The sequence below is a fragment of the Agromyces sp. NPDC127015 genome, from assembly GCF_042725165.1.
GTDB classification, from domain to species: Bacteria; Actinomycetota; Actinomycetes; order Actinomycetales; family Microbacteriaceae; genus Agromyces; species Agromyces chromiiresistens.
The window spans coordinates 1,289,159-1,329,845 of record NZ_JBHXDI010000001.1 but is presented as its reverse complement, the minus strand read 5'-3'; the positions used below and the strand labels follow the sequence as shown (position 1 = coordinate 1,329,845).

Sequence of the window (40,687 nt, the reverse complement as noted above, 5' to 3'; positions counted from 1 at the left end):
GACCGTCACCGCCGTCGCCCCGCCGAGATCGGTGCCCGTGATCGTCACCGGCGTACCGCCCGCCACCGGCCCCGCATCCGGGTCGAGCCCCGTGAGCAGCGGACCGGGCAGGTAGGTGAAGGCGAGCGGGTCGCTCGCGCCGCCCGGCGTCGTCACGACCACGTCGACGGGGCCGGCGGCATGCGCCGGGGTCACGAAGGTGATCTGCGTGTCGCTCACCTGGGTGAACGGCACCGACACCCCGTCGACCGTCACCTCCGTCGCGCCGCCGAGTGCCGTGCCGTCGATCGTCACCGGCGTGCCGCCCGCCGCTGGGCCCTCGTCGGGCGTGAGGGTCGTGAGCACGGGCTCGTCGAAGTACGTGAACGGCAGCGCATTGCTGTCGCCGCCCGGCGTCGTCACGACGACGTCCACGGGGCCCGCGGCGTGCGCGGGCGTCGAGAACGTGATCTGCGTGCCGCTCACCTGCGTGAACGGCACCGACACCCCGTCGACCGTCACCGCCGTCGCCCCGCCGAGATCGGTGCCCGTGATCGTCACCGGAGTGCCACCCGCAACCGGGCCCGCTTCGGGATCGAGGTCGGTGAGCACCGGCGCAGGAATGTACGTGAACGTCAGCGGGCCGCTCTCGCCGCCGGCGGTCGTGACCGTCACGTCGACGGGGCCGGCAGCGTGCGCGGGCGTCGAGAACGTGATCTGCGTGTCGCTCACCTGCGTGAACGGCACCGAGACACCGTCGACCGAGACCTCGGTCGCCCCGGCCAGGTCGGTGCCGTCGATCGTCACGGGGGTGCCGCCTGCGGCCGGCCCTTCGTCGGGCGTCAGCGTCGTGAGGACCGGAGCGGGCACGTAGGTGAACGTGAGCGGAGCGCTCACGCCCGCCGCGGTCGTGACCGTCACCCCGACCGGGCCTTCGGCGTGCGGCGGAGTCGAGAAGGTGATCTGGGTCTCGCTCACCTGCGTGAAGGGCACCGAGACACCGTCGACGGTGACCGCGGTCGCACCGCCGAGCGCCGTGCCGTCGATCGTCACGAGCGTGCCGCCTGCGGTCGGTCCCTCGTCGGGCGTGAGCGTCGTCAGCACCGGCGCCACGAGATTCGGTCCGACGAGGGCGCGAGCGAGGTTCAGCTCGAGGAGTTCGGGCACGATCGTCGTCGGCAGGAGGCTCAGGCGCAGGGCGGTCTCCTCGAAGACCTGGCCGGCGACGCCGGGCGACGGCTCCTGCACGTTCGCGAGCAGCGACACGACCGTGTTGAGGAGGAGCAGCGCAGGGTTCAACTCGTTGATGACGGGGTTCAGGACGTCGTCGGTCAGCGTGGTGAGGAAGGTTCCGAGCGCGCCGGTATCAGGGTCGATCACCGCGTCCACGATCGGGCCGAGGGTATCGAGGATGATCTCGTCGGTGAGTCCTCCGATCGGCAGGCCGCCGAGCGCGGTGATGCCGACCGTCGCCGTGCCGTCGGAGATCTGCAGGAGCGTTCCCGTCACCGTGACGTTGACGAGCGGGAGCGACAGCGGTGCCGGTCCGTTGATGTCGACGTCGATGGAGACGGCGGCGTTGTTCAGCGCGTTCGTGACCGCGAGATCGAGATCGGCGACGAGTCCGTCGACGAGTTCGGCGACCTGGCTCGTGACCTCGGTGAGCACCGCGCTCGAGAGCAGCTCGGTGCTCGGGTCGAGGTCATTGAGCCCTCCGACGAGTTGGTCGAGGTCGAGCGTGATCGTGCCGTTCTGCAGGTCGATGACGACGCCGCCGCCGGAGTCGAGCGGCACGTCGAGCACGGCGTCGACCGCGGCCTGCAGGTCGACGGTCACGGTCGCGGAGGCGTCTCCCAGGCCTCCGACCGCGAGGACGCTGCTGACGGCCGAGAGGACGCCCTCAACGAGCAGTCCATCGGGACCGGCGAGTGCGTCGACCTCTGCGTCGAGGTCGGCCACGGCTGCGTCGACCGTGCCGGTGATGCCCTCGACGACCGGGCTGTCCACGACGACCGTCGCGCTTGCGATCTCGTAGTCGCCGACGGGCGCACCGCCGGTGTTCGCCGCGGCGTTCGCGCTGATCGCGCCGAGCGTGACGTCGAGGTCGGAGATCGTCGTGGCGAACTCGGGGCCGAGCAGCTGGGCCAGGTCGAGGCTCATCGGGCCCGGCGCGACGCCGGGCGCGGGGGTGACCCCGGTGCCGATCGCACCCGAGTCCGAGATGAGCCCCGAGGCGCCGATCGACGATCCGTCGATCGCTGCGCTCGCGTACTGGCCGACGACGCCCGCCTCGGTGAAGTTCAGCGGCACCTGCACGCCGCCGCCGATGTCGATGCTCAGCACCGAGAGCGCCGAGAGGTCGAGGTTCGTCGAATTGGTCTCGGGGGTGACGCCGTCGCTGGAGGCCGTCTCGCCGTCGATGCCGGCGACAGCGCTCAGATCGACGAAATCGAGCAGCGTGCCCGAGAGGAACTGTCCTTCGGCGTACGACGTGTCCCCCGGTGCGGCTTGCGCGGAGATCGCACCGCCGCCCGCGGTGAGCGCGACGACCCCGACGGCGGCGAGCCAACGCAGGGCCCGGTGCCCTCGCGGGTCTTCGGCTCGGTGCGCTCCTCGGCGCCTCCGTTCGACGGTCGTACGGGCGCGCGCGACGAACATGTGACGTCCCCCCAGAGTCAGCGTGCGACGCCCCCCGCGCCGCATGGGCTCAACATATTGCGGCACGGCGCCACCCGATAGGGGAAGCGAGGAAAATCACCCCCGAACGGGGGTCAGGTCGAGCTCCGCAGCCCCCTGAACGACGTCAGGTACAGCGGCGACGATGCGAGCACGACGTAGAGGGCCGCACAGCCCGCGAGCGTCGGAACGAGGCCGAGCTGCTCGGCCGCGAGGCCGCCGAGGAACGCGCCGAGCGGCATCGTCGCGGCGACACCGGCCGTGGTCACCCCGAAGACGCGGGCGCGCATGCCGTCGGGGATGAGGCCGTACATCGCGGTCGAGATCATGGGGTTGATCGCGCCTGCGGCGAATCCGGAGAGCGCGAGCACCGGCAGCAGCACCGGCACCGGCGCGCCGAGCGCCATCGTGAGGTACGGCAGCGTGCCGGCCACCATGAAGCATGCGGCGAACATGAGCCGTCCAGAGAAGCGATGCCCGACCGCCCCGAAGACGATCGACCCGGTGAGGGCGCCTGCCGCGAAGCAGCCGACCATGAAGCCCAGCTGGGCCGGGTCGCCGAGCACCTGCGTCGCGTAGAGCGGCTTCAGCACGGTCATGCCGGCCGCGTCGATCGCGTTCGTGAGCGTGACGAGCAGCACGATCGAGCGCAGCAGCGGCGAGGATGCCACGAAGCGAAGACCCTCGACGAAGCCGCCGCGCTCGGAGCGAGTCGCGGCGGACGGCTCCTGCGCCCGCCCGTCGGTCGATTGGGTGCGGGCGGCGCGCGGGATGAAGCACGCCACGAGCAGGGTCGAGACGGCGAACCCGCCCGCATCGACGAGGAGCGCCGGCATCGGACCGAGGAAGGCGACGAGGGCGCCCGCCGTGCCCGCGCCGAGCATCACGGCCGTCCGCTGCACGGCCGCCTGTGCGCCGGCCGCGCGCTCGATCGGCCAGCGCGCGAGCGCCGCGAGGTCGGGCGTCATCGAGGTCTTGGCGGTGTCGCCGGGAGGGTCGAGGAGGCCGCCGAGGAAGACCAGCGCGAGCATGACGCCGAAGGGCAGGCCGACGGTCGCATGCAGCAACGGGATCGCGAGCACGGTCACGGCGCTCGCGAGGTCGGCGACGATGCTCGACACCCGGTAGCCGAAGCGGTCGACGAGGACGCCGCCGAGGGCGCCGCCGATCACGAGCGGCACCGTGGAGAACACGCCGACGACCCCCGCGGCGAGCGGCGAGCCCGTCTCGGTGAGGGCGATGATCGGCAGCGCGACCAGGGCGATGGCGTTGCCCCCGAGCGAGAACAGCGCGGCGGCGAGATTCGCGAAGAGCGGGAGCCGCCGGGGCGCCGGTGGGTTTCGAGGCGCGTCCTCCTGCGTCGGGAGATCCGCGACCCGCTCGAGGTCGATCTCGGCGCTCATTGCTCGGTCCTCGGGAACGTGTGGGTGATCCACCGCACCGCTCGGGTGCCGGGGCGCGGCTCGCGCCCGACCGCCCACCACTTCTCGCGCACGGCGGCCAGGTCTGCGGTGAGCTCCCGGAACTCGTCGAGCGTGAGCTGCGCGCCCCCGTCGCTCGAGTCCGATGCGGCGATCCACTCGGGCTCGAGCGCGAATTCGGCGTCGAGCGCGTCGAGCAGCTCGCGATGGTACGCGTCGATGACCGTCCTGCGCATCGCCTCGGCGGCCTCTCGGCGGTCGGGATCGTCGAGGTACGACTCGGCGTTCAGGCTCGTCATCTCGTGCGCCGACCGCCACCAGCGCTCGCGGCCGTCGCGCTCGTGCTCGGGCGCGGGCTCGACGAAGCCGTACTTCGCGAGAGTCGACAGGTGGTAGCTGATCGACCCCGATGCCGCGCCCGTCGCCTCGGCGAGCATGCCGACCGAGTGCGGCCCGTGCATGCGCAGCAGGCCGAGGAGGCGCAACCGCAGCGGGTGCGCCATGGCGCGCATGGCCCCTGCGTCGCGCAGGTCGATGGAGTTCTCGTGTTCGCTCACACCGCCATGGTAACTCTGCAAGAGTTATTGCACAACAGTTGTTGCAGAGTTGCTCAGATCGCCTCGAGCGCCTGGCGGGCGATCTCGAGCTCCTCGTTCGTCGGCACGACGAGCACGGTGACGGGCGAGCCGTCGGTCGAGATCACGCGGGTCTGCCCCGAGCGCACCGAGTTCCGCTCGGCGTCGAGCTCGATGCCGAGCCGCTCGAGCCCGGCGAGCGCGGCGGCCCGAACGCGCACCGAGTTCTCGCCGACCCCGGCGGTGAACGAGATCACGTCGACACCGCCGAGCTGCGCGAGATAGGCGCCGATGTACGCCTTCAACCGGTGCGCGTACACGTCGAGCGCGAGCGCCGCGCGCTCGTCGCCCGCCCCGGCCGCTTCGACGAGGTCGCGCATGTCGGCGTGCCCGCCGAGCCCGAGGATGCCGCTGCGGCGGTTCAGCAGTTCATCGACGCCGTCGACGTCGAGCCCCGCGCGCCGCTGCAGGTGCAGGAGCACCGCAGGGTCGAGGTCACCCGACCGGGTGCCCATGACGAGCCCCTCGAGCGGCGTCATGCCCATGCTCGTGTCGACCGATCGACCGCCCTCGACCGCGCACGCCGACGCCCCGTTGCCGAGGTGCAGCACGATCTGGCGCAGCTCCTCGAGCGGCCGGCCGAGGAACTCCGCCGCAGCCCGTGAGACGTACCGGTGCGATGTGCCGTGGAACCCGTACCGCCGGATGCGGTGCTTGGCCGCCACGTCGCGGTCGATCGCGTACGTGTAGGCGGCCGGCGGCATCGTCTGGTGGAACGCCGTGTCGAACACCGCCACGTGCGGCACGTCGGGGAACGCCCGCTGCGCCGCCTCGATGCCCTCGAGGTTGGCCGGATTGTGCAGCGGCGCGAGGGTCGACAGCTCGTCGATGTTGATCTTCACGAGGTCGGTGATGACGGTCGGCTCGAAGAAGCGCGCACCGCCCTGCACCACCCGGTGCCCGACCGCGACCGGCGGGTTCGCCGCGAGCGGCGGCCCCGCCTCGGCGAACGCCTCGAGCATCACGTCGAAGGCCGCGAAGTGGTCGGGCACCTCGACGTCGCGTTCACGGGTGACGGATGCCTCGTCGCCGCCCCTGTCGGCGCCGTCGGCGCCGTCGGGCCCGTCCGTCGAGACGACGTGCTTCGCCCGCCCGCCGGGGCGCCCGATCCGCTCGACCAGCCCAGACGCGAGCGAGCGCCCGGAGCCGGACTCGATCAACTGGTACTTCAGTGACGAGGAGCCCGAGTTGATGACGAGGACGACGCTCACGAGGCATCCGCCGCCTGGATCGCCGTGATGGCCACGGTGTTGACGATGTCCTGCACGAGTGCGCCGCGCGAGAGGTCGTTGATGGGCTTGCGCAGGCCCTGCAGCACGGGCCCGATCGCGACGGCGCCCGCCGACCGCTGCACCGCCTTGTAGGTGTTGTTGCCCGTGTTGAGGTCGGGGAAGACGAACACGGTGGCCCGGCCCGCGACGTCCGACTGGGGCAGTTTCGTGCGCGCGACCGCCGCGTCGGCGGCCGCGTCGTACTGGATCGGCCCCTCGACCGCGAGCTCGGGGGCGCGCTCGCGAACGAGCTCGGTCGCGCGGCGCACCTTGTCGACGTCGGCGCCCTCGCCCGATTCCCCCGTCGAGTACGAGAGCATCGCGATGCGCGGCTCGATGCCGAACTGGGCGGCGGTCTGCGCCGACGAGATCGCGATGTCCGCGAGCTGCTCGGCCGTCGGGTCGGGCACGATCGCGCAGTCGCCGTAGACGAGCACCCGGTCGGCGAGCGCCATGAGGAACACGCTCGAGACGATGTCGACGCCCGGCTTCGTCTTGATGATCTCGAACGAGGGGCGGATCGTGTGCGCGGTCGTGTGCGCCGCGCCCGACACCATGCCGTCGGCCATGCCGAGCTCGACCATCATCGTGCCGAAGTACGACACGTCCTGCACTCGCTCGCGCGCCTGCTCGAGCGTGACGCCCTTGTGCGCGCGCCGCTTCTGGTACTCCTCGGCGAAGCGCGTCACGTAGACGAAGTCGTGATTCGACAGCACCGCCGCGCGCGAGATGTCGAGGCCGAGCCCGATCGCGCGCGAGCGGACCTCGATCTCCTCGCCGAGGATCGTGAGGTCGGCCACGTCGCGGGCGAGCAGGGTCGCCGCAGCCCGCAGGATGCGGTCGTCGTAGCCCTCGGGCAGCACGATGTGCTTGCGCTCGCGGCGCGCCCGCTCGAGCAGGCCGTACTCGAACATGAGCGGCGTGACGACCTCGGGGCTCGCGATCTCGAGCCGGTCGAGCAGCGCGTCGGCATCGACGTGGTGCTCGAACAGCGACAGGGCCGTGTCGCGCTTGCGCTGCGACTCGGCGGCGAGCCGCCCGCGGGTGTGGGTGATCGCGAGGGCGGTCTCGTAGCTCGAGAGCTCGGTGCGGATGATCGGCAGCCCCGCCTTGAGGCCCTCGACGAGTCGCACGATGTGCTCGGAGAGGGGGAAGCCGCCGTTCAGCACGATGCCCGAGACCGACGGGAACGTCTGCGACGAGTGCGCCGTGAGCACTCCGAGCAGCACTTCGCTGCGGTCGCCGGGCACGATCACGACCGAGCCCTCGATGAGCCGCGAGAGCACGTTCTCCATCGACATCGCCGCGATCACGACGCCGAGCGCCTCGCGGTCGAGCAGGTCGGGGTCGCCCGCATAGAGCTCGCCGTCGACGGCCTGCATGATCGTGCGCATCGAGGGCGCGACGAGGAACTGGTCCTCGGGGATGGCCCAGACGGCGACCTGGGATGCCTCGCCGGCGACGACGCCGCCGGGCCGGGCGCCCGCCACCGGGCCGAGCCCCGCCGCACGGACCGCGTCGACGATCTCGTCGAGCCGGTCGGGGTCGGCGCGATTGACCACGACGCCGAGGAGTGAGGCGTGCTCGCGCTCGAGCTCCTCGACGGCGAGCTCCGAGAGCTGGGCGAGCTCGTCGGGCGTGCGAGCGTCGCTGTCGCCGAGCCGCTCGCTGAGTGCACGCCCCTGGTACTCGCCGACACGTCCGCCGAGCACGAGCAGCACCGGGGTTGCGAGGTTGGCGGCGATGCGCGCGTTGTACGCGAGCTCGGTGGGGCTGCCGACATCGGTGTAGTCGGAGCCGATGATGACGACCGCGTCGCAGCGGCCCTCGACGGCCTTGAAGCGGCGCACGATCGTCGCGAGCGCCGCATCGGGATCGGCGTGCACCTCGTCGTACGAGACGCCGATCGCCTCGTCGTAGGTGAGCGGCACCACGCCGTCGTGGGCGAGCAGCAGCTCGAGCACGTAGTCGCGTTCGGCTGTCGATCGCGCGATGGGACGGAACACGCCGACCTTCGCCGCGCGTCGGGTCAGCGTGTCGAGCGTGCCGAGCGCGACGGTGGACTTGCCGGTGTTGCCCTCGGCCGAGCAGATGTAGATGCTGTGCGCCACGCATCCAGCCTATTCGGCGGGCTCCTCGCCCTGCCGGGCGTTCGGCTGGAAGTACTCCGAGTGTTCGCACTCGTCGGGCACGCTGCCGACCGACGCCGCCTCGCGATAACCGCCACCCAGCAACACCGGGTCGCCGACCTCCGTGACGAGACCGTCGAACTCCACCTCGAGCCCGCCAGCGCGGTCCGCGACCCGCGCTTCGTCGGGCAGGACGATGCCGATGACGTCACCGCCCTCGGCGCGCGCCACGAGGCATCCGCTCTCGACGTCGATGCTGCCGACGAAGGCCGCCTGCTCCTCGATGTCGGAGCCGCCGACCCTCATGAGGACGGTCGTCGGGCCGACGGCGCGCGCCTCGACCGATGGGGCGGCGCACCCGGCGAGCGCGAGAATGCCGACCAGCGCGCCCGCGACGGCGCCACCCTCGACTCGGCCGAGTCCGGCCATCGCGCCCCCCTCGCGCCCCGTGCACGAGACCGACCACAAGATCAGGTGACCACGCCTCGTGCGACCACATGACCACATGACCACAGCAGGTGCAACCACGAGTCCGTCACGTCGGCACGAGTCGACCAGGCTGCGAGGTGGCGGATTCGACCCCTACTCGATGCGCGCTCGGCGGCGCCGCCGGAGGTTTCGCTCCGCAGACGGTGTGGACAAGTGGAATTGTGGACGGGCGACGTGTGGACAAGTGGAATTGTGGACGGGCGACGTGTGGAAATGTGGAATTGTGGCCGGCTTTCTCGGAGCGATGCTCCCTCCGGGTGCGCGTTCCAGGGGGCTCGTGCGGCCCGCCGTGCAGCGGGGCCGCCCGACTCGGGTAGACTGTCCGAGGCTCCCCACGTGGCGCTATCCAGGCCAACTCCCCCAGGGCGGAAACGCAGCAAGGGTAACCGGGCTCTGGCGGGTGCGTGGGGGGTCACTGGAGGATTCGCCTAGTGGCCTATGGCGCACGCTTGGAAAGCGTGTTGGGTGAAAGCCCTCGGGGGTTCGAATCCCCCATCCTCCGCCAAGAACGATCACGCCGGGTGCGCGCACAGCACCCACACCGGGGTTCGAATCCCCCGTCCTCCGCCAAGAACGATCACGCCGGGTGCGCGCACAGCACCCACACCGGGGTTCGAATCCCCCATCCTCCGCCAAGAACGATCACGCCGGGTGCGCGCACAGCACCCACACCGGGGTTCGAATCCCCCATCCTCCGCCAAGAACGATCACGCCCGTCACGCGATCGGCACCGCCCCTCGCCGGCATCTTCCCGATGCCGGTCGAGGGGTGTTCTGCGTCGAGGCATCCGCCCGTGCCCCCATGTCCGCCATCGTCGCCGGCAGCGCCTATGCTGTCCTGAGCCGGGTCGTGAGGGCCCGAGATGTCGACGAAGACGACGGCGTTCTCGTTGACCCCACGACGCCGGCACATTCTTCCCCTTCCGTCCGATCGCCGCGTCCGCGCGCGTCGCGCCCCGCCGTGTCCTCATTAATGCCGAATAGCGTGCACCTCGCGCGAGGCGGATGATGTGAGAGATGTCAGCGGCACCGGTGGAAGCGAGGAGTGGGGATGCAGGGGGCTCCTCCATCAGCGCGGCGGCAGCAGGGGGCGACGGCCTCAGGGTGATCACCCTGAGGCCTCGTCGCACGCTCGGATGGAGCTACGGCGTCGCGGCAGCGGCGCTCGTGCTTCCACTGCTCGCCGTCGAGCTGTGGGTGCTCGATCCGACGGGGTCGTGGCCGATCGTCGCGGCAACGGCCGCGATCGTCGGCGGGCTGATGTGCCTCGCCTGGATCGCCTACCGCCGCACCCGGGTGTCGATCAGCCGCTACGGCATCGTCGAACGCGGATTCTTCGGCACCACCACGGTCGTCGCGGCCCGCGACGTCTCGAAGGTGCTGCGGCTCGACCTCTACCGGTCGAACAGCCTCGACACGACCGACGAGCTGTTCGTCGTGTGCCGCAGCGGCCGCGGCCGGTTCCGCATGCGCGGCCGGTTCTGGGACGCGTCGGCGATGGACCTCGTCGCCGGTGTGCTCGACGTCGAGGAGTCGACGCGGGACGAACCGGTGACGCTCGCCGAACTGCGCGAGAGCGATCCCGGGCTGCTCTACTGGTTCGAGCGTCGCTCGCTCATGGCCTGAGCCGCGAGGCCAGTGGTCTCGACACGCGTTTCGCGCTGCTCGGCCGACGGCATCGCGCTCCTCGACCGCCGGGTCACTGCGTCGCGACGCCGAGCTTCGGCGACACCGGCGTGCTCGACGGCAGCTCGTGGAATCCCAGCCGGTCGTAGAACGCCCGCGCACCCGTGTTCTCGGCCGCGAGGCCGAGGTGGAGCGCAGCGACTCCTCGCTCGGCGAGTGCACCGCGCACCGTGTCGATGAGCCGGCGTCCCCAGCCCTGCCCCTGCAGTTCGGGCAGCAGGTCGATGTGCAGGTGGGCGGGGTACCGGTCGAGTTCGGGGATGAGCATGCGCTCGGGGTGCACGCCCGCGTCGATGAGGGCGGCCTCGGTGAACGCGGGTGCGTGCTCGGTCGGCGGCGCGGCGACGGGATGCCTCGCCGCGAAGCCCGGCGCCCACTCGCGCCGCCACCACTCGACGAAGTCCGCCGTGTCGGCGACGGCCATCACGTAACCCGCGGCACGTTGCTCGTCGGCCACGACGAAGGTGAGTTCGGGCGCGTACTCGACGTACGGCAGTGCGAACACCTCGGGCATGAGCGTGTCGTCGGAGTACACCCCCGTCGCGTCGCCGCCCGCTGCCGCGGTGCGCAGGCAGACCAGTGCGACGTCGTCGCGGTCGGCTGGGCGGTACGGGCGGATCTGGAACATCACGCCCATCCTCCCGTACCGGGTCTCGATACGCGTCCTCGTTCGTCGGGCGCTACTTCATCAGTGCAGCCTCAGCGGCGCTTGGCCATGCCGAAGATGCCGGTGATGACCTGCTTCAGCACGGTCTGGGTGGTGCGCGAGCCGAGCACCTCCTCGAGCGCCGACTTCTCCTTCGACCGCGACCGCGACGACGACCGGGAACTCCCGGACGTCTGCTTCATCAGTCGGTCGTACTCGGCCTGCGCCTTCTTGTCGGCCTTCGCGGCGTCGGCCTGGATCTTCGCCTGCATCTTCGCGTACTCGGCGTCGGCCTTCGCCTTGGCCGCCGCGGCCTCTTCGGCATCCACCCTCGCCGCGGCATCCGCGAGCTTCTTCGTCAGGATCTCGTGCGCCGACTCGCGGTCGATGCCCGTCGAGTACTTCGCCGAAAGCGGCGACGCGGCGACGGCCGCATCGATCGCCGCGTCGGGTGAGGGCGACATCGACGCCCGCGGTGCACGAAGCCTCGTCCACGCGACGGGCGACGGCGCGCCCTTCTCGTTCATCACCGTGACGATCGCCTCGCCCGTGCCGAGCACGGTGAGCGTCTCTTCCAGGTCGTAACCCGAGTTCGGGTAGGTCGACACGGTCGCGCGCAGCGCCTTCGCATCGTCGGGCGTGAACGCTCGCAGTTGGTGCTGCACCCGCGAGCCGAGCTGGGCGAGCACGTCGCCCGGAACGTCCTTCGGCGTCTGCGTGACGAAGAACACGCCGACCCCCTTCGACCGGATGAGCCGCACCGTCTGGGTGATCTGCGCGAGGAACTCCTTCGACGCGTCCTTGAAGAGCAGGTGCGCCTCGTCGAAGAAGAAGACGAGCTTCGGCTTGTCGAGGTCGCCGACCTCGGGCAGGTCGGTGAAGAGATCGGCGAGCAGCCACATGAGGAACGTGGAGTACAGCGCCGGCTTGTCGGCGACACCCGGCACCTCGAGCAGGCTGATCACACCCCGTCCGTCGGGCGCGGTGCGCAGGAACTCGGCCGTGTCGATCTCGGGCTCGCCGAAGAACACGTCGGCGCCCTGGTCGGCGAAGGTGATGAGCTCGCGCAGGATGACCCCGACCGTCGCCTTCGAGAGGCCGCCGAGCCCCTCCAGCTCGGGCTTGCCCTCGTCGCTCACGAGGTAGGCCAGCACGGCGCGCAGGTCCTCGAGGTCGAGGAGGGCGAGGTTGTTCTTGTTCGCGTAGTGGAAGACGAGGCCGAGGCTCGACTCCTGGGTGTCGTTGAGCCCGAGCACCTTCGAGAGCAGCAGCGGCCCGAACCCCGAGATCGTGGCACGGATGGGCACGCCCTTGCCGACGCCGCCGAGCGAGAAGAACTCGGTCGGGAAGCTCGCGGGCGTCCAGTCCTGCCCGATGCCGGCCGTGCGCTTCAGGAGCTTCTCATTGCCCTCGCCGGGCGTCGCGACGCCCGAGAGGTCGCCCTTGATGTCGGCGGCGAAGACCGCGACGCCCGCCGCCGACAGCTGCTCGGCGAGCACCTGCAGGGTGCGGGTCTTGCCGGTGCCGGTCGCGCCCGCGACGAGTCCGTGCCGGTTCGTCATCGCGATCGGGATGCGCACCGGGACGCCGGGCATCGCCTCGCCGTTGACGAGCGCGCCCATCTCGAGCGCGGGGCCTTCGAACGCGTACCCGGATCGCACGACCTCGACGTGCTCCTGGTCGAGCGGGCCGGATGCCTCGGGCGCGGGCTTCTGGGGCGCCGCCGCGGCCGCGGCGGGTGCTTCGGCTGCCTGCGGCGCTTCGGCTGTGGCATCCTCGGCCTTCGCGACCTCGGCGGCCGCCTTCGCGAGCGCCGCCGCCTCCTCGGCCGCCTTGATCGCAGCCTCGGCCTGCGCCTGCAGCGCCTTCGCCGCTTCGGCCGCAGCGGCGGCCGCCTCCTGAGCTTGCTTCACCGCGTCATCGGCCATGTCGCGATCCTATCGAGGCGGCTCGGCGCGGCCGAGACCCGCCTCACCCCGGGAACGGGAGCGCACGACCCGTCTCGATCCACGACTTGAAGCTCGAGAGCACGAGCGGCCACGTCTCGGCGGTCTCGGCTTCGGCCGGGTGCCCCTCGCTCCACTCGTCGTTCGTGAAGGTGAGCTTGGTGAGATCCTCGCCCGCGGAGCTCATGCGCCAGGTCATGCGGCTGCGCAGGTCGGCGTGGTTCTCGCGGTAGGTGGGGCCGGGGTGCTCGGAGAGCTGCAGCAGCGCACCCGGCTCGGCGGCGAGCACCTCGCCGTACACGTGCACCGTCTCCTCCCCGTCCTGCCCGGGGCCCACGTACTCGTAGCGCTCGCCCGGGGCGAGCTCGCCGCGGAGCACCGAGCCCCACATGACGGCGCGGCTGCCCTCGTCGCCGGTGATCGCGTCCCACACCCGCTGCGGTCCGGCGGCGACGTAGAGGGTCATCTCGAAATCGGCCATGGTCGGTTCCTTCCGTTCGTTCTGCTTCGGTTCGGTATTGGTGAGACGCTACGGATGCCTCGGCGCCGGCGTCTTGCACAAACGCGACGGCGGCTCGGGCGCGTCGGGGCGTGGGCAGCCGTCGGCAGGCATCGCGTGTCGGCGGAGGTCGCCATACTCGGAGCATGCAGCCCTCGGACTACTGGCGGACGCGCGCCGGCGCGGCCGAGAAGGGCGTGCTCGCACCGAGGCCAGGCGAGCCCGGCCTCGCCCCCATCGCGTCCGATGCGGCGGCGCAGCACGCGGCGGAGGCGCCCGTGCGACTCGCACGTTTCCCGGCGCCGCCCGCCGTCGCGCACGTCGTACGCCACTTCTGGGTGCCCCGCTGGCGATTGCCCGACGGGGTCGTCGTCGAGCAGGGCGTGCTCGAGTACCCCTCGGCGAACCTCGTCGTCGAGCTCTCCCGAGCGGCCCTGCACGGCCCGTCGATCGGGCGAGGCCGTTCACGCCTCGAAGGCGAGGGTTGGGCCGTCGGCGCCCTCCTGCAACCCGGTGTCGCCGGGCTCATCGCGCCGGGCGAGATCCGCGCGCTCGTCGGCACCTCGGTGCCCGTCGACCGCCTGCGGCTGTCGGGCACGGCGGCGGGCGTCGACCAGGTGCGCGCCGCGGCCGTCGACGGGCGCGACGACGAGGCGGTGGCGGCCTTCGCCGACTGGCTCGGCGCCCAGGCGCTCGAGCTCGACGCCGACGCCGCCCTCGCCGCGCGAGTCGTCGAGCTCGCCGAGACCGACCGCTCGATCGTGCGGGCGAGCGAACTCGCCGAGGCGGCCGGGCTCGGGTTGCGAGCCCTCGAGCGGCTCGTGCGCTCCCGGCTGGGGCTGACCCCGAAGTGGCTCATCGTCCGGTATCGCATGCAGGAGGCGGCGCACCGGCTCGCCGCGCCCGACGCTCCGCCGCTCGCCGAGCTGGCCGCAGAGCTCGGCTTCGCCGACCAGGCCCACTTCACGCGCGAGTTCCGCGCCGTCATCGGCGAGACTCCGAGGCGCTACGCCGCGGCCGCGCGAGCCGCAGCCGTTCCTGATGGTGCGGTCGCAGCGTCGGCGGAGTGACGGCCGGGGTTCCCTCCCGGCACCGGCCCGACCTAGGGTGAGAGGGTGAGTCCGACGGCGCGCGCGGCAGAGGTCATCGAGGTCGACGGTCGCGAGGTGCGCATCTCGCATCCCGACAAGGTCGTCTTCCCCGAGCCGGGACTCACCAAGCTCGATCTCGTGAACTACTACCTCGCGGTCGCCGACGGCGCCCTGCGCGGAGCGGGCGGGCGCCCGATGGTGCTCAAGCGGTTCGTGAAGGGCATCGACCAAGAGGCCTTCTTCCAGAAGCGCGCTCCCGACAAGCGCCCCGACTGGATCGAGACCGCGACCCTGCACTACGCCTCGGGCAACTCGGCCGAAGAGGTGGTCGTGAACGACGCGGCCGCGCTCGCCTGGGTCGTGAACCTCGGATGCCTCGACCTCAACCCGCACCCGGTGCGTGCGGACGACCTCGACCACCCCGACGAGCTGCGGGTCGACCTCGACCCGATGCCGGGCGTCGACTGGTCGCAGATCGTCGACGTCGCCTTCGTCGCCCGCGAGGTGCTCGACGATGCCGGGCTCGTCGGCTGGCCGAAGACCTCGGGCTCGCGGGGCATGCACATCTCGGTGCGCATCGCCCCCGAGTGGACCTACCCCGACGTGCGCCTCGCCGCCGAGACGCTCGCCCGCGAGGTCGAGCTCCGCGCGCCGGGCCTCGCATCGGCCCGCTGGTGGAAGGAGGAGCGCGGCGAGAGCGTGTTCGTCGACTTCAACCAGAACGCGAAGGATCGCACCGTCGCCTCGGCGTACTCGGTGAGGCCCCTGCCCGACGCCCGCGTCTCGACCCCGCTCGACTGGTCGGAGGTGCGCGAGAGCCGCCCCGAGCGCTTCACGGTCGCGACCGTGCTCGAACGCTTCGCCGAGCGCGGCGATCCGGCTGCCGGCATCGACGAGGCCGTCGGTCGGCTCGACGGGCTGCTGCGGCTCGCCGAAGAGCTCGGGCCGGCCGAGAAGCCGCCGCGACGCGGCTCGGGCGACGGATCGGGACAACGGCAGTCGACGATGCCGCTCATCGAGATCGCTCGCGCGAAGACCAAGCCCGAGGCACTCGAGGGCCTCGAGCGGTGGAAGGCGAGGCATCCCGACGTCGTCGCCCGCCTCGAGCCGGCGGACGTGCTCGTCGACGGAATGCGCGGCAGCTCGTCGCTCTGGTACCGCATCCGGGTGAACCTGCAGCACGTGCCCGAGGCCGGCCGTCCGCCGCAGGAGCCGCTCGAGGTCGACTACGACCCGTGGGCGAAGTACCGCGACGACGACGGGTCGCTCGCGTTCCCCGCAGGCCGCACCCGCGGCGACGATGCAGCGGGCCGCACCTCGTGACCGACTTCGGACCCGTCGACCCCGGCCACCACGCCGACGTCGAGTGGCTGCACCGCTGGCGGCTCCGCCCCGAGGGCGACCCGCAGACGACCGCGTCGAGCACGCTCATGCCGGTGCGGACCGACGACGGGCAGCCCGCGATGCTCAAGATCGCCCACGTCGACGAGGAGGAGCGCGGGGCAGAACTGCTCGAACTCCTCGACGGGCGCGGCGTCGCCCGCGTGCTCCGCCGCGAGGGGCGGGCACTCCTGCTCGAACGCGCCACCGGCCGCCGCGACCTCGTGCGCATGGTGCTCGACGGCGACGACGACGATGCGACCCGGGTGATCTGCGATGCAGCGGCCCTCGTGCATCGCGACCCGGCCGAGCTTCCGACGCTGACCGGCGCCGGCGAACCGCTGCTCGTGCCGCTCGAAACGTGGTTCCGCGAGCTGTTCGCCCACGCGGACGACCTCGATCCGCTGCATCGGCAGGGGGCCGACTTCGCCGATCGGCTCCTCTCGTCGCAACGCGACGAGCGGGTGCTGCACGGCGACCTGCACCACGGCAACGTGCTCGACTTCGGCGACCGGGGCTGGCTCGTGATCGACCCGAAGGGGCTCGTCGGCGAGACGGCGTTCGACTACTGCAACCTGCTCTGCAATCCGTCGCACGCCCGGGCGCTCATGCCCGGCCGGCTGGCCCGGCAGTTCGCCGTCGTCGTCGGCGTCACGGCGCTTCCGCCGACGCGACTGCGCGAATGGCTCGTGGCCTGGTGCGCCCTGTCGTCGACGTGGTTCGCGATCGCCGACGATCCGGTGCACGCAGAATCGGTCACGCGGATCGGCGTGACGGCGGCCGACCTCGTGCTCTGAAGGGTCGCCGTGGGGTGCACGGGCGCGTGCGCCGACGTTCCGCACTTCGCCGCAGCATCGGGGCTTCCGCCGCTCCACGGCGCGACGCGACGCGGCACGCCCCGGCCCGACGCTGCTTCCTACCGAAGCTCGCGCTGCGCGAGCTCGACGGGCGTCCGCGACGCCCACTCCCGCACCAGCTCGGTGCGAACGGTCACGCCCGTGCCCGGGGCATCCGGCACGCGGAGCTGCCCGCGATGCTCGCCCTCGCCGAGCACGAACGGCTCGGTCAGGTCCTCGGCGTAGTACCGATCCGATGCCGAGGTGTCGCCCGGCAGCTCGAACCCGGGCAGCGCGGCGAGCGCGACGTTCGCGGCACGGCCGATGCCCGTCTCGATCATTCCGCCGCACCACACCGGTACGTCGAGCTCGCGGCACGCGTCGTGCACCCGCAGCGCCTCGAGGTAGCCGCCCATGCGGCCCGGCTTGATGTTCACGACGCTCGTGGCGCCGCGGTCGATGGCGTCGATCGCGGTCGCGGCGTCGAGGATCGACTCGTCGAGGCAGACGGGCGTCTCGCAGGCGGCGGCGAGGCGGGCGTGGGTCGCGAGGTCCTCCTCGGCGAACGGCTGCTCGATGAGCAGCAGGTCGAAGGCGTCGAGGCTCGCGAGCGTCGGGATGTCGTCGGCCGTGTACGCCGTGTTCGCGTCGACCTGCAGCAGGCCGTCGCGACCCATGAGCTCGCGCACGGCCGCAACGGGTACGAGGTCCCAGCCGGGCTTGATCTTGAGCTTGATGCGCCGGTACCCGGCCTCGAGGTAGCCGGTCACCTCGTCGAGCAGCTCTTCGAGCGTCGGCGCGATGCCGACCGAGACGCCGCAGTCGACCCATTCGCGCACCGCGCCGAACGCCGCCCCCATCGAGCGCCCCTGCGCGCGCAACTCGGCGTCGAGCACGGCCGCCTCGAGGGCGGCCTTCGCCATGCGGTGCCCGGCGACGAACGCGAGCGTGCCGGCGACCGAGCTCGCGAGCGGCATCGAGGCACCGCGCGAGCCGGGGCCCTCGACGGCGTCCGCAATGGTGCGGCCTTCGCCCGCGCGCCCGCCCGCGCCGTGCGCCACGCTCGCGTCGAGCAGGGCAGGGCCGAGGAAGCGCTCGATGACGGATGCCGCGCCGTCGACGTACTCGGACGAGTAGAACGGCTCGCGGCCGGCGACGCATTCGCCCCAGCCGTCGCCCGCGTCCGTGCGCACGTGCACGAGCAGCGCCTCGCGCACGGTCTCGCGGCCGAAGCTCGTCTCGAACGGCCGCACGAGCGGCACCTCGATGCGATGCAGCTCGATCGCCTCGACCTGCGTCGGATCCGTCGTCATCTCGCCTCCCGGTGGTCGCCCGCCGCATCGGCATCGTCGGCCGTGAACACGTAGTCGCCGGCGGCGTCGAGCTCGGGCCGCAGCCCCTGTCGCGCCATGTCGGTGAACGCACGCACCGACGCCTCGCGCATCCGTGCGGCCTCGGCCGCGTCATCCCGCCGCAGCTTCTCGTAGTCGGGCATGAGCGCGAACCCGCCCGTCGCCGCCCACCGGGGCGCCGGGCCGCCGGTGAGCGCCCTTCGTACGCGCGGCGAGGTGAGCCGCCAGCGCACCTCGAAGCGGTCGCTGCGGTCGGTGCCCGAGATCTCGTCGCCGAGCACGCCGTAGAACTCGGGCAGGTAGGCGGCGACCTCCGCACCGAGTCGCACGAGGTTCATGCGGGCGTTGCGGCGGATGAGCGGGTCGAACGTCCAGCGGATCTCGTCGATGCCGTGCTCGAGGCAGCGGGCGCGCTGGCGCAGCTTGAGCGCGAGTCCGATGCCGTGCCCGCGTGCGGCGGGCGCGACCGCGTTCATGTGGGAGTGCAGGTGGACGCCCTCGCTCCAGCCGAGGAAGCCGAGTGCCGCACCGAGCAGCTCGCCGGGCTTGGCGAACGGCGGCGTGGCCGAGGCATCCACCCCGCCCTCGTCGTCGGCCACCGCGACGAGCACCGTGCCGCCCGCGTGCGTGATCGCGCGGATCATCGAGTGGTCGGGCCCGCGCCCATCACCCCACGTCGCCTCGAAGCGCGCGAGCACCGCGTCGATCTCGTGCTCGCCGGCGTCGCGCGTGATGATGCCCGCGCCGAGGTCGGCGCGATCGGCGAGGGCCACGGCCTCGGCGACGTCACGGTCCATGTTCCGAGGCTAGCCGAGCGCGCCGGCGCGCCGGGGTGCCGCACCCCTCCCGTCTGTAGGACGTTCTGGCCTCCGCACGGCGTGTCGACGCTCGACGCACCGCCGTCAGCGGAGTTCGTCCTACAGATGGGTCCGCGATGGGGAGGCACTCGTCTCGTGCGTTGCCGCTGCTCGGGCCTTGAGCACGACCTTCGCATCGGCGACCACCCGCGCGACCGTCGCCGAGACGAATGGCCAATCGTCGAGCACGTGCATCGCACTCGGCCGAATCACCGGCACGCCGAAGGACTGCGAAACCAGCGTTCGGTCGCGATCGTTGTAGAACTCCGCCCGCCCCGAGTGGAACTCCCGACCGTCGACCTCGAACAAGACGCAGCCGTCGATCCGGCCGTCGAATCGGCCGATCCCACCCGGCGTCACCTGCGGCTCGACGCGGTATCCCTCTCGCGCGAGACGGCGGATGAACAGACTCTCGACGCCTGACTCCGGCACGCCCGTGAATTCGTCCACCAGTGGTGCGTACGTGCCGGGTACGGCGGCGAGCACCGCGTCGATCTCGCGCCGCGTCAGCACACCTTCGTGCAGCGCCGAGTCGATCGCGGCGCTCGCATGTTCACGCGGAAGGCACCGTAGCGCGGTCGCGAGGGCAGTCATCGGTGACACGATCCAGTCGCGGGCGGCTTCAGGCCGAACGTCGTTGACGTAGTGCACGCGTACCGGCCCCGGCCCAGCGAGACGAACGGCGCGGTCTCGGCGGCGACGCTCGGAGACGACCGGATGCCAAACGCCGTGGACGAGCGGGTCTTCGACCTCGGGGTTGCGAACGATTCTCGGCGTCGAGCGAGACACCGCGATGTGCAACGACTGGTCGACGCCCGACCAGATTCCGAGTCGGCGCAACGCCGAGATGCAGCCGATGCGTCCACCTGCGGCTATTGCGCGAAGTTGATCGTGGTCGGCCTCGGACGAGACCACCCAGCCACGACGCGGCCGACGAGCGATTCCCCGGGCGGTCGCGGCACGCAGCGAGGCATCCGATTCACCGAGGTCTCTGAGGGTCGAGACGCGTGCAGCCTCGCCCAACAACGTGAGTTTCGTGAGCAGGTCGGACATGCTGCGATCGTGATCGGCGCCGCGCGAGAGCTTCGCGTCCTGTGGGTGATTCGGTGAGGCGGGAGGCGCGGCCCGACCTGTGGAGGACAAGACGACGGGTGTGCACTGTAGGAACTTCTGGCGACACGCCGTCCCCACTCGCGCGACACACCGTCGAATACGCAGAAGTTCCTACACATCCGCGGCCGAGACCGAACGGGAGCGACGGACAGCGCGCGGACGAGACGCGAGCGCCCCGCCCGGCGGAGCCGGACGGGGCGCTCGGGAGCAAGCCGATCAGCAGAAGTCGCCGGTCGACGCCCACACCTCGGGCACCTCGGCGAGACCCTCGCGCGTGACAGTGGCCTCGATGAGGCCGTATGAGCGGTCGCTCGCGTAGAACACCTCGTTGGGGTTGTCGAGGCCGAACGGCTCGAGGTCGACGACGAAGTGGTGCTTGTTCGGCATCGAGAAGCGGATCTCGGCGATCTCGGGGTGCGCCTCGAGCACCGCCTGGCCCATCTCGAAGAGCGTCGTCTGCAGCGCGGCCGAGTAGTGCTCGGTGAACGTCTCGAGCAGGATCGCCTTCACGCTGTCGTAGACCGCGTTGTAGTCGACCTCGGCGCCCGGCTGGTAGCGCCAGCGCGTCGCGACGCTCGTCGCGAGGATGCGGTCGGTCGTCTCCTGCAGGGTCGTGTAGCGGTCCTTCGGGTAGCCGACGAAGCCCGACTGGGTCGTCTTCAGCACGGTCAGGTCCTTGAGGCCCGCGAGCACGTGCCGGGTGTCGCCGTCGGCGACGACGGCCGCCGTGCGCACCTCCTGGCCGTTGCGCACGAACGCGTGGTCGTGCGGCCGGCCGTGGGCGGTGATGCGCTCCCACGCGTAGCTCTCGGCGAGCCAGCGGCCGCCGGTGACCCAGTCGAACGAGCCGACGAAGTGGTCGGCGAGGCGCAGCAGGAACGCCTCGGGCGAGCCGACGCCGTCGCGGGCGAACGCGAAGATCGTGTTCTTCTGCGTGTCGGTCGCGACGACGTGCGAGTTGTCGCCGTCGAGGTGGGCACCGGCGAAGTCGCCGCGCAGCTGCGAGGTGACGTTGAGGTCCTCGATCTCGTGGCGGTCGGTGTCGCGGGTGACCTTGACGACGCGGACCTCGGCCTTGCCGTACTGGTTCGCGCCGAGCACGATGGCACCGGTCGCCGCGCCGGATGCCGCGGCAGTGCTCGAGCCGCCCGCGTCGTCGGAGCCGGTCACGGTGTTGATCAGGGTGTCGGTCATGTTCGTTCTAACTTCCTCGGTAGGTCGAATAGGCGAAGGGGCTCAGCAGGATCGGCACGTGGTAGTGACGGCCCTCCTCGGCGACGAGGAACGTGAGCAGCACCTCGGGGTAGAAGGCTTCGGTCCGGGTGGAGGCGAAGTAGGCGCCGGTGTCGAACCGGAGCCGGTACTCGCCGCCCGGGACCGTCTCGGGGCCGAGCTGCTTCGCCCGCCCGTCGTCATCGGTCACGGCGCTCGCGACGAGCGACCAGCCGTCGGCGCCGCCCGAGGCGGAGCCGCCGCCCGAGCCATCGCCCGAACGCCGGTAGAGCTCCACGGGCACCCCCGCGGCCGGCCGGCCTCGGACGGCGTCGAGCACGTGCGTCGTGATCTGCGAAACGGTCATGCGGCGATGGCCCCCTTCAATCTCAGAACGGCGATCTCGCGCAGCTCCTCGGCGACGACCGCGTCTTCGGTCGCGTCGTCGTTGCCGAGCCGGGCGGTGAGCGCGTCGAGGATCTCGCCCGCCGAGCGACCGGCCGCACGGATGAGGAACACCCGCCCGAACCGCTGCTCGTACGCGGCGTTGCCCTCGGCGAGCGCCCTGGCGATCTCGGCATCGGCGGGATCGACGCCCGCCTGCTCGGAACGCGACAGGCTGGCTTCGGTGCTGGCACCGCTCGCCCGCTCCCCGATGCGCGGATGATGGCTGAGCGCCTGCTCGACCTCGTCGGCCGTGAACGGCGACGCGGCGGTGCCGGCCTCGGCCACGAGCTCGTCGATCGAGCCGTACGGTCGGCGATCGGCGAGGTGCTCGCACCACCGCGTCACGTCGATGCATGGACGAAGCGTGGCGATCGCCTCCGAGCGACCAGCTCCGTTGAACTGTTCAAGCTTCATCGCTTGAGTCACTTTCTCATTCTGCTGGCATCCACGGTGTACGGATATACGAAACGCTGGTTTCGTATCGTGGAACTGTTATTTCAGCATGTGACAATCTTAGCGAACGGATGCCTCGTGGGCAACGATTTCGCATGAAGAAGTCGCGCCACGAGGCATCCGGTTCAGGGGGTGTCGACCCCTACAGGCCGAGCTGCTCGCGCAGCCGGCCGACGTGCCCGTTCGGGTCGACGTTGTACTCGAGCGCTGCGACGCGCCCCTCGTCGTCGACGACCGCGGTCGAGCGGATGAGCCCGTCGAACGTACGGCCCGCGACAGTCTTTTGGCCCCACGCGCCCCACGCCCTGGCGACCTGCGCCCCCTCGTCGGAGAGCAGCGGGAACGAGAGCTGCTCGGCCTCGGCGAACTCGGCGAGCCGCGACACCGGGTCGGGCGAGATGCCGAGCACCGTGTAGCCCGCCGACTGGAACGACGCGAGGCTCTCGCGGAAGTCGCACGCCTCGGTCGTGCAGCCCGGCGTGAACGCAGCCGGGTAGAAGTAGACGATGACGGGACCGCCGCGGTGGTCGCTGAGCCGCCGCACCGCACCGGTCGCGTCGGGCAGGGCGAAATCGGGTGCGGGCTGGCCGGTCTCCAGCTCTTCGGACGAGTTGATCATGAGGTGCTCCGTTTCATCGGTCGACGGGATGCCTCGGCGCCGGTGCCCCTCGCGAGGTCCGGTGGTCCGTTTCGGTCGGCGGGAGGAAGGTGTGGGGATGATGGTGTTGCCTGCTGGCGGTCGGGAACGGATTCGGCCGCGAGCCGGAACGGTATCGGACCGCCCGGCCGCGCGGCCCCCGGGATGCTACGCGTTCCCTTTTCGAAGCATCCGGCCCTGGGCCCGTTCGCGGTCGACGGGGGCGCCGGCGAGGTAGGCGCCGCGAACGGCTCCCGTGAGCTCGCGGCCGTCGTACGGCGTGACGGGGTGTCGATGCTCGAGCGCCTTCGCATCGACGGTGAATCGCTCGTCGGGCGCGAAGACCGCGAAGTCGGCGGCGAGGCCGGTCGCGATGCGCCCCTTGGTGGTGAGGCCGACGCGCTCGGCGGGCCGCTGCGCCATCCATTCGACGACGCGATCGAGCCCGATGCCGCGCTCGCGCGCCTCGGTCCAGATGAGCGGCAGGCCGAGCTGCAGCGATGCGATGCCGCCCCAGGCGAGCTCGAAGTCGCCGTCGCCGGCGTACTTCAGCTCGGGCGTCGACGGCGAGTGGTCCGAGACGACGAAGTCGATGACGCCGTCGCGCAGGCCCGCCCACAGCGCGTCGCGGTTCGCATCCTCGCGGATCGGCGGGCAGCACTTGAACGCCGTCGCGCCTGCTGGCACGTCCTCGGCGAACAGGGTGAGGTAGTGCGGGCACGTCTCGACGCTGAGATCCGTGCCCGCGGCCTTGGCCCGGGCGATCTGCCCGAGCGAGTCGGAGGAGCTGAGGTGCAGGATGTGCGCCCGGGCGCCCGTGCGGGTCGCACGGTCGATGACCTCGGCGATCGCCGTGTCCTCCGCTTCGCGGGGGCGCGAGGCGAGGAAGTCGGCGTAGCCCGGGCCGCCGGCGTGCGGTGCCGCGTCGATGACGTGCGCATCCTCGGCGTGCACCACGAGCATCGAGTCGTGCTCGGCGATGACCCGCATCGCCTGCTCCATCTCGTCGGCGGTCACCTGCGGGAACTCGTCGACGCCCGAGTGCAGCAGGAAGCACTTGAACCCGAACACGCCCTCGGCCGCGAGCGGTGCGAGCTCGTCGAGGTTGCCGGGCACGACGCCGCCCCAGAAGCCGACGTCGACGAAGGTCTGGCCCTCGGCGGCCGCGCGCTTCTCGTCGAGCGCCGCGACCGACACGGTCGGCGGGATCGAGTTGAGCGGCATGTCGATGATGGTGGTCACTCCGCCGGCCGCGGCCGCGCGGGTCGCCGAGGAGAAGCCCTCCCATTCGGTGCGACCGGGTTCGTTGACGTGCACGTGCGTGTCGACGAGGCCGGGCAGCAGCACCTCGTCGGCGGCGAGCTCGACGACCTCGTCGCCGACGAGGCCCGTGCCGAGCGGTGCGATCGACGCGATGCGGCCGTCGCGCACGCCGATCTCGACGGCGCGTTCGACCGGTCCGCCGTCGCTCGCGACGAGCGCGCGTGCTGCGCGGAACACCGCGTCGTACCCGGCGGGAGACGCCGTCTGGTCGGTGGCCCGCTGGGATGCCTGGTCGGCGATGAGGTCGGTCACGAGTTCCTCCGCGAGTCGGGTCAAGAGATCGGATGCCTCGGCCATGCTGCGAGCCGGATCGGGCTCGAGCTCGGCGAGGGCGCGAGCAGCGGCGAACCCGGCGCGGTGCACCTCGTCGTCGCTCAGCAGGCGGCGGCCGCTCACCGCGTAGACGGGCACCCCCGCACGCCGGGCGGCGCGGGCGACGCCGATCGGCGTCTTGCCCATGAGGCTCTGCACGTCGAGGCTGCCCTCGCCGGTGATCACGGCGTCGGCCCCGGCGAGCCGGGCCTCGAGCCCGGTGAACTCGAGCACGACGTCGATGCCGGGCCGGCGTTCGGCGCCGAGCACCGCGAGCGCGGCGAAGCCGGTGCCGCCGGCGGCACCGGCACCGGGTCGTTCGGCGGCGACGCGCGCGGGCGCCGCCAGGATCGGGTCGTGCTCGGCGAGCACCGCGACGAGGTTCGCGAGGGCCGCGTCGAGCGCGGCGACGTCGTCGGGGGTCGCGCCCTTCTGCGGGCCGAAGACCGCGGCGGCGCCGAACGAGCCGAGCAGCGGGTTGTCGACATCGCTCGCGAGCACGATCTCGGTCTCGGTCAACCGCGGGTCGAGTCCGTCGAGGTCGATGCGGGCGAGCCCGGCGAGCGCGGCCCCTCCGTGCGGCAGCTCGGCACCCGTGGCGTCGAGCAGCCTGGCCCCGAGTCCCTGCAGCACGCCGGCTCCTCCATCGGTCGAGGCACTGCCGCCGATGCCGAGCACGATGCGCCGGGCGCCGGCGTCGAGGGCGGCCGCGATGAGCTGCCCGGTGCCGAGGCTCGTGGCGCCCGAGGCATCCGCCCCGCCGGTCGGAACCAGGTCGAGCCCCGACGCCCGCGCCATCTCGACGACCGCCTCGTCGCCGCGCAGGGCGAAGTCGGCCTCGACCGGCGAGCCGAGCGGGCCGGCGACGAGCGCCGTGCGGCGCTCGAAGCCGGCCGCGAGCGCCGCCTCGAGCGTGCCCTCGCCGCCGTCGGCCACCGGGATCGCGTCGATCTCGATCGCGGGGTCGACGCGCCGGGCGCCCTCGGCGACCCTGGCGGCCACCTCGGGAGCCGACAGCGACCCCTTGAACTTGTCGGGCGCGATCACGATGCGCATGTGTTCAGTCTTCCGTGTCGTGAGGATGATGGACAGGCGTCAGTCGAGCAGGGCGTAGACGGCCTCGGGCGCGTCGTCGGGCGTCTCGGCGAGGTCTTCGAACTCGTTCATGGTGTCGAGGTCGGCGCCCATCGCGATGTTGGTGACGCGCTCGAGGATGACCTCGACGACCACCGGCACCTGGAACTCCGCCTTCAGGCGCTCGGCCTCGGCGAAGCCCGCCGCGAGGTCCTCTGGGCGCTCGACGCGGATCGCCTTGCAGCCGAGGCCCTCGGCGACCTTGACGTGGTCGACGCCGTAGCCGGTGGCGACGCTGGCGGGATCGAAGGGGGTGTTGACGTTGTCGAACGCGAGCGACACCTCGTAGTCCATCTCGAAGCCGCGCTGCGACTGGCGGATGAGTCCCAGGTAGCTGTTGTTGACCACGACGTGGACGTACGGCAGCTGGTGCTGCGCACCGACAGCGAGCTCTTCGATCATGAACTGGAAGTCGTAGTCGCCCGAGAGCGCGACGACCTTCGCCTCGGGCTTGCCGCGCACGACGCCGAGCGCGGCGGGCAGCGTCCAGCCCAACGGGCCGGCCTGGCCGGCGTTGATCCACTGGCGCGGTTCGTACACGTGCAGCAGCTGGGCGCCCGCGATCTGCGACAGGCCGATCGTGGTGACGTACGTGGTGTCGTGGCCGAACGCGGAGAGCATCTCCTGGTAGACGCGGTGCGGCTTCATCGGCACGTCGTCGAAGTTGGTCTTGCGCTGCAGGCGCGCCTTTCGGTCGCGGCATTCCTCGGCCCAGCCGTGGTAGTCGGGCAGCTCGGCGACACGGTCGCGGGCCGCCTCGAGCAGGGCGTCGATGAACGCGCCCGCGTCGGAGACCACGCCGTAGTCGGGTGCGAACACGCGGCCGATCTGCGTTGGCTCGATGTCGACGTGCACGAAGGTGCGGCCCGTGCGGTAGGTGTCGAGGCCGCCGGTGTGACGGTTCGCCCACCGGTTGCCGATGCCGAGCACGAAGTCGCTCTCGAGGAAGCTCGCGTTGCCGTACCGCTGCGAGGTCTGGATGCCGACGAGCCCCGCCGCCAGCGGGTGGTCGTCGCCGATCGCACCCCAGCCCATCAGGGTCGGGAACACGGGCACGCCCAGGGTCTCGGCCAGTTCGACGAGCTTCGCGGAGGCGCCCGAGTTCACGACGCCGCCGCCCGCGATGATCGCCGGGTGCCTCGAGGCCGTGAGCAGGTCGAGCACCTTCTCGGCCTGCGCGCGGGTCGCGGCGGGCTTCGCCACCGGCAGCGGCTCGTAGGTGTCGATGTCGAACTCGATCTCGGTCATCTGCACGTCGAAGGGCAGGTCGATGAGCACGGGGCCGGGGCGGCCCGAACGCATGATCTGGAACGCCGTCTGGAAGACGCCGGGAACCTGCGCGCCCTCGAGCACCGTCTTGGCGAACTTCGTGACGGGCTTCGCGATGGACGCGATGTCGACGGCCTGGAAGTCCTCCTTGTCGAGCTTGGCCACCGGCGCCTGGCCGGTGATGCACAGCATCGGGACGGAGTCGGCGATCGCTGCGTACAGGCCCGTGATCATGTCGGTGCCCGCGGGCCCCGACGTGCCGATGCAGATGCCGATGCGACCGTCGGCGGTGCGGCTGTAGCCGTCGGCCATGTGCGACGCGCCCTCGACGTGGCGGGCGAGGGTGTGCCGGATGCCGCCGTTCGCGCGCATCGCGGAGTAGAGGGGGTTGATGGCGGCACCGGGCAGCCCGAAGGCCTCGGTCGCGCCCTCTTTGATCAGGATCTGGACGATGGCGTCGACGGCGCGCATGCGGGTCATGGGAGTGCTCCTTCGGAGACGTGGGTGGAAGATCTGGGTGGATGCCGCGGCACTGCGCCGCGGCATCCGCGAACCGCCCCGGCCTGAACGCCGGACGGGCCGCTACTCGCGGCCGGCGAGCGCGGCGGTGAGCTTGAAGAGCCCCGAGTGGTCGAGTCCGCCGTCGCCGCGGGCGACGAGCGAGGTGACGAGCTGGGCGACGGCCGAGCCGAGCGGAACGGTGATGCCGGCCTGGCGTGCGGCGGCGGTGACGATGCCCAGGTCCTTGTTGTGGAGGGCGAGGCGGAATCCGGGGGCGAAGTCGCGGTCGAGCATCTTCTGCCCCTTCTGGTCGAGGACCTTGGAGCCGGCGAGTCCGCCGCCCAGGACCTTCAGCGCGGCGTCGGTGTCGACGCCGAAGGCTTCGAGGAAGACGACCGCCTCGGCGAGCGCCTGGATGTTGACGGCGACGATGAGCTGGTTGGCCGCCTTCACGGTCTGGCCGGCGCCCGCGGGGCCGACGTGCACGATGGTCTTGCCGATGCCCTCGAGCACGGGCAGGGCCTTCGCGAAGTCGCCCTCCGAGCCGCCCACCATGATCGAGAGCACGCCGTCGACGGCGCCCTGCTCGCCGCCCGAGACGGGCGCGTCGACCGCGCCGAATCCCTTCGAGACGGCCTCCTCCGCGAGCTCCTTGGCGACGTCGGGGCGGATCGACGAGTTGTCGATCCACAGGGTGCCCGGCTCGGCGTTGGCGAACACGCCGCCCTCGCCGCGCACGACGGACTCGACGTCGGGCGAGTCGGGCACCATCGTGATGACGGCCTCCGCGCCCTTCACGGCGTCGGCGATGCTCGCGGCACCGCGGCCGCCCGCCGCGACGAGCGCGTCGATAGGCGCCTGGCTGCGGTTGAAGCCGGTGACATCGTGGCCGGCGGCGACGAGGTTCTTGGCCATGGGCAGGCCCATGATGCCGAGGCCGATGATCGCGATCTTGCTCATGAGTTGGTCCTTCGTGTTGCGTCGTGCGGGTCGGTCGGTGCCTGCGCGTGGCGGTCAGGCGGTGGCGGCGGTACTGGTCGCAGCGCTCGGCTCGGCGCCGGCGAGCCAGGTGAACGCCTCGTCGATCGGGGCCTTGTACTCGAGGCCGATCGGGCCGCCGTAGCCGAGCTCGCGGCTGCGGGCGATCCAAGCCTCGAGCGGCAGCCCGCCGGTGCCGGGGGCGCCGCGGCCCGGGTCGTCGGCGATCTGGATGTGGCCGAACGAGGGCGCGTGCGCCTCGATGACGGCGGCGACGTCGTCGCCGTTGACCGCGAGATGGTAGAAGTCGGCGAGCAGCTTGAGGTTCGCGGTGCCGGATGCCGCGCGCACGGCGTCGATCACCCGCACGGCGTCGGCCGCCGTCTTCAGCGGGTACGCCGGAGCGCCCGAGACCGGCTCGAGCAGCACGGTGCCGCCGATCGGGGCGACGCCCGCGGCTGCGGCCGCGAGGTTCTCGATCGCCGCCGCGTCCTGTTCGGCGGCGTCGACGCCCTCCTGGCGGAGGCCGTAGAGGGCGTTGAAGCCCTTCGTGCCGAGCTGCGCGCCGATGCCCGCGATGACCGCGATGTTGTCGCGGAACTCGTTCGAGCGGGTCGGCCACGAGACGAGGCCGCGGTCGCCGGCGGGCATGTCGCCCGCGTTGAAGTTGAGGCCGGTCAGCTGCACGCCCGCGTCGCGGATCGCGCCGACGAAGGCGTCGACGTCGCGGTCGGCGGGCACCGACTCGGCGAACGGCCACCAGAACTCGACGGCGTCGAAGCCCGCAGCCTTGGCCGCGGCCGGGCGCTCGAGCAGGGGCAGCTCGGTGAGGAGGATCGAGCAGTTCACCGTGTACGTCATCGTCGACTTCCTTCGTGTTACCTGTTTCCGTATTCCGGAAGAATTCTTCTGCTGTATGAAATCGTAAGCGCCGAGTGGCGAGACGTCAACCCTCGTCGGACGCTCGCCGCGGCATCCGCGACGAGATGTCGGAGAATTCAGCACCCAGAGCTCGAAGCGCCAGCCGAACGGCCGATTCCTCCGACATCTCGGCGCGGGGCGCCCCGGACACGACGAAGCGCCCGGCGACGATACGTCCCGGGCGCCCGTGTGTGAACACCTTTCAGGGAGGGGTGTGGCGGGCACGGGGTGTCATGGCCGTCTTCGACCGCAGAACACCCTGCTTCCCGCACCCCGTCCTGAAGACGGATGCCGCGACTCAGGTGAGCCGGATCTGCCGGTTCATGTCCTTGTACAGGAGGTAGCGGAACGGCTCGGGGCCGCCCGCGTAGCAGGCCTGCGGGCAGAACGCGCGCAGCAGCATGTAGTCGCCCGCCTCGCACTCGACCCAGTCGTCGTTGAGCCGGTAGACGGCCTTGCCCTGCAGCACGAACAGCCCGTGCTCCATGACGTGGGTCTCTGCGAACGGGATCGATCCGCCGGGCTGGAACGTCACGATGTTCACCTGCATGTCGTGCGCGAGGTCGTTCGAGTCGGTGAACCGCGTGGTCGCCCACGCCCCGTCGGTGTCGGGCATCGGCACGGGCTCGATGTCCTGGTCGCGGGTGACGAACGACGCCGGCGGCGCGATGCCGTCGACGGGTTCGTACGCCTTGCGGATCCAGTGGAAGCTCGTGAGCTCCGCGCCCTCGTTCGCGAGCGACCAGTCCGCCCCCGGCGCGAGGAAGGCGTAGCCGCCCTCCTCGAGCACGTGCCGCTCCCCCTCGAGCGTCAGCGTGAGCGAGCCGGTCGTCACGAACACGACGCCCTCGACGCCCGCCTCGGCCTCGGGCTTCTCAGCCCCGCCGCCCGGGGCGATCTCGACGATGAGCTGCGAGAAGGTCGTGGCGCCGCCCGCGACGGGCCGGGCGATGATCCACGACCGCGTGCCGCGGAAGCCGGGCAGGTTGCTCGTGACGATGTCGCGCAGCACGCCCTTCGGGATGAAGGTGTACGCCTGCTTGACGACGGCGCGGTCGGTGAGCAGGTCGGTCTGCGGCGGCAGCCCGCCCTGCGGGGTGTAGTAGCTCATGCGTGTTCCTCGTGATCAGGGGTGGGTCGCGACATCCTCAGTCGTCCGCCGCAGTCGCGGCGAGCTTCGGATGCGCGAGCAGGGTGAGCGCGCGCCGGTCGATGCCGATGTCGGCGACGATCTCGGCCTCGCCGACCGCACCGCATTCGACGCCGCGCAGCACGAAGTCGGCGAGCGCGCGGGCGGTGGCGGGTTCGTCGAGCACGGCGCCCGGCGTGCGCTCGAGATAGTTGCGCAGGCGTGCGGATGCCTCGGGGTAGCCCTCCCGGAAGAAGGCGTAGGTCGCGAGGTACCGGGTCGGAAGCTGGTGCGCGTGCAGGTCCCAGCCTTGGTAGAACCCCCGCTCGAGCGAGCGGCGCACGAGCCGGGCGTGCAGGCGCCACGCCTCCTCGGTGCGGTCGCCCAGCGGCAGGATGTTCGTCGAGCCGTCGGAGAGGCGGATGCCGGTGCCGGCCACCGCGAGCTGCATGACCTCCTTCGCGAGGTCGGCGACGGGGTGCTCCATCGATTGGTAACGGGCCGCGATCTGCAGCGAGGCGCTGTAGTCGTAGGTGCCGTAGTGCAGGGCGCTGATGCGTCCGGGCGCGGCGACCGCGAGCTGCGCGACGGGCGACGTGCCGCCCGAGCCGAGGATGAGCTGCGGCGTCTCGACCTGCACCTCGAAGCGCAGGCGCCCGTCGGGCAGCCCGTGGGCGCGCTCGAGCGCGGTCACGACGTCGACCATCGCCTCGACCTGCGCGACCGTCGTGACCTTCGGCAGGGTGAGCACGAGCCCGTCGGGCAGGCCGGCGGGGCCCGACTGCGCGACGAGCGCACCGATGAAGAGATCGAGGGTGCGGATGCCTCGTGCCCTCGTGGGCGCCTCGAAGCACTTGAAGCGGATGCCGATGAACGGCGGCGCGACCCCCGCCGCGACGGCGGCGGCGACCTGCTCGGCGGCGCGCACGGCATCGGCGTCCTCGGTCTCGTCGCCGCGGTCGCCGTAGCCGTCCTCGAAGTCGAGGCGAACGTCTTCGATGGGCTCGCGGGCGAGTTTCTCCCGCACTCGCGGCGCGATGCGCGCCGCGAGTGCGGGATCCACCCCGATGCGGACGGCGAGCGCCTCGAACCCGCCGTCCGCAGTCACGGACTCCTCGGCTGCGCGGCCCCACGCCGCGGGCAGCTCGGGAGTGAAGGTGTCGGCCGGCACGTACACGGTGTGCACGGGCTGGCGGGAGCCGTCATCGCCCGGGTAGACGGTCGCGAGCAGCTCGTCGGTGTCGGCGAGCCGCGCCTCGACGCGAGCCAGGTCGTCGGCGGTCAGGGCGGTGCGGGGCACGGCGGCGCCTGGCAGCGCCGTGCCCGGTGCGCCCGCGACGTCACTGGCTGCCATGCTCATCCCAGCAGCTCGTAGGCGGGCAGGGTGAGGAAGTCGACGTACTCGTCGGAGGTGCAGAGCTCCTCGATGAGCTCGGCGGCCGGCTCGTAGTAGGCGGCGAACCGCTCGGCGGGGACCTCCCCGCGGAGGCGGTCGACCTCTTCGGCGAGCACCCGGCGCACGAGCTCGACGGTCACGGTGTCGCCGGTGTCGGCGAGCACGACGCCGTTCCTCACCTGCTGCCAGACCTGCGAGCGCGAGATCTCCGCGGTCGCGGCATCCTCCATCAGGTTGTGGATCGCGACGGCGCCGTTGCCCGACAGCCAGACCGCGGTGTAGGCGACCGCGACGTAGAGGTTGTCGTGCAGGCCCGCCTCGGTGACGTCGCCGCCCGCGGAGGCGACGTCGAGCAGCTGGGCCGCGGTGACCTCGACCTCGGGGCGCAGCTTGTCGAGCTGGTTCGGGCGGGCCCCGAGCACCTCGTCGAACACCTCGCGGCAGACGGGCACGAGGTCGGGGTGCGCCACCCACGAGCCGTCGAAGCCGTCGTTCGCCTCGCGGGTCTTGTCGGCGCGCACCTTGTCGAAGGCCGCACGGGTGACCTCGAGGTCGTTGCGGTTCGGCACGACGGCGGCCATGCCGCCCATCGCGAAGGCGCCGCGTCGGTGGCAGGTCTTCACGAGCAGCTCGGTGTAGGCGCGCATGAACGGCGCCGTCATCGACACCTGCGCCCGGTCGGGCAGGATGAACGCGTCGCCCGCGTCGCGGAAGACCTTGATCAGGCTGAACAGGTAGTCCCAGCGGCCGGCGTTGAGGCCCGAGGCGTGCTCGCGCAGCTCGTAGAGGATCTCCTCCATCTCGAAGGCGGCCGGGATCGTCTCGATGAGCACCGTCGCGCGGACCGTGCCGCGGGCGATGCCGAGGTACTGCTGCGCGAACACGAACACGTCGTTCCAGAGGCGGGCCTCGAGGTGGCTCTCGATCTTCGGCAGGTAGTAGTACGGGCCCTCGCCGTTCTCGATGAGCTGCTTCGCCGTGTGGAAGAAGTGCAGGCCGAAGTCGACGAGCGAGCCGCTGCCCTCGCGCCCGTCGACGACCACGTGCCGCTCGGGCAGGTGCCAGCCGCGGGGCCGCGTGACGACCGTGGGGCGACGCACGTCGGTGCGGAGCGCGTACGCCTTGCCCTGCGGAGACGTGAACGCGAGCGTGCCGCGCGCCGCGTCGCGGAGGTTCAGGATGCCGCCGACGACGTTCTCCCAGTTCGGGGCGGCGGCGTCCTCGAGATCGGCGAGCCACACGCGCGCCTCGGAGTTGAGGGCGTTGATCGCCATCTTCGCGGGCGACGGCGGCCCCGTGATCTCGACCCGGCGGTCGAGGAGCGCCTCGGGGGCGGGGGCCACGCGCCACTCGGACTCGCGGATCTCGCGCGTCTCGGGCAGGAAGTCGAGGGTGCCGCCGGCGGCGATGCGGTCGCGCTTGACCGTGCGGGCGGCGAGCAGCTCGAGGCGGCGCCCGTCGAACTCGCGGTGCAGCGCCTCGACGAAGGCGAGCGCCTCGGGCGTCAGGATCTCGTCGGCACCGTCGATCTCGGCGGGGCGGGTGATCCGAAGGGAACTGGTGTCGGTGCTCATGCGGCGGCTTCCTGCGTCTCTGCGGTGGGCTCGGTGTCGGCGGCAGGAGCGCTCTCCTGCCGGGCGTCTTCGCGGTGCGCGGCGCCGGCGACGGCTTCGGCGACGGCACGGGCGACATCCGGGTCGAAGACGCTCGGGATGATGTAACTCGCGTTGAGTTCATCATCGCGCACGCACGACGCGATCGCCTCTGATGCGGCCACGAGCATCTCGGGCGTGATGTCGACGGCGCCCGAGTCGAGCAGCCCTCGGAAGAAGCCGGGGAACGCGAGCACGTTGTTGATCTGGTTCGGGAAGTCGCTGCGCCCCGTCGCGACGACGGCCGCGTGGCGGGCCGCGACGACCGGGTCGACCTCGGGGTCGGGGTTCGCCATGGCGAAGACGATCGCGTCGTCGGCCATGCTCTCGATCTCGGCCTCGCCGAGCAGGTTCGGGGCACTCACGCCGATGAAGACGTCGGCGCCGGCGAGCACCTCGGCGAGCGAGCCGGTGAGGCCCTCGGCGTTGGTGTTCGAAGCGAGCCAGGTGCGGTGCTCGTCGGCGTACCGCTCGCCGCGGTGGATGGCGCCGTTGCGGCCGCAGGCGACGATGTTCACCGCCCCCTCGGCCTTGAGCAGCTGGATGATCGCGTTGCCGGCCGCACCGACCCCGGACACGACGATGCGTACCGTGTCGAGGCGCTTGCCGACGACGCGCAGTGCGTTCATGAGCGCCGCGAGCGTGACGATCGCGGTGCCGTGCTGGTCGTCGTGGAAGACGGGGATGTCGAGCTCCTCGCGCAGGCGCCGCTCGATCTCGAAGCAGCGCGGCGCGGCGATGTCCTCGAGGTTGATGCCGCCGTAGACGGGCGCGAGGGCCTTGACGATGCCGATGATCTCCTCGGTGTCCTGCGTATCGAGGGCGACCGGCCAGGCATCGACGTCGGCGAACTGCTTGAAGAGGGCGGCCTTGCCCTCCATCACGGGGATGGAGGCGGTCGCGCCGATGTTGCCGAGGCCGAGCACCGCCGAGCCGTCGGTGACGACGGCGATCGTGTTGCCCTTGACGGTGAGGCGGCGGGCGTCGGCGGGGCGGTCGGCGATCGCGAGGCAGACCCGGGCGACGCCGGGGGTGTACGCGCGGGAGAGGTCGTCGCGGTTGCGGAGCGGCGTCTTCGGCACGATCTCGAGCTTGCCGCCCTGGTGCATGCGGAAGGTGCGGTCGGCGACCTCGTGCACGACGACGCCCTCGCGTGCGGCGAGCGCTGCGGCGATCTGGGCGGCGTGCTCGGCGCTCCCGGCGTAGCAGGTGAGGTCGACGAGCACGCGATCGGTGCTCGACTCGCTGACGTCGACCGCGGTGATGACCGCACCGGCGTCGGCCGCCGCGACGACGAGTTCGCTCGTCGCGGTGACGCCGGCGGGCGCCTCGACGCGGAGCTGAATGGAGTAACCGGGACTGGGATTCGCCATCGGATCGACTTTCTTGAATGCCCGCGTTGTTTCAAGCGCGGCGGTTTCCGTATTACGGATGTTAATGTCTGCCATTCGGAAACTCAACCCCCGGATGCGGCGACCGCGGTCGGCACGGGAATCCGCTCGCCGCCCATCGTGGAGTCGTGCGGTATGTTGACTGCAACCCGGCAGGTTTTCCGCGATGCGGATATGGTCTGCCACGATCACGAACGGGAGCAGCGCATGGCGGAGGGCCAGCCCGAAGGCGTCAAGTCGGTCGCGAGGGTGTTCGACCTGCTCGAGCTGATCGCCGACGCCGGCGGCGACGTCACGCTGAGCGAGCTCTCGACGATGGCCGAACTGCCGCTGCCGACGATCCACCGCCTGCTCCGCACGCTCGTCGCGCTCGGCTACGCGCGTCAGCTCGCGAACCGCCGCTACGCGCTCGGACCACGCCTGGTGCGCCTGGGCGAGGTGGCCAACCGCCAGTTCGGGCGGCTCGCCCGCCCCCAGCTGAAGGAGCTCGTCGAGCGGCTCGGCGAGACCGCGAACCTCGCGACCCTCGACGGCGACCAGGTCATCTACGTCTCGCAGGCGCCGTCGCCGCACGCGATGCGCATGTTCACCGAGGTCGGCCGCCGCTCGCACCTGCACGCGACGGGCGTCGGCAAGGCGATCCTCGCGCAGCTCGACGACGACACCGTGCGCGACATCATCAGTCGCACCGGCCTGCCCCAGTCGACCGTGCACTCGATCGACTCGATCGACGCACTGCTCGAAGACCTGCGCGTCACGCGCGAGCGCGGCTACGCGGTCGACGACGGCGAGCAGGAGATCGGCGTGCGCTGCTACGCGATGACCGTGCCGGGCGCGCCCATCCCGACGGCGGTCTCGGTGTCGGGCCCGGTCGCCCGCGTCGACGAGGACTTCGCCGAGCGAGCCATCCCCGTGCTGCGCGAGGTCGTGCAGGAAATCGCCGACGCCACCGCCGCCGCCTGACGCCGCGCGAACGCCACGCGGTTCGCGCCGCTCACCCAGGGCACGCGCGCACCCGCGCTCCCGCGCGCGCTCCCGCGCCCGCGCGCGCTCCCGCACCCGCACCCGCACCCGCACCCGCACCCGCACCCGCACCCGCCGATCGCCGAGTGTCGCCGTTCCGACCGAACGATGCCGACGCTTCGGCAACCCTCGGTCGGAACGGCAACGCTCGGTGGAGACCTCTTGACGCGGCATCCCACATCGTCATACTCTTTCCGTGATTCAGAATTTTGCTTCCGTAATTCGGAAGCTTCTCGATGGAGAGGAGGGTGACGATGCACGACCGCCACGACCACGAGGACGCCGCGCGCGTCAACCGACCGCTCGCCGTGAGCTACGCCTCGATCGAGGTCGATCCCGACATCTACATTCCGGCGCGCGCCGACCGACGGGGCTTCTTCGCCCGCTGGTTCCACCGCGCGCCCGAGCTGAGTCGCCGGGCCGCCTGACGCGAGCGACGCGCGCACGCACGCACGCACGCGAGCACGCGAGCACGCGAGCACATGACTGAATATCCGTTCTGCGAAATCGGGATTCCGAATCGCAAGAACTACCTGCCACCGACGCAGTACTATCGGTATGTACTGCTGAAGCAGGCGCGGTGCGAGGTGGGGCCACCGGGGCCCCGGTGCCGCAGGCGTCATCGACGACGCCTCACCCGAGGAGATCCCATGGACGAGATCGCCATCACCGTCAACGGGCTTCGACGCCCGCTCGAAGGTGCCACCGCCCACACCACCGCGCTCGACTGGCTGCGCGACACCGGGCTCACGGGCAGCAAGGAGGGCTGCGCCGAAGGCGAGTGCGGCGCGTGCGCGATGCTCGTCGCGACGCCCGGCACCGACGGCGGCACCGAGTGGACCGCGGTCAACGCGTGCCTCGTGCCCGTCGCCGCGCTCAACGGCCAGGAGGTGGTGACGGCCGAGGGGCTCGGCTCCCCCGAGTCGCTGCACCCCGTGCAGGAGAAGCTCGCCGAGGCGGGCGGCTCGCAGTGCGGCTACTGCACCCCGGGCTTCGCCTGCAGCATGGCGGGCGAGTACTACCGCGCCGACCGCGTTCCGGCGCCGGCCCACGCGCACGACGTGGTCGACGAGCACGACGAGGGATGCCTCGTGCACGACGCCGAGCACGGGCCGAACGGCTTCGACCTGCACGCCCTCAGCGGCAACCTCTGCCGCTGCACCGGGTATCGCCCGATCCGCGACGCCGCCTACGAGCTCGGCATGCCCGAGCCGGGCGACGAGCTCGCCGCTCGCCGCGACCGCCCCGCTCCCGCAGCGGTGCCGACCGACTTCACGGCGGGCGGCGGGCGGTTCGTCCGGCCGGCGACGCTCGACGAGACCCTGCGACTGATCCGCGACGAACCGTCGGCACTGCTCGTGGCCGGGTCGACCGACCTCGGCGTCGAGGTCAACCTGCGCGGCCGCCGCGCCCCGCTCGTGGTCGCGGTCGAACAGCTCGACGAACTGCGCACGCTCAGCGTCGGCGACGACGTGATCGAGATCGGGGCGGCACTGCCGCTCACCGAGGTCGAACGCCGGCTCGACGGCCGGGTGCCGCTGCTCGCCCAGCTCTTCCCGCAGTTCGCGTCGCGACTGATCCGCAACCGCGGCACGTTCGGCGGCAACCTCGGCACCGGCTCCCCCATCGGCGACACACCGCCGGCGCTCCTCGCGCTCGGCGCCCGGCTGGTGCTCGCGTCGGCCGACGGCGAGCGCGAGGTCGAGCTCGCCGACTACTTCACGGGCTACCGGCAGACGATCCGCCGGCCCGACGAGCTCATCCGCGCGGTGCGCATCCCGCTCCCGCTCGCGCGCGTCACGGCGTTCCACAAGATCGCGAAGCGCCGCTTCGACGACATCTCGAGCGTCGCGCTCGGCTTCGCACTCGACCTCGAGGGCGGCGTCGTCACGAACGCCCGCATCGGACTCGGCGGCGTCGCCGCGACCCCGCTTCGCGCGTACGACACCGAGGCCGCACTGATCGGCAACGCCTGGAACATCGCGACCGTCAAGGCGGCCTCGACGGTACTGCAGGGCGAGGGCACGCCGATGAGCGACCACCGCGCCTCGAGCGACTACCGCTCGCTCATGCTCGGCAGTGCGCTGCTGAAGCTCTACTCGACCACGATCCACGACGACAAGGAGGTGTCGGCATGAGCGCCCTCGCCGACCGTCCCGCCAACCCCGTCGTCGGCCGTCGTGCCGCGCACGAGAGCGCCGCGCTGCACGTGACCGGCGCCGCCATGTACACCGACGACGTAGCCGGCCTCTCGACGGGGGTGCTCACCGCGTGGCCCGTGCAGTCGACGAACGCGCACGCCCGCGTGACGATCGACGTCGCCCCCGCCTACGACGTGCCGGGCGTCGTGCGCGTGCTCACCGCCGACGACGTGCCCGGTCTCAACGACGCCGGCATCAAGCACGACGAGCCGCTCTTCCCGAGCGAGGCCATGTTCTACGGGCACGCCCTCGTCTGGGTGCTCGGCGACTCTCCCGAGTCGGCCCGCCTCGGCGCCGAGGCCGTGAAGGTCGAGTACGAACCGCTGCCGTCGATCATCACGGTGCGCGAGGCGATCGACGCCCGCGCGTTCCAGGGCATCGCCCGCACCGTCGAGCGCGGCGACGCCGCGACCGCCATCGCGGAGGCCGACCGCGTCTTCGAGGGCGTCACCGAGTTCGGCGGCCAGGAGCACTTCTACCTCGAGACGCAGGCCTCGTTCGCCGTGCGCGACAGCGAGGGGCAGTACTTCATCCAGTGCTCGACGCAGCACCCGTCCGAGACGCAGGAGATCGTCGCGCACGTGCTCGGCATCCCCTCGAACGAGGTGACCGTGCAGCAGCTCCGCATGGGCGGCGGCTTCGGCGGCAAGGAGATGCAGCCGCACGGACTCGCCGCGATCGCCGCACTGGGCGCGAAGCTCACCGGCCGTCCCGTGCGCCTGCGGCTCAACCGCACGCAGGACCTCACGATGACGGGCAAGCGCCACCCCTTCCACATCACGTGGAAGGTCGGCGTGAGCGCCGACGGGTACCTGCAGGGGCTCGACGCGACGCTCACCGCCGACGGCGGCTGGAGCCTCGACCTCTCCGAGCCGGTGCTCGGCCGCGCGCTCTGCCACCTCGACAACGCCTACTGGATTCCGAACGTGCACGCGCACGGGCGCATCGCGAAGACGAACAAGACGTCGAACACGGCGTTCCGCGGCTTCGGCGGCCCGCAGGGCGTCTTCCTCATCGAGGACGTCCTCGGCCGCATCGCCCCTGAGCTCGGCATCGACCCGACCGTGCTGCGCGAGCAGAACTTCTACGTCCCGGGCCAGTCGACCCCGTACGGCCAGCTGGTGAAGGACGCCGAGCGGATGCCGCTCATCTGGTCGCAGCTGAAGGGCGAGTGCGACTTCGACGCGCGCAGCGCCGAGGTCGCGGCGTTCAACGCCGAGCACGACGACGTGAAGCGCGGACTCGCGATCACGCCCATCAAGTTCGGCATCTCGTTCAACTTCGCCGCGTTCAACCAGGCCGGCGCGCTCGTGCACGTCTACAAGGACGGCTCGGTGCTCATCAACCACGGCGGTACCGAGATGGGCCAGGGCCTGCACACGAAGATGCTGCAGGTGGCCGCGACCGCGCTCGGCCTCGAGCTGCACCAGGTGCGACTCGCACCGACCCGCACCGACAAGGTGCCGAACACCTCGGCCACCGCGGCCAGCTCGGGCTCCGACCTCAACGGCGGCGCCGTGAAGAACGCGTGCGAGCAGATTCGCGAGCGCATGGCGAAGGTCGCCGGTCGCCTGCTCGACGTCGACGAGCGCGACGTGCGCTTCGAGGGCGGCTACGTCACGGGCCTCGGCAACCGCGACCTGCGGCTGAGCTTCGCCGAGGTCGCCGAGGCGGCGTATCTGCAGCGCGTACAGCTCTGGGCGGCGGGCTACTACCGCACCGAGGGGCTGCACTGGAATCCCGATCTCATGCAGGGCTCGCCCTTCAAGTACTTCTCCTACGGTGCCGCGGCGACCGAGGTCGAGGTCGACGGCTTCACGGGTGCCTACCGGGTGCGCCGCGTCGACATCATCCACGACGTGGGCGACTCGCTCTCGCCAATGCTCGACATCGGCCAGGTCGAGGGCGCGTACGTGCAGGGTGTCGGATGGCTCACGCTCGAGGAGCTCCGCTGGGACGAGACCGACGGCCCCGGCCGCGGGCGCCTGCTCACCCAGTCGGCCTCGACCTACAAGCTGCCGAGCTTCTCGGAGATGCCCGAGGAGTTCAATGTTCGCCTGTTCGAGAACGCCCGCGAAGACGGCGCGGTCTACGGTTCGAAGGCTGTCGGCGAGCCGCCGCTCATGCTCGCGTTCAGCGCCCGCGAGGCGATCCGCACGGCGGTCGGGGCGTTCGGCCCGGCCGGCCGCGGCGTCGTGCTCGGCTCCCCCGCGACCCCCGAGTCGGTCTACTGGGCGGTCGAGGCGGCGCGGGCCGAGGCATCCGCCGAGTTGGATGCCTCGGAGCCGAGCCGCACGGGCGTCGGCGCCGACGCGGGCCCCGAGCCCGCGTTCGCGGGCGCGGACTCTTGAACGGAGGTCGCGCACGATGGACTGGCTCGACGCGCTCCGACGCCTCCGCGACGCGAGGACGCCCGCGGTGATCGTCACGCTCGCCATCGTGCGCGGCCACGCGCCGCGCAACGGCGGCGCGAAGATGGTCGTCGCACCCGACACGGTGTTCGGCACCGTCGGCGGCGGCAATCTCGAGCAGACGGCGATCGACCGAGCGCGCGACCTGCTCGCGACCGGCTCGGCCGAACCCGAGCTGCTCACCCTGAAGCTCAGCGACAAGGCCACGACCGAGTACGGCGTGCAGTGCTGTGGAGGAGAGGTCACCCTCATGCTCGAACCCGTGCGGGTCGTGCCGTCGGTCGCCGTGTTC

General features: G+C 71.6%; 33 protein-coding genes, 1 tRNA gene and 1 other RNA gene (1 of these 35 only partly in view). 11 read left to right on the top strand and 24 right to left on the bottom strand.

Annotated features, from left to right (window positions below):
• From ACFWGP_RS06365 to ACFWGP_RS06340, 6 genes are all read right to left on the bottom strand, one after another.
• The coding region (locus ACFWGP_RS06365) for a choice-of-anchor G family protein (RefSeq protein WP_376930419.1) at positions 1 to 2,637 on the bottom strand (2,637 nt) is incomplete at its 3' end.
• A 113-nt stretch (positions 2,638 to 2,750) separates the two neighbouring features.
• Positions 2,751 to 4,058, bottom strand: coding sequence for an MFS transporter (locus ACFWGP_RS06360; protein WP_376930418.1), 1,308 nt, complete (start codon positions 4,056 to 4,058; stop codon positions 2,751 to 2,753).
• Positions 4,055 to 4,633 (bottom strand): ArsR/SmtB family transcription factor, encoded by a 579-nt coding sequence (locus ACFWGP_RS06355; RefSeq protein WP_376930417.1) that lies wholly within the window; start codon positions 4,631 to 4,633, stop codon positions 4,055 to 4,057. Before ACFWGP_RS06355 ends, ACFWGP_RS06360 begins: the two co-directional genes overlap by 4 nt.
• A 53-nt stretch (positions 4,634 to 4,686) precedes the next feature.
• Positions 4,687 to 5,922: an acetate/propionate family kinase gene (locus ACFWGP_RS06350; protein ID WP_376930416.1), complete on the bottom strand. Its 1,236-nt coding sequence runs from the start codon at positions 5,920 to 5,922 to the stop codon at positions 4,687 to 4,689.
• A complete protein-coding gene (pta, locus tag ACFWGP_RS06345) occupies positions 5,919 to 8,093 on the bottom strand; it encodes a phosphate acetyltransferase (protein WP_275506480.1) in 2,175 nt (724 codons plus the stop codon). The genes ACFWGP_RS06350 and pta overlap by 4 nt, the downstream gene beginning before the upstream one ends.
• 9 nt (positions 8,094 to 8,102) lie before the next feature.
• The gene (locus ACFWGP_RS06340; RefSeq protein WP_376930415.1) at positions 8,103 to 8,540 is read right to left on the bottom strand and encodes a hypothetical protein; all 438 of its coding nucleotides are present in this window, start codon (positions 8,538 to 8,540) and stop codon (positions 8,103 to 8,105) included.
• A 383-nt stretch (positions 8,541 to 8,923) separates the two neighbouring features.
• Here ACFWGP_RS06340 and ffs point away from each other — a divergent pair.
• The 3 genes from ffs to ACFWGP_RS06325 all read left to right on the top strand — a co-directional run bounded on the left by ffs (position 8,924) and on the right by ACFWGP_RS06325 (position 10,225).
• An RNA gene (gene ffs / locus ACFWGP_RS06335) (signal recognition particle sRNA small type) lies at positions 8,924 to 9,020 on the top strand.
• Positions 9,018 to 9,105: transfer RNA gene (locus ACFWGP_RS06330), tRNA-Ser, on the top strand. The genes ffs and ACFWGP_RS06330 overlap by 3 nt, the downstream gene beginning before the upstream one ends.
• Before the next feature lie 598 nt (positions 9,106 to 9,703).
• Positions 9,704 to 10,225, top strand: coding sequence for a hypothetical protein (locus ACFWGP_RS06325; protein WP_231431764.1), 522 nt, complete (start codon positions 9,704 to 9,706; stop codon positions 10,223 to 10,225).
• A 73-nt stretch (positions 10,226 to 10,298) separates the two neighbouring features.
• Here ACFWGP_RS06325 and ACFWGP_RS06320 read toward each other — a convergent pair whose 3' ends face one another.
• The 3 genes from ACFWGP_RS06320 to ACFWGP_RS06310 all read right to left on the bottom strand — a co-directional run bounded on the left by ACFWGP_RS06320 (position 10,299) and on the right by ACFWGP_RS06310 (position 13,358).
• Complete coding sequence (locus ACFWGP_RS06320) at positions 10,299 to 10,913, bottom strand: GNAT family N-acetyltransferase (protein WP_376930414.1); 615 nt, start codon at positions 10,911 to 10,913, stop codon at positions 10,299 to 10,301.
• Positions 10,914 to 10,984: 71 nt separating this feature from the next.
• Positions 10,985 to 12,859: a helicase HerA-like domain-containing protein gene (locus tag ACFWGP_RS06315; protein WP_376930413.1), complete on the bottom strand. Its 1,875-nt coding sequence runs from the start codon at positions 12,857 to 12,859 to the stop codon at positions 10,985 to 10,987.
• A gap of 43 nt (positions 12,860 to 12,902) precedes the next feature.
• On the bottom strand, positions 12,903 to 13,358 hold the full coding sequence (locus ACFWGP_RS06310) for an SRPBCC domain-containing protein (protein WP_376930412.1): 456 nt from the start codon (positions 13,356 to 13,358) through the stop codon (positions 12,903 to 12,905).
• Positions 13,359 to 13,522: 164 nt separating this feature from the next.
• Here ACFWGP_RS06310 and ACFWGP_RS06305 point away from each other — a divergent pair, with 164 nt between their 5' ends.
• The 3 genes from ACFWGP_RS06305 to ACFWGP_RS06295 are packed head-to-tail and all read left to right on the top strand — an operon-like array spanning position 13,523 to position 16,644.
• Positions 13,523 to 14,446, top strand: coding sequence for a helix-turn-helix domain-containing protein (locus ACFWGP_RS06305; RefSeq protein WP_376930411.1), 924 nt, complete (start codon positions 13,523 to 13,525; stop codon positions 14,444 to 14,446).
• A gap of 45 nt (positions 14,447 to 14,491) precedes the next feature.
• Complete coding sequence (gene ligD, locus ACFWGP_RS06300) at positions 14,492 to 15,790, top strand: non-homologous end-joining DNA ligase (protein ID WP_376930410.1); 1,299 nt, start codon at positions 14,492 to 14,494, stop codon at positions 15,788 to 15,790.
• Positions 15,787 to 16,644 (top strand): aminoglycoside phosphotransferase family protein, encoded by an 858-nt coding sequence (locus tag ACFWGP_RS06295; RefSeq protein WP_376930409.1) that lies wholly within the window; start codon positions 15,787 to 15,789, stop codon positions 16,642 to 16,644. Before ligD ends, ACFWGP_RS06295 begins: the two co-directional genes overlap by 4 nt.
• Before the next feature lie 119 nt (positions 16,645 to 16,763).
• On the opposite strand, the gene menC is transcribed toward ACFWGP_RS06295, so the two are convergent.
• From menC to ACFWGP_RS06220, 15 genes are all read right to left on the bottom strand, one after another.
• Positions 16,764 to 17,996, bottom strand: coding sequence for an o-succinylbenzoate synthase (menC, locus tag ACFWGP_RS06290; protein ID WP_376930408.1), 1,233 nt, complete (start codon positions 17,994 to 17,996; stop codon positions 16,764 to 16,766).
• The gene (locus ACFWGP_RS06285; RefSeq protein ID WP_376930407.1) at positions 17,993 to 18,832 is read right to left on the bottom strand and encodes a hypothetical protein; all 840 of its coding nucleotides are present in this window, start codon (positions 18,830 to 18,832) and stop codon (positions 17,993 to 17,995) included. Before ACFWGP_RS06285 ends, menC begins: the two co-directional genes overlap by 4 nt.
• Before the next feature lie 120 nt (positions 18,833 to 18,952).
• Entirely contained in the window at positions 18,953 to 19,945 is a 993-nt protein-coding gene (locus ACFWGP_RS06280; RefSeq protein ID WP_376930406.1) for a hypothetical protein, read from the bottom strand.
• Between the two features lie 276 nt (positions 19,946 to 20,221).
• Entirely contained in the window at positions 20,222 to 21,199 is a 978-nt protein-coding gene (pucL, locus tag ACFWGP_RS06275) for a factor-independent urate hydroxylase (protein ID WP_376930405.1), read from the bottom strand.
• Between the two features lie 7 nt (positions 21,200 to 21,206).
• Positions 21,207 to 21,584: a hydroxyisourate hydrolase gene (gene uraH, locus ACFWGP_RS06270; protein WP_376930404.1), complete on the bottom strand. Its 378-nt coding sequence runs from the start codon at positions 21,582 to 21,584 to the stop codon at positions 21,207 to 21,209.
• Positions 21,581 to 22,078, bottom strand: coding sequence for a 2-oxo-4-hydroxy-4-carboxy-5-ureidoimidazoline decarboxylase (gene uraD / locus ACFWGP_RS06265; RefSeq protein WP_376930403.1), 498 nt, complete (start codon positions 22,076 to 22,078; stop codon positions 21,581 to 21,583). Before uraD ends, uraH begins: the two co-directional genes overlap by 4 nt.
• A gap of 181 nt (positions 22,079 to 22,259) precedes the next feature.
• Positions 22,260 to 22,736 carry a thioredoxin-dependent thiol peroxidase gene (gene bcp / locus ACFWGP_RS06260; protein ID WP_275506467.1) on the bottom strand — a complete coding sequence of 159 codons (477 nt, stop codon included), beginning with the start codon at positions 22,734 to 22,736 and terminating at the stop codon, positions 22,260 to 22,262.
• A 186-nt stretch (positions 22,737 to 22,922) separates the two neighbouring features.
• Entirely contained in the window at positions 22,923 to 25,445 is a 2,523-nt protein-coding gene (allB, locus tag ACFWGP_RS06255) for an allantoinase AllB (protein WP_376930402.1), read from the bottom strand.
• 39 nt (positions 25,446 to 25,484) lie between these two features.
• On the bottom strand, positions 25,485 to 27,272 hold the full coding sequence (gcl, locus tag ACFWGP_RS06250; protein ID WP_376930401.1) for a glyoxylate carboligase: 1,788 nt from the start codon (positions 27,270 to 27,272) through the stop codon (positions 25,485 to 25,487).
• A gap of 102 nt (positions 27,273 to 27,374) precedes the next feature.
• Entirely contained in the window at positions 27,375 to 28,253 is an 879-nt protein-coding gene (locus tag ACFWGP_RS06245) for a 2-hydroxy-3-oxopropionate reductase (protein ID WP_376930400.1), read from the bottom strand.
• Between the two features lie 54 nt (positions 28,254 to 28,307).
• Positions 28,308 to 29,132, bottom strand: coding sequence for a hydroxypyruvate isomerase family protein (locus tag ACFWGP_RS06240; RefSeq protein ID WP_376930399.1), 825 nt, complete (start codon positions 29,130 to 29,132; stop codon positions 28,308 to 28,310).
• A gap of 358 nt (positions 29,133 to 29,490) precedes the next feature.
• Entirely contained in the window at positions 29,491 to 30,303 is an 813-nt protein-coding gene (locus tag ACFWGP_RS06235) for a bifunctional allantoicase/(S)-ureidoglycine aminohydrolase (protein ID WP_275506463.1), read from the bottom strand.
• 37 nt (positions 30,304 to 30,340) lie between these two features.
• Positions 30,341 to 31,681, bottom strand: a complete 1,341-nt coding sequence (locus tag ACFWGP_RS06230) for a DUF6986 family protein (protein ID WP_376930398.1) — start codon at positions 31,679 to 31,681, stop codon at positions 30,341 to 30,343.
• Positions 31,678 to 33,291 (bottom strand): malate synthase A, encoded by a 1,614-nt coding sequence (aceB, locus tag ACFWGP_RS06225; protein ID WP_376930397.1) that lies wholly within the window; start codon positions 33,289 to 33,291, stop codon positions 31,678 to 31,680. The genes ACFWGP_RS06230 and aceB overlap by 4 nt, the downstream gene beginning before the upstream one ends.
• On the bottom strand, positions 33,288 to 34,742 hold the full coding sequence (locus tag ACFWGP_RS06220; protein ID WP_376930396.1) for an NADP-dependent malic enzyme: 1,455 nt from the start codon (positions 34,740 to 34,742) through the stop codon (positions 33,288 to 33,290). The genes aceB and ACFWGP_RS06220 overlap by 4 nt, the downstream gene beginning before the upstream one ends.
• A 225-nt stretch (positions 34,743 to 34,967) precedes the next feature.
• On the opposite strand from ACFWGP_RS06220, the gene ACFWGP_RS06215 reads away from it, so the two are divergent.
• The 5 genes from ACFWGP_RS06215 to xdhC all read left to right on the top strand — a co-directional run.
• Positions 34,968 to 35,723: an IclR family transcriptional regulator gene (locus ACFWGP_RS06215; protein WP_376930395.1), complete on the top strand. Its 756-nt coding sequence runs from the start codon at positions 34,968 to 34,970 to the stop codon at positions 35,721 to 35,723.
• A 314-nt stretch (positions 35,724 to 36,037) separates the two neighbouring features.
• Positions 36,038 to 36,211, top strand: a complete 174-nt coding sequence (locus tag ACFWGP_RS06210) for a hypothetical protein (RefSeq protein ID WP_376930394.1) — start codon at positions 36,038 to 36,040, stop codon at positions 36,209 to 36,211.
• Positions 36,212 to 36,433: 222 nt separating this feature from the next.
• Positions 36,434 to 37,921, top strand: a complete 1,488-nt coding sequence (locus ACFWGP_RS06205; RefSeq protein ID WP_376930393.1) for a xanthine dehydrogenase small subunit — start codon at positions 36,434 to 36,436, stop codon at positions 37,919 to 37,921.
• Positions 37,918 to 40,335, top strand: a complete 2,418-nt coding sequence (gene xdhB, locus ACFWGP_RS06200) for a xanthine dehydrogenase molybdopterin binding subunit (protein WP_376930392.1) — start codon at positions 37,918 to 37,920, stop codon at positions 40,333 to 40,335. Before ACFWGP_RS06205 ends, xdhB begins: the two co-directional genes overlap by 4 nt.
• 16 nt (positions 40,336 to 40,351) lie before the next feature.
• Positions 40,352 to 40,687 carry the 5' end (the start) of a xanthine dehydrogenase accessory protein XdhC gene (gene xdhC, locus ACFWGP_RS06195; protein WP_376930391.1) on the top strand. The gene runs 675 nt beyond the window's last position, so only the first 336 of its 1,011 coding nucleotides appear in the window; it begins with the start codon at positions 40,352 to 40,354; its stop codon lies beyond the right edge, outside the window.

Coding starts and splice junctions, on each gene's coding strand:
- ACFWGP_RS06360 (WP_376930418.1), bottom strand. CDS start 4,058: ATGAGCGCCGAGATCGACCTCGAGCGGGTCGCGGATCTCCCGACGCAG.
- ACFWGP_RS06340 (WP_376930415.1), bottom strand. CDS start 8,540: ATGGCCGGACTCGGCCGAGTCGAGGGTGGCGCCGTCGCGGGCGCGCTG.
- ACFWGP_RS06320 (WP_376930414.1), bottom strand. CDS start 10,913: ATGTTCCAGATCCGCCCGTACCGCCCAGCCGACCGCGACGACGTCGCA.
- ACFWGP_RS06315 (WP_376930413.1), bottom strand. CDS start 12,859: ATGGCCGATGACGCGGTGAAGCAAGCTCAGGAGGCGGCCGCCGCTGCG.
- ACFWGP_RS06310 (WP_376930412.1), bottom strand. CDS start 13,358: ATGGCCGATTTCGAGATGACCCTCTACGTCGCCGCCGGACCGCAGCGG.
- ACFWGP_RS06305 (WP_376930411.1), top strand. CDS start 13,523: ATGCAGCCCTCGGACTACTGGCGGACGCGCGCCGGCGCGGCCGAGAAG.
- menC (WP_376930408.1), bottom strand. CDS start 17,996: ATGACGACGGATCCGACGCAGGTCGAGGCGATCGAGCTGCATCGCATC.
- ACFWGP_RS06285 (WP_376930407.1), bottom strand. CDS start 18,832: ATGGACCGTGACGTCGCCGAGGCCGTGGCCCTCGCCGATCGCGCCGAC.
- ACFWGP_RS06280 (WP_376930406.1), bottom strand. CDS start 19,945: ATGTCCGACCTGCTCACGAAACTCACGTTGTTGGGCGAGGCTGCACGC.
- pucL (WP_376930405.1), bottom strand. CDS start 21,199: ATGACCGACACCCTGATCAACACCGTGACCGGCTCCGACGACGCGGGC.
- uraH (WP_376930404.1), bottom strand. CDS start 21,584: ATGACCGTTTCGCAGATCACGACGCACGTGCTCGACGCCGTCCGAGGC.
- uraD (WP_376930403.1), bottom strand. CDS start 22,078: ATGAAGCTTGAACAGTTCAACGGAGCTGGTCGCTCGGAGGCGATCGCC.
- bcp (WP_275506467.1), bottom strand. CDS start 22,736: ATGATCAACTCGTCCGAAGAGCTGGAGACCGGCCAGCCCGCACCCGAT.
- allB (WP_376930402.1), bottom strand. CDS start 25,445: ATGCGCATCGTGATCGCGCCCGACAAGTTCAAGGGGTCGCTGTCGGCT.
- gcl (WP_376930401.1), bottom strand. CDS start 27,272: ATGACCCGCATGCGCGCCGTCGACGCCATCGTCCAGATCCTGATCAAA.
- ACFWGP_RS06245 (WP_376930400.1), bottom strand. CDS start 28,253: ATGAGCAAGATCGCGATCATCGGCCTCGGCATCATGGGCCTGCCCATG.
- ACFWGP_RS06240 (WP_376930399.1), bottom strand. CDS start 29,132: ATGACGTACACGGTGAACTGCTCGATCCTCCTCACCGAGCTGCCCCTG.
- ACFWGP_RS06235 (WP_275506463.1), bottom strand. CDS start 30,303: ATGAGCTACTACACCCCGCAGGGCGGGCTGCCGCCGCAGACCGACCTG.
- ACFWGP_RS06230 (WP_376930398.1), bottom strand. CDS start 31,681: ATGAGCATGGCAGCCAGTGACGTCGCGGGCGCACCGGGCACGGCGCTG.
- aceB (WP_376930397.1), bottom strand. CDS start 33,291: ATGAGCACCGACACCAGTTCCCTTCGGATCACCCGCCCCGCCGAGATC.
- ACFWGP_RS06220 (WP_376930396.1), bottom strand. CDS start 34,742: ATGGCGAATCCCAGTCCCGGTTACTCCATTCAGCTCCGCGTCGAGGCG.
- ACFWGP_RS06215 (WP_376930395.1), top strand. CDS start 34,968: ATGGCGGAGGGCCAGCCCGAAGGCGTCAAGTCGGTCGCGAGGGTGTTC.
- ACFWGP_RS06210 (WP_376930394.1), top strand. CDS start 36,038: ATGCACGACCGCCACGACCACGAGGACGCCGCGCGCGTCAACCGACCG.
- ACFWGP_RS06205 (WP_376930393.1), top strand. CDS start 36,434: ATGGACGAGATCGCCATCACCGTCAACGGGCTTCGACGCCCGCTCGAA.
- xdhB (WP_376930392.1), top strand. CDS start 37,918: ATGAGCGCCCTCGCCGACCGTCCCGCCAACCCCGTCGTCGGCCGTCGT.